At 68.2% G+C, this 55,154-nt stretch carries 55 protein-coding genes and 1 tRNA gene (2 of these 56 only partly in view); 33 read left to right on the top strand and 23 right to left on the bottom strand.

What is annotated here, in order from left to right; all coding sequences use genetic code 11:
* Both AC07Q9_RS04485 and AC07Q9_RS04480 read left to right on the top strand, forming a co-directional pair.
* Positions 1-856 carry the 3' portion of a bifunctional metallophosphatase/5'-nucleotidase gene (locus tag AC07Q9_RS04485; RefSeq protein ID WP_495307638.1) on the top strand. 1,046 nt of this gene lie to the left of the window's left edge, so 856 of the gene's 1,902 nt are visible here — the last part of the coding sequence; its start codon lies beyond the left edge, outside the window; it ends in the stop codon at positions 854-856.
* A gap of 77 nt (positions 857-933) precedes the next feature.
* Positions 934-1,158, top strand: a complete 225-nt coding sequence (locus AC07Q9_RS04480; RefSeq protein WP_062469081.1) for a SlyX family protein — start codon at positions 934-936, stop codon at positions 1,156-1,158.
* 10 nt (positions 1,159-1,168) lie between these two features.
* On the opposite strand, the gene trhA is transcribed toward AC07Q9_RS04480, so the two are convergent.
* The 8 genes from trhA to cyoA all read right to left on the bottom strand — a co-directional run bounded on the left by trhA (position 1,169) and on the right by cyoA (position 8,795).
* Positions 1,169-1,876: a PAQR family membrane homeostasis protein TrhA gene (gene trhA, locus AC07Q9_RS04475; protein WP_487847783.1), complete on the bottom strand. Its 708-nt coding sequence runs from the start codon at positions 1,874-1,876 to the stop codon at positions 1,169-1,171.
* A 64-nt stretch (positions 1,877-1,940) separates the two neighbouring features.
* On the bottom strand, positions 1,941-2,504 hold the full coding sequence (locus tag AC07Q9_RS04470; RefSeq protein ID WP_159274905.1) for a response regulator transcription factor: 564 nt from the start codon (positions 2,502-2,504) through the stop codon (positions 1,941-1,943).
* Complete coding sequence (locus tag AC07Q9_RS04465) at positions 2,501-3,895, bottom strand: ATP-binding protein (RefSeq protein ID WP_095747478.1); 1,395 nt, start codon at positions 3,893-3,895, stop codon at positions 2,501-2,503. Before AC07Q9_RS04465 ends, AC07Q9_RS04470 begins: the two co-directional genes overlap by 4 nt.
* The gene (locus AC07Q9_RS04460) at positions 3,879-4,703 is read right to left on the bottom strand and encodes an SURF1 family protein (protein WP_495307636.1); all 825 of its coding nucleotides are present in this window, start codon (positions 4,701-4,703) and stop codon (positions 3,879-3,881) included. Before AC07Q9_RS04460 ends, AC07Q9_RS04465 begins: the two co-directional genes overlap by 17 nt.
* Complete coding sequence (gene cyoD / locus AC07Q9_RS04455) at positions 4,703-5,131, bottom strand: cytochrome o ubiquinol oxidase subunit IV (protein WP_495307634.1); 429 nt, start codon at positions 5,129-5,131, stop codon at positions 4,703-4,705. The genes AC07Q9_RS04460 and cyoD overlap by 1 nt, the downstream gene beginning before the upstream one ends.
* A complete protein-coding gene (cyoC, locus tag AC07Q9_RS04450) occupies positions 5,128-5,769 on the bottom strand; it encodes a cytochrome o ubiquinol oxidase subunit III (protein ID WP_369644430.1) in 642 nt (213 codons plus the stop codon). Before cyoC ends, cyoD begins: the two co-directional genes overlap by 4 nt.
* Complete coding sequence (gene cyoB, locus AC07Q9_RS04445) at positions 5,762-7,768, bottom strand: cytochrome o ubiquinol oxidase subunit I (RefSeq protein WP_495301114.1); 2,007 nt, start codon at positions 7,766-7,768, stop codon at positions 5,762-5,764. The genes cyoC and cyoB overlap by 8 nt, the downstream gene beginning before the upstream one ends.
* Before the next feature lies 1 nt (position 7,769).
* Entirely contained in the window at positions 7,770-8,795 is a 1,026-nt protein-coding gene (cyoA, locus tag AC07Q9_RS04440) for a ubiquinol oxidase subunit II (protein ID WP_495307631.1), read from the bottom strand.
* A 190-nt stretch (positions 8,796-8,985) separates the two neighbouring features.
* Between cyoA and AC07Q9_RS04435 the strand changes: the two genes are divergently transcribed.
* Both AC07Q9_RS04435 and AC07Q9_RS04430 read left to right on the top strand, forming a co-directional pair.
* Complete coding sequence (locus AC07Q9_RS04435) at positions 8,986-10,326, top strand: MFS transporter (RefSeq protein ID WP_095743978.1); 1,341 nt, start codon at positions 8,986-8,988, stop codon at positions 10,324-10,326.
* Positions 10,327-10,405: 79 nt separating this feature from the next.
* A complete protein-coding gene (locus AC07Q9_RS04430) occupies positions 10,406-11,074 on the top strand; it encodes an HAD family hydrolase (RefSeq protein ID WP_495307630.1) in 669 nt (222 codons plus the stop codon).
* Between the two features lie 28 nt (positions 11,075-11,102).
* Here AC07Q9_RS04430 and AC07Q9_RS04425 read toward each other — a convergent pair whose 3' ends face one another.
* The 5 genes from AC07Q9_RS04425 to AC07Q9_RS04405 all read right to left on the bottom strand — a co-directional run bounded on the left by AC07Q9_RS04425 (position 11,103) and on the right by AC07Q9_RS04405 (position 15,254).
* A complete protein-coding gene (locus tag AC07Q9_RS04425) occupies positions 11,103-12,104 on the bottom strand; it encodes an isopenicillin N synthase family dioxygenase (protein ID WP_495307628.1) in 1,002 nt (333 codons plus the stop codon).
* Entirely contained in the window at positions 12,101-12,844 is a 744-nt protein-coding gene (locus tag AC07Q9_RS04420; protein ID WP_495307626.1) for an amino acid ABC transporter ATP-binding protein, read from the bottom strand. Before AC07Q9_RS04420 ends, AC07Q9_RS04425 begins: the two co-directional genes overlap by 4 nt.
* Positions 12,841-13,551 (bottom strand): amino acid ABC transporter permease, encoded by a 711-nt coding sequence (locus AC07Q9_RS04415; protein ID WP_495307624.1) that lies wholly within the window; start codon positions 13,549-13,551, stop codon positions 12,841-12,843. The genes AC07Q9_RS04420 and AC07Q9_RS04415 overlap by 4 nt, the downstream gene beginning before the upstream one ends.
* A 13-nt stretch (positions 13,552-13,564) precedes the next feature.
* Positions 13,565-14,260 carry an amino acid ABC transporter permease gene (locus AC07Q9_RS04410; RefSeq protein WP_495307621.1) on the bottom strand — a complete coding sequence of 232 codons (696 nt, stop codon included), beginning with the start codon at positions 14,258-14,260 and terminating at the stop codon, positions 13,565-13,567.
* Between the two features lie 166 nt (positions 14,261-14,426).
* Positions 14,427-15,254, bottom strand: coding sequence for an ABC transporter substrate-binding protein (locus AC07Q9_RS04405; RefSeq protein WP_062469113.1), 828 nt, complete (start codon positions 15,252-15,254; stop codon positions 14,427-14,429).
* Between the two features lie 191 nt (positions 15,255-15,445).
* Between AC07Q9_RS04405 and fabV the strand changes: the two genes are divergently transcribed.
* The 4 genes from fabV (at position 15,446) to AC07Q9_RS04385 (ending at position 20,560) form a co-directional block, all read left to right on the top strand.
* Positions 15,446-16,642 (top strand): enoyl-ACP reductase FabV, encoded by a 1,197-nt coding sequence (fabV, locus tag AC07Q9_RS04400; RefSeq protein ID WP_495307620.1) that lies wholly within the window; start codon positions 15,446-15,448, stop codon positions 16,640-16,642.
* Positions 16,643-16,668: 26 nt separating this feature from the next.
* Positions 16,669-17,088: a group II truncated hemoglobin gene (locus AC07Q9_RS04395; RefSeq protein ID WP_056578450.1), complete on the top strand. Its 420-nt coding sequence runs from the start codon at positions 16,669-16,671 to the stop codon at positions 17,086-17,088.
* A gap of 31 nt (positions 17,089-17,119) precedes the next feature.
* The gene (locus tag AC07Q9_RS04390) at positions 17,120-18,343 is read left to right on the top strand and encodes an NAD(P)/FAD-dependent oxidoreductase (RefSeq protein ID WP_495307618.1); all 1,224 of its coding nucleotides are present in this window, start codon (positions 17,120-17,122) and stop codon (positions 18,341-18,343) included.
* A 153-nt stretch (positions 18,344-18,496) separates the two neighbouring features.
* Entirely contained in the window at positions 18,497-20,560 is a 2,064-nt protein-coding gene (locus tag AC07Q9_RS04385; protein WP_495308218.1) for a bifunctional 2',3'-cyclic-nucleotide 2'-phosphodiesterase/3'-nucleotidase, read from the top strand.
* A 131-nt stretch (positions 20,561-20,691) separates the two neighbouring features.
* Here the strand turns inward: AC07Q9_RS04385 and AC07Q9_RS04380 are convergent, their stop codons facing one another.
* Together AC07Q9_RS04380 and radC are read right to left on the bottom strand one after the other, a co-directional pair.
* Positions 20,692-21,354, bottom strand: coding sequence for a Smr/MutS family protein (locus tag AC07Q9_RS04380; RefSeq protein WP_492677335.1), 663 nt, complete (start codon positions 21,352-21,354; stop codon positions 20,692-20,694).
* Positions 21,354-22,031: a RadC family protein gene (radC, locus tag AC07Q9_RS04375; RefSeq protein ID WP_095946449.1), complete on the bottom strand. Its 678-nt coding sequence runs from the start codon at positions 22,029-22,031 to the stop codon at positions 21,354-21,356. Before radC ends, AC07Q9_RS04380 begins: the two co-directional genes overlap by 1 nt.
* Positions 22,032-22,138: 107 nt before the next feature.
* On the opposite strand from radC, the gene AC07Q9_RS04370 reads away from it, so the two are divergent.
* The 5 genes from AC07Q9_RS04370 to AC07Q9_RS04350 all read left to right on the top strand — a co-directional run bounded on the left by AC07Q9_RS04370 (position 22,139) and on the right by AC07Q9_RS04350 (position 26,051).
* Positions 22,139-22,582: an FKBP-type peptidyl-prolyl cis-trans isomerase gene (locus tag AC07Q9_RS04370; RefSeq protein ID WP_062469447.1), complete on the top strand. Its 444-nt coding sequence runs from the start codon at positions 22,139-22,141 to the stop codon at positions 22,580-22,582.
* Positions 22,579-23,547: a 4-hydroxy-3-methylbut-2-enyl diphosphate reductase gene (gene ispH, locus AC07Q9_RS04365; RefSeq protein ID WP_495307615.1), complete on the top strand. Its 969-nt coding sequence runs from the start codon at positions 22,579-22,581 to the stop codon at positions 23,545-23,547. Before AC07Q9_RS04370 ends, ispH begins: the two co-directional genes overlap by 4 nt.
* A gap of 5 nt (positions 23,548-23,552) precedes the next feature.
* Positions 23,553-24,509 carry a threonine/serine dehydratase gene (locus AC07Q9_RS04360; protein WP_495307613.1) on the top strand — a complete coding sequence of 319 codons (957 nt, stop codon included), beginning with the start codon at positions 23,553-23,555 and terminating at the stop codon, positions 24,507-24,509.
* 63 nt (positions 24,510-24,572) lie between these two features.
* Positions 24,573-25,904 carry a serine--tRNA ligase gene (serS, locus tag AC07Q9_RS04355; protein WP_495307611.1) on the top strand — a complete coding sequence of 444 codons (1,332 nt, stop codon included), beginning with the start codon at positions 24,573-24,575 and terminating at the stop codon, positions 25,902-25,904.
* A 57-nt stretch (positions 25,905-25,961) separates the two neighbouring features.
* Positions 25,962-26,051, top strand: a tRNA-Ser gene (locus AC07Q9_RS04350).
* Positions 26,052-26,111: 60 nt separating this feature from the next.
* On the opposite strand, the gene AC07Q9_RS04345 is transcribed toward AC07Q9_RS04350, so the two are convergent.
* The 3 genes from AC07Q9_RS04345 to AC07Q9_RS04335 all read right to left on the bottom strand — a co-directional run bounded on the left by AC07Q9_RS04345 (position 26,112) and on the right by AC07Q9_RS04335 (position 33,142).
* Positions 26,112-29,126, bottom strand: coding sequence for a transglycosylase domain-containing protein (locus AC07Q9_RS04345; RefSeq protein ID WP_495307609.1), 3,015 nt, complete (start codon positions 29,124-29,126; stop codon positions 26,112-26,114).
* 389 nt (positions 29,127-29,515) lie between these two features.
* Positions 29,516-32,317, bottom strand: coding sequence for an ImpA family metalloprotease (locus AC07Q9_RS04340; protein WP_495307607.1), 2,802 nt, complete (start codon positions 32,315-32,317; stop codon positions 29,516-29,518).
* A gap of 282 nt (positions 32,318-32,599) precedes the next feature.
* Positions 32,600-33,142 carry a helix-turn-helix domain-containing protein gene (locus tag AC07Q9_RS04335; RefSeq protein WP_495307605.1) on the bottom strand — a complete coding sequence of 181 codons (543 nt, stop codon included), beginning with the start codon at positions 33,140-33,142 and terminating at the stop codon, positions 32,600-32,602.
* A gap of 96 nt (positions 33,143-33,238) precedes the next feature.
* Here AC07Q9_RS04335 and AC07Q9_RS04330 point away from each other — a divergent pair, with 96 nt between their 5' ends.
* The 4 genes from AC07Q9_RS04330 to AC07Q9_RS04315 are packed head-to-tail and all read left to right on the top strand — an operon-like array spanning position 33,239 to position 36,689.
* A complete protein-coding gene (locus AC07Q9_RS04330; protein WP_489059630.1) occupies positions 33,239-34,255 on the top strand; it encodes a Bug family tripartite tricarboxylate transporter substrate binding protein in 1,017 nt (338 codons plus the stop codon).
* Between the two features lie 5 nt (positions 34,256-34,260).
* A complete protein-coding gene (locus tag AC07Q9_RS04325) occupies positions 34,261-34,908 on the top strand; it encodes a glutathione S-transferase family protein (protein WP_495307602.1) in 648 nt (215 codons plus the stop codon).
* A 33-nt stretch (positions 34,909-34,941) separates the two neighbouring features.
* On the top strand, positions 34,942-35,739 hold the full coding sequence (locus AC07Q9_RS04320) for an aldolase (RefSeq protein WP_095745943.1): 798 nt from the start codon (positions 34,942-34,944) through the stop codon (positions 35,737-35,739).
* A 44-nt stretch (positions 35,740-35,783) separates the two neighbouring features.
* A complete protein-coding gene (locus AC07Q9_RS04315; protein ID WP_495307600.1) occupies positions 35,784-36,689 on the top strand; it encodes a dihydrodipicolinate synthase family protein in 906 nt (301 codons plus the stop codon).
* Between the two features lie 361 nt (positions 36,690-37,050).
* On the opposite strand, the gene AC07Q9_RS04310 is transcribed toward AC07Q9_RS04315, so the two are convergent.
* The 5 genes from AC07Q9_RS04310 to flgA all read right to left on the bottom strand — a co-directional run bounded on the left by AC07Q9_RS04310 (position 37,051) and on the right by flgA (position 39,982).
* Entirely contained in the window at positions 37,051-37,875 is an 825-nt protein-coding gene (locus AC07Q9_RS04310) for a response regulator transcription factor (RefSeq protein ID WP_495307598.1), read from the bottom strand.
* 123 nt (positions 37,876-37,998) lie between these two features.
* A complete protein-coding gene (locus tag AC07Q9_RS04305; RefSeq protein ID WP_495307597.1) occupies positions 37,999-38,430 on the bottom strand; it encodes a YadA-like family protein in 432 nt (143 codons plus the stop codon).
* 8 nt (positions 38,431-38,438) lie between these two features.
* On the bottom strand, positions 38,439-38,894 hold the full coding sequence (locus AC07Q9_RS04300; protein ID WP_495307595.1) for a flagella synthesis protein FlgN: 456 nt from the start codon (positions 38,892-38,894) through the stop codon (positions 38,439-38,441).
* On the bottom strand, positions 38,891-39,187 hold the full coding sequence (gene flgM / locus AC07Q9_RS04295; RefSeq protein ID WP_495307593.1) for a flagellar biosynthesis anti-sigma factor FlgM: 297 nt from the start codon (positions 39,185-39,187) through the stop codon (positions 38,891-38,893). The genes AC07Q9_RS04300 and flgM overlap by 4 nt, the downstream gene beginning before the upstream one ends.
* 96 nt (positions 39,188-39,283) lie before the next feature.
* The gene (flgA, locus tag AC07Q9_RS04290; protein ID WP_495307592.1) at positions 39,284-39,982 is read right to left on the bottom strand and encodes a flagellar basal body P-ring formation chaperone FlgA; all 699 of its coding nucleotides are present in this window, start codon (positions 39,980-39,982) and stop codon (positions 39,284-39,286) included.
* Between the two features lie 221 nt (positions 39,983-40,203).
* Between flgA and flgB the strand changes: the two genes are divergently transcribed.
* From flgB to flgK, 16 genes are all read left to right on the top strand, one after another.
* Entirely contained in the window at positions 40,204-40,611 is a 408-nt protein-coding gene (gene flgB, locus AC07Q9_RS04285) for a flagellar basal body rod protein FlgB (protein WP_062469229.1), read from the top strand.
* Entirely contained in the window at positions 40,608-41,003 is a 396-nt protein-coding gene (gene flgC, locus AC07Q9_RS04280) for a flagellar basal body rod protein FlgC (protein ID WP_062469232.1), read from the top strand. Before flgB ends, flgC begins: the two co-directional genes overlap by 4 nt.
* A gap of 44 nt (positions 41,004-41,047) precedes the next feature.
* Positions 41,048-41,734: a flagellar hook assembly protein FlgD gene (locus AC07Q9_RS04275; protein WP_495307590.1), complete on the top strand. Its 687-nt coding sequence runs from the start codon at positions 41,048-41,050 to the stop codon at positions 41,732-41,734.
* Positions 41,735-41,816: 82 nt separating this feature from the next.
* Positions 41,817-43,031 carry a flagellar hook protein FlgE gene (gene flgE / locus AC07Q9_RS04270; RefSeq protein ID WP_495307588.1) on the top strand — a complete coding sequence of 405 codons (1,215 nt, stop codon included), beginning with the start codon at positions 41,817-41,819 and terminating at the stop codon, positions 43,029-43,031.
* 13 nt (positions 43,032-43,044) lie between these two features.
* Positions 43,045-43,791 carry a flagellar basal body rod protein FlgF gene (locus AC07Q9_RS04265; RefSeq protein WP_495307586.1) on the top strand — a complete coding sequence of 249 codons (747 nt, stop codon included), beginning with the start codon at positions 43,045-43,047 and terminating at the stop codon, positions 43,789-43,791.
* A 23-nt stretch (positions 43,792-43,814) separates the two neighbouring features.
* A complete protein-coding gene (gene flgG / locus AC07Q9_RS04260; protein ID WP_070061530.1) occupies positions 43,815-44,597 on the top strand; it encodes a flagellar basal-body rod protein FlgG in 783 nt (260 codons plus the stop codon).
* Positions 44,597-45,292: a flagellar basal body L-ring protein FlgH gene (locus AC07Q9_RS04255; RefSeq protein ID WP_369631745.1), complete on the top strand. Its 696-nt coding sequence runs from the start codon at positions 44,597-44,599 to the stop codon at positions 45,290-45,292. Before flgG ends, AC07Q9_RS04255 begins: the two co-directional genes overlap by 1 nt.
* On the top strand, positions 45,292-46,413 hold the full coding sequence (locus AC07Q9_RS04250) for a flagellar basal body P-ring protein FlgI (RefSeq protein ID WP_495307584.1): 1,122 nt from the start codon (positions 45,292-45,294) through the stop codon (positions 46,411-46,413). Before AC07Q9_RS04255 ends, AC07Q9_RS04250 begins: the two co-directional genes overlap by 1 nt.
* A gap of 10 nt (positions 46,414-46,423) precedes the next feature.
* A complete protein-coding gene (gene flgJ / locus AC07Q9_RS04245; RefSeq protein WP_495307582.1) occupies positions 46,424-47,416 on the top strand; it encodes a flagellar assembly peptidoglycan hydrolase FlgJ in 993 nt (330 codons plus the stop codon).
* 70 nt (positions 47,417-47,486) lie between these two features.
* On the top strand, positions 47,487-49,052 hold the full coding sequence (locus AC07Q9_RS04240; RefSeq protein WP_495307579.1) for a methyl-accepting chemotaxis protein: 1,566 nt from the start codon (positions 47,487-47,489) through the stop codon (positions 49,050-49,052).
* Between the two features lie 7 nt (positions 49,053-49,059).
* Positions 49,060-49,341, top strand: coding sequence for a hypothetical protein (locus AC07Q9_RS04235; protein WP_495307577.1), 282 nt, complete (start codon positions 49,060-49,062; stop codon positions 49,339-49,341).
* Between the two features lie 190 nt (positions 49,342-49,531).
* Entirely contained in the window at positions 49,532-51,112 is a 1,581-nt protein-coding gene (locus AC07Q9_RS04230) for a methyl-accepting chemotaxis protein (protein WP_495307575.1), read from the top strand.
* Between the two features lie 16 nt (positions 51,113-51,128).
* Complete coding sequence (locus tag AC07Q9_RS04225) at positions 51,129-52,751, top strand: methyl-accepting chemotaxis protein (protein WP_495307573.1); 1,623 nt, start codon at positions 51,129-51,131, stop codon at positions 52,749-52,751.
* 16 nt (positions 52,752-52,767) lie between these two features.
* Positions 52,768-53,292, top strand: a complete 525-nt coding sequence (locus tag AC07Q9_RS04220; RefSeq protein ID WP_495307571.1) for a chemotaxis protein CheW — start codon at positions 52,768-52,770, stop codon at positions 53,290-53,292.
* Positions 53,293-53,302: 10 nt separating this feature from the next.
* The gene (locus AC07Q9_RS04215; RefSeq protein ID WP_495307569.1) at positions 53,303-55,021 is read left to right on the top strand and encodes a methyl-accepting chemotaxis protein; all 1,719 of its coding nucleotides are present in this window, start codon (positions 53,303-53,305) and stop codon (positions 55,019-55,021) included.
* 123 nt (positions 55,022-55,144) lie between these two features.
* Positions 55,145-55,154, top strand: partial view of a flagellar hook-associated protein FlgK gene (gene flgK, locus AC07Q9_RS04210; protein ID WP_495307567.1) — the beginning only. Its footprint extends 1,943 nt past the window's final position; the window shows 10 of its 1,953 coding nt (coding positions 1-10); the start codon lies at positions 55,145-55,147; the stop codon falls past the right edge of the window.

Raw genomic sequence — 55,154 nt, 5'->3', positions numbered from 1 at the left:
CGATGCCAACCAGCGCAGCGCCCTCCTGGCCGACGTGGCGGCCAGCGGCTTCCTGCGCGTGACCACGCCCGACCCCACGGCCACCGCCGTGCTGCAGCCCTTCAAGGACAAGGTGGCGGTGTTCAACACCACGCTGGTGGCCACCGTGACCGAAGAGCTGTGCTCGCGCCGCGTGCCCGGCGGCACGGGCACCGTCGACTACTCGCGCTCCAGCGTCTCGTGCAACGCGCTGGGCAGCGTGAGCCTGCGCGGCGGCGACATCCAGCAGATGGCGGCGCAGGCCTACCTGGAGATCGGCCACAGCAAGTACGGCGGCGCCGACATCTCGCTGCAAAGCGGCGGTGGCGCGCGCATTCCGCTGGTGCCGGGCAACGTCACCGCGGCGAGCGTGATCCAGGTGCTGCCCTTCGGCAACATGCTGTTCCGCCTCGACGTCACTGGCCGCGAGGTCAAGGGCATGCTCGAAGACGGCCTGCAGGCCGTGTACGGCCCGGGCGGCTCCACCGGCCCGTACCCCTACACCGGCGGCCTGCGCTTCGACGTCGACGCCACGCAGGCCAACGGCCAGCGCGCCAGCAACATCGAGGTGCGCGCGCCCGGCACCGGCGTGTGGGGCCCGCTCGACCTGGACAAGACCTACAAGCTGTTCGTGCTGAGCTTCAACGCCAGCGGCGGCGACGGCTACAAGACGCTGGCCGCCGTGCCCGCGGCGCGGCGCCTGGACATCGGCGTGCTCGATGCCGATGTGTTCTTCAACTACATCGAGTCCAAGCCCAAGGATGTGGGCTCGGGCCTGTCGCTGTTGCAGAAGCTGCCGGTCGAGCTGTACAGCACCAAGTCGTACAAGGCGCCTTGAGGCCAGGACGCATGCGCAGGCGTCGGGCAGGGTGTCGTCGCACGGAAAGTCGGTGGATCTTCCTGTCCAATAGCGGCATGGAACATTCACCGAACGACGTGACAGAGCGCCTGAACGACCTCGAGATCAAGTCGAGCTATGCCGAAGACCTGCTCGAGCAGCTGAACATGACGATCTACCGGCAACAGCAGCAGATCGACAGCCTGATCCTGCAGGTCGCGCAGCTGCGGCTGCAAAGCCAGAACGCAGGGCAGGATGGGGGCGCACGCAACCTGCGCGACGAACTCCCACCCCACTATTGAGGAAGATCGCTCAGCCGTGCGCGTGCCAGAGCACGGCGAAGAAATGGCAGGTGCTGCCCCCGAGCACGAACAGGTGCCACACCGAATGCGCGTAGCGCACCTTGTTGTCGAACAGGAACACCACGGCCCCGGCCGTGTAGAACAGCCCGCCGGCCACGAGCCAGGCCAGCCCCGCCGATGACATGCGCTCGTACAGCGGCACCGCCGCCATCAGCGCCATCCAGCCCATCGCCACGTACAGGCCAGTGGACCACAGCGGGTGCTGCAGGCGGTTGAACAGCTTGGCGCCCACGCCCAGGACAGCCGCGGCGGTGATGGCGCCGAACAGCGTCCAGCCCCAGGGGCCGCGCAGCACGCCGAACAGGAAGGGCATGTAGCTGCCCGCAATGAACAGGTAGATGGCCGCGTGGTCGAGCCGGTTGAACCAGGCCTTGGCGCGGCCGATGGGCAGCGCGTGGTACAGCGTGGAGATCAGGTACAGCACGATGGCCGTGCCCGCGAAGAGCGAGGCGCCCACCACGGCCGCGGCCTGGCCCTTCTGGGCGGCGCTGTAGACCAGGATCGGCAGCGAGGCGATCGCCAGCAGCAGGCCCAGGCCGTGGCTCAGGGCGTTGAAGAGCTCTTCCATCGCGGTCTGGTCGCGCGCGGCGGACGCCTGCTTTTTCTGCAGATCGGTGGAACGGGCGGGCTGCAGCTGCAGCGGCGGGCTATTCGTCATCAGGAACAGAGCCTCCGGGATCGGTGTTGGTTCCGCAAAAAAACCGCGAAACCGGCAGATCATGTTACTTGACCTGCTGTTTGCCGAGTTTGCGTGCCAATGTGCGCCGATGCATGCCGAGCCGGCGCGCGGTTTCCGAGATGTTGAAGCCGGTCTCGGCCAGCATTTCGTGGATGCGCTCCCACTCCAGCGTCTTGATCGAGGTCGAGCGGTTGGTCAGTTCGACCTCGGTGGTGCCGGCGGCGCGGCCGAAGGCGGCCTCGATGTCGTCGGTGTTCGAGGGCTTGGCCAGGTAGTGGCAGGCGCCGAGCTTGATGGCCTCGACGGCGGTGGCGATGCTTGCGAAGCCGGTGAGCACCACGATCAGCATCTCGGCGTCGTGCCGGTGCAGCATCTGCACGCACGCCAGGCCCGAGGCCTCGCCGTTGAGCTTCAGGTCGACCACCGCGTAGCCGGGCGAGGGGCCGTCGCCTTCCTCGAGCAGCGCTTCCACTTCCTCGAGGTTGCGCGCATGCAGCACGACGTAGCCGCGCCGCTCGAACGAGCGCGCGAGCGTGCGCGCGAAGGCCTCGTCGTCCTCGACGATCAGCAGCTGGCGGACCTCGGCGGTGTCGGGTGTGTGGGTCATGGGCTGCTCGGGGCTGGGGGCGCGGCGTTGTCCGCGAGGGTGGTTGCTGCTTCCTCGTCCTCTTCGAGCACGATGGCCGCCAGCGGCAGCGTGATGGTCACGATGGCGCCGCCCTCGGGGCGGTTGCGCACGGCGACGCGTCCGCCCAGGGTGCGCGCCACGTTCACGACCAGGAACAGGCCCAGCCCGCCGCCGGGGCGGCCCTTGCTCGACTGGTAGGGCTTGCCGAACTCCGCGAGGATGGCCGGCATGAAGCCGGGGCCCGCGTCGGTGACGGTGATGGTGAGCGCGTCGGCGTCGTGCGTGGCTTCCAGGCGCAGCCAGTGCGGCGAGGCCTCGAGCGCGTTGTCGAGCACGTTGCACACCATCTGCTTGATGGCCGAGTCGGACACCATGGGCAGGTCCTGCCCGAACAGGTTCTCGTAGTCGAACTCCTCGACCGGGCGCGTGGTGCGCCATTCTTCGACGAGGTCGTCCAGGAAGGTGCGCACGGTGGTCTCTTCGGACGATTCGCCGCGCGTTTCGCCGGCCGACAGCAGGATGCCGCTCACGATGCTCTTGCAGCGCTGGATCTGCACTTCCATCTCGGCCACTTCCTGCAGCAGCTCGGGGTCGGAGCTGAAGTGCGGCAGCCGGCGCCAGTCGCCGAGGATCACGGCCAGCGTGGCCAGCGGCGTGCCCAGCTCGTGCGCCGCGCCCGAGGCCAGCAGGCCCATGCGCACAATGTGTTCTTCTTCGGAGGCGCGCTGGCGCAGGTCGGCCAGCCGCGCGTCGCGCACGCGCAGGTTGCGGCTGATGCGGGTGATGAAGACCACCAGCAGCGCCGCATTGAGCGCGAAGCACACCAGCATGCCCTGCACGTAGGGGCTCCACAGGCCGCGGTCGTGGTCCAGCGGCAAGGGCAGCGGGCGCGAGAACAGCGCCAGGCCCGCGAAGCACAGGCCGGTGATGACCACGATGGTCCAGGTCGACCAGGCCTTGAGCAGCACCGCGCCCAGGATCACCTGCAGCAGGTACAGGAAGACGAAGGGGTTGGTGGCGCCGCCGCTGAGGTACAGCTGGGCCGTGAGCGTGGCCACGTCGACCAGCAGCGCGACGAACAGCTCTTCGTTGGTCACGCGGCCATGGATGCGCAGGCGCAGCAGGCTCACCATGTTGAACAGCGCGAGGCAGGTGAGCACCTGCAGCATGTGGTTCAGCGGCAGGCGGATGCCGAAGCCGTAGTGCACCACGAGGATGGTGGCCACCTGCCCGACCACGGCGAACCAGCGCAGCTGGATCAGCTGCTGCATGTTCTGGTGGCCGATGGCGTTGTCCAGGCTCGCGACGCCCGCGCGCGGGGCGTGCAGCTCGCCGGCCACCGCGACGAGCTTGTCAGTCGCGGCGGGCATCGGCGGGGTCGGGGCGTGCGGCGTCGGCATGCGGTGCATTTTCGCCGCTGCCGTCTTGCGATGCCCGTCGGCGCCGGTCGTCGCGCCACACGAACCCATAGGCGCCGAGCACCATCAGCGCCAGCCCGTACCAGGTGAGGGCGTAGACGAGGTGGCTGTTGGGGAAGGCGATGACCGTCAGGCCGCCCGCCGGCCACGTGGGCGCGGCCTGTGCGGGCGCGGGCCCGGCCTCGGCATCGACGAAGTACGGCGCCACGTCGGCCAAGCCGCGCGCGGCGGCAATGGCCTGCACGTCGCGCGAGAACCAGCGGTCGGCCGCGGGGTCGTTCGTGCGCAGGAAGCCGCCCTTGGGCTCGGTCAGGCGCAGCAGGCCGGCCACGGTGGTGTCGCCCTGGGGCTCGGGGGCGGTGCGCGCCGCGCGTTCACGCGCTTCAGGCGGCACGAAGCCGCGGTTGACGAGCACGACGCTGCCGTCGGCGGTGCGCAGCGGGGTCAGCACCCAGAAGCCGGCACCGAGCCGGGTGCTGGCCTGTACCAACGCTTCCTTGTCATGGAGGAACGTGCCGCGAAGGCGCACGTGCCGGTATTCGTCGTTGGCCGCGTTGACCGTGGGCCATTCGGATCGCGCCGGCGCGTCGGCGGCCGGGGCGTGCACGCGCTGGTCGACGCGGGCGATGAGATCGAGCTTCCAGGCCCTGCGCTCGACCTGCCAGGTGCCGAGTGCAAGAAAGCCGGCAAAGGCGAGGAGGGCGCAGACCGCCAGCGCCGCACGCGTGACAACGGAGCGCGGGCGGGCGGCCGGGGCCATCAGGGCATGTTCTTCATGTCGTGGACCATGGCCGGCATCATGTTGGTGTTCATGTGATACATGACCCACAGCGAGCCGGCCAGCGTGATGACCACGAGCACCAGCGTGAAGATCAGCGCCAGCATGTTCCAGCCGCCTTCGGACTTGGCGTCCATGTGCAGGAAGTACACCATGTGGACCACGATCTGCACCACGGCGAAGCCGAGGATGACGAGGGCGGTGGTGCTCGGGTTGGCGATCACCTTGCCCATCACGAGCCAGAACGGGATCGCGGTCAGGATCACGGCCAGCACGAAGCCGGTCATGTAGCCCTTGAAGGTGCTGTGGCTGACGGGGCCGTCGTCGTGGTGGTCGCCGTGACCGTGGCTGTCGTGTGCGCCGTGGCCGTGTGCGGCGGTGGCGGTGGCGGTGTGTGCGGGGGCGCTCATGCCATCGATCCCATGAGGTAGACGAAAGTGAAGACGCCGATCCACACGACGTCCAGGAAGTGCCAGAACATCGACAGGCACATCAGGCGGCGGCGGTTGGCGGCGGTGAAGCCGTGCTTGGGCAGCTGGACCATCAGCACGACCAGCCAGATGATGCCGAAGCTCACGTGCAGGCCGTGGGTGCCCACCAGCGCGAAGAACGACGACAGGAAGGCGCTGCGCTGCGGGCCGGCGCCTTCGTGCAGCAGGTGCGCGAACTCGTACAGCTCCAGGCCGATGAAGCCCAGGCCCAGGAGGCCCGTGATGCCCAGCCACAGCAGCACGCCGCCCATGCGCTTGCGCTGCATCTCGAGCATCGCGAAGCCGTAGGTGATCGACGACAGCAGCAGCAGCGAGGTGTTCATCGCCACCAGCGGCAGGTCGAACAGGTCGGCGCCCGAGGGGCCGGCCGCATAGTTGCGGCCCAGCACGCCGTATACCGCGAACAGGCAGGCGAAGATGAGGCAGTCGCTCATCAGGTAGAGCCAGAAGCCCAGCAGCGTGCCGTTCTCGGGGTGGTGGTCCTCGTTGCGGACGTGGAACAGGTCGAACGCCGGTGCGTTCGCGTTCCGGGAGGGGAGGGCGGTGGTATCAGACATGGGCGGTGGCCAGCAGGCGCGTGCGTGCTTCTTCGGTGCGAACGACTTCTTCCGCGGGGATGTAGTAGTCGCGCTTGTAGTTGAAGGTGTGGGCGATGATCGCGGCCAGCATGGCCACGAAGCCGATGCCGGCCACGAGCCACATCTGCCAGATCAGGGCGAAGCCGCACACCGCGCTCAGCGCCGCGATGATGAAGCCGGCGGCCGTGTTCTTGGGCATGTGCACGGGGCTGAAGCCGTCCAGCGGACGCTGGTAGCCGCGGGCCTTCATGTCGGTCCAGGCGTCGTTGTCATGCACGCGCGGCGTGAACGCGAAGTTGTAGGCCGGCGGCGGCGACGAGGTCGACCACTCCAGCGTGCGGCCGTTCCACGGGTCGCCCGTGGTGTCGCGCAGCGACTCGCGGCGGATGAAGCTCACCACCAGCTGGATCAGGAACGAGGCGATGCCCAGGGCGATCAGCACGGCGCCGACGGCAGCGACCTGGAACCAGATCTGCAGCGACATGTCCTGGAAGTGGCTCATGCGGCGGGTGACGCCCATCAGGCCCAGGATGTACAGCGGCATGAAGGCCATCCAGAAGCCGACGATCCAGAACCAGAACGAGCACTTGCCCCAGAACGGGTCCAGCTTGTAGCCGAAGGCCTTCGGGAACCAGTAGGTGATGCCTGCCAGCATGCCGAACAGCACGCCGCCGATGATCACGTTGTGGAAGTGGGCGATCAGGAACAGGCTGTTGTGCAGCACGAAGTCGGCCGGGGGCACGGCCAGCAGCACGCCGGTCATGCCGCCGATCACGAAGGTGATCATGAAGCCGATGGTCCACATCATGGGCAGCTCGAAACGGATGCGGCCGCGGTACATGGTGAAGAGCCAGTTGAAGATCTTCGCGCCCGTGGGGATCGAGATGATCATCGTCGTGATGCCGAAGAACGAGTTCACGCTGGCGCCGGAGCCCATGGTGAAGAAGTGGTGCAGCCACACGAGGTACGACAGGATCGTGATCACGACCGTGGCGTACACCATCGAGGCGTAGCCGAACAGGCGCTTGCCCGAGAAGGTGGAGACCACTTCCGAGAAGATGCCGAAGGCCGGCAGGATCAGGATGTACACCTCGGGGTGGCCCCAGATCCAGATCAGGTTCACGTACATCATGGCGTTGCCGCCCATGTCGTTCGTGAAGAAGTTGGTGCCGACGTAACGGTCGAGCGACAGCAGGGCCAGCACGGCCGTGAGCACCGGGAAGGCGGCCACGATCAGCACGTTGGTGCACAGGGCGGTCCAGGTGAAGACGGGCATCTTCATCATGGTCATGCCGGGCGCGCGCATCTTCACGATGGTGGCCAGCAGGTTCACGCCCGAGAGCAATGTACCCACCCCCGCGATCTGCAAGGACCAGATGTAGTAATCGACCCCCACGTCAGGACTGAACAGGATGCCCGACAGCGGCGGGTACGCCAGCCAGCCGGTCTTGGCGAACTCGCCCACGAACAGCGAGGCCATCACGAGGCCGGCGCCGAAGGTGGTCATCCAGAAGCTGAAGTTGTTCAGGAACGGGAAGGCCACGTCGCGCGCACCGATCTGCAGCGGCACCACGAAGTTCATGAGGCCCGTGACCAGCGGCATCGCCACGAAGAAGATCATGATCACGCCGTGGGCGGTGAAGATCTGGTCGTAGTGGTGCGGCGGCAAAAAGCCCGCGTTGTCGCCGAAGGCGACGGCCTGCTGGGCCCGCATCATCAGTGCGTCGGCGAAGCCGCGCAGCAGCATCACCAGGCCCAGGATGATGTACATGATGCCGATCTTCTTGTGGTCGATGCTGGTGATCCAGTCATTCCACAAGGTGCCCCACAGCTTGAAGTAGGTCACGGCGCCCAGCAGCGCCAGGCCGCCCAGGATCACGGCTGCGAAGGTCACGAGCAGGATCGGCTCGTGAAGGGGAATCGCCTCCCAGGAGAGGCGGCCGAAGACGAGCTTCGTCAGGTCTAGGTTCTGCAACATCTTAGTCTTCGGTGGTGCACATCGCGGTGACGTACTTGCGCTTGGGCGTGTCGAGGGAGTCGGCCTGCCAGGCCTGCTTGGTGGCGACGTTGAAGGCGCCGGGCTTGCCCAGGCCGCCGTCGGCGTCGATGGCCATCATTTCCTTCATGCACATCTTGTTGCGGTCGACGCACAGGTTCAGGATGGCGTCGTACAGGGCCGGGTCGACCGCGGCGTAGTGGCGCACGGGCTCGCGCTCGCTCGGCACTTCGAGCTTCTTGTACTGCTCGCGGGTCAGTTCACCCTCTTTGCCGGTCTTGACCTTGGCCACCCACTGGTCGAAGCCGTCATGGCTCAGGCCGTGGAACTTGAAGCGCATGTCCGAGAAGCCCGCGCCGCTGTAGTTGGCCGAGAAGCCGTCGAACTCGCCCGGCTTGTTGATCACCGCGTGCAGCTTGGTCTCCATGCCCGGCATGGCATAGATCTGGCCGGCCAGCGCGGGGATGAAGAAGGAGTTCATGACCGACGAGGCCGTGATCTTGAAGCTGATCGGGCGGTCCACCGGGGCGGCCAGCTCGTTCACCGTGGCGATGCCCTGCTCGGGGTAGATGAAGAGCCACTTCCAGTCCAGCGCCACCACCTCGACCACCAGCGGCTTGGTTTCGGCGGGAATCGGGCGCTGCGCGTCCAGGCGGCTCAGCGGGCGGTACGGGTCCAGCGTGTGGGTGCTGATCCAGGTGATCGCGCCCAGCGCGATGATGATCAAGAGCGGCGCGGCCCAGATCGCCAGCTCGAGCTGCGTGGAGTGGTCCCAGTCGGGGCTGTAGGTGGCCTCCTTGTTCGACTGGCGATAGCGCCAGGCAAAGAAGATGGTCAGGGCGATCACCGGGATGATGATGATCAGCATCAGCACCGTGGAGACGACGATCAGGCGTCCCTGCTGGTTGGCGATGTCGCCGGAGGGGTTCAACAGCACCGTGTTGCAGCCCGCCAGGAAAATGGCGGAAAGCAGCAGAAGTGCTCGGCGAAGGGTCTTGAGGATGTGCATGCCGGGAGAGGAAAGTGCGAAGGCCGCGCAAAAATGACCCTGCAATCTACGCCGCCCAAGGGATTCCGCCTATTGGACGTTTTGTCCTATGGCGGTAAACGCAATTCGGTGAGACGCTACAGGGTGTCCAGAATTTCCCCTGTGTCGTGCCCCGGCATGACACCCGAATTACAGCCAGCCAGCTAGCAAGATGACGACGTCCAGCATCAGTCCACCAGGCGCCCAGCCTGTGTCGCACCCGACCGAAGGCGGCGCCCGCGCCGCAGACGCCGACCATTCGCACATCGCCCCGGGCGAGATCGCGGTCGGCGTGGTCATCGGTCGCGCCTCCGAGTATTTCGACTTCTTCGTCTACGGCATCGCCTCGGTGCTGGTGTTCCCGGCGGTGTTCTTCCCCTTCGAGCAGCGCCTGGAAGGCGTGCTCTGGGCCTTCGTGATCTTCTCGTTCGCCTTCATCGCGCGCCCCTTCGGCACCGTGATCTCGATGGCGATCCAGCGGCGCTTCGGGCGCGAGACCAAGCTGACGATTGCGCTGTTCCTGCTGGGCACCTCCACCGCCGGCATCGCCTTCCTGCCGGGCTACGCGAGCATCGGCTTCACGGCCATCGTGCTGCTGTCGATCTTCCGCTTTGCCCAGGGCCTGGCGCTGGGCGGCTCGTGGGACGGCCTGCCGTCGCTGCTGGCGCTGAACGCACCGCCCAACAAGCGCGGCTGGTACGCCATGCTGGGCCAGCTGGGCGCACCGCTGGGCTTCTTCCTGGCCAGCGCGCTGTTCGCGTACCTGTATTCCAGCCTGCCGCTGGCCGACTTCCTCGACTGGGGCTGGCGCTACACCTTCTACGTGGCCTTCGCCATCAACGTGGTGGCGCTGTTCGCGCGCCTGCGCCTGGTGGCCACCGACGAGTACGCGCGCCTGCTCGAAGAGCGCGAGCTGCAGCCCACCAGCGTGGTCGAGCTGACCCGCTCGCAGGGCGCCAACCTGCTGATCGGCGCGTTCGCCGCGCTGGCCAGCTACGCGCTGTTCCACCTGATCACGGTGTTCCCGCTGTCGTGGATTTCGCTGTACTCCGACCAGTCGATCACCGAGTTCCTGATCGTGCAGATGGTCGGCGCGGTGTTCGGCGCCATCGGCATCGTGGCCTCGGGCCTGATCGCCGACCGCATCGGCCGTCGCTTCACGCTCGGCGGCCTGGCCGCCATGATCGCCGTGTTCAGCGGCTTCGCGCCCACGCTGCTCGACGGCGGACGCATCGGCCAGGACATCTTCATCGTGCTGGGCTTTGCGCTCCTGGGCCTGTCGTACGGCCAGGCGGCCGGCGCCGTGACCTCCAATTTCGCGCCCAAGTACCGCTACGTGGGCGCGGCTCTCACGGCCGACCTGGCCTGGCTCATCGGCGCGGCCTTTGCCCCGCTGGTCGCCCTGGGCCTGTCGGCGCACTTCGGCCTGGCCTTCGTGAGCATCTACCTGCTGTCCGGCGCGCTCGGCACGCTGGCGGCGCTGGGGCTGAACCGGGCGCTGGCGCGGGACTGACCGGCAGCGTTTCTCGAACGAAGGGGCCGATGGCCCCTTTTTTCATGGCCGCTGCGTCGCTCGCTTAGGATTCGCCTCGATGTTCACCGCCGCCATTTTTGACATGGATGGGCTGCTGATCGATTCGGAGCGCCCCATCATGGCCGCCTGGATCGCCGCGGCCCGCACGCTCGATGTCGAGCTTTCGCACGCCCAGTACCTGCAATGCGTGGGGCTGGCCATGAGCGAATCGAAGCAGATCCTTGCCGCGCTGCTCGGCGGCCCCGCCGCCTACCAGCACGCGGCGACGCAGGTGACCGCCGCGCTGCAGCTGGAACGTGCCGACGGCGACGCCCGGCCGCTCTTTCCCATCAAGCCCGGTGCGGCCGAGTTGCTCGCCGCCTTGCGCGGGCGCGGCACGCGCTGCGCGGTCGCCTCGTCGTCCACGCGCGGCCAGATCGCGGCCTGCCTGGGCAGCCTCGACGTGCTCCATCACTTCGAGGCCTTCGCGGGCGGCGACGAGGTGGCGCGCGCCAAGCCCGATCCGGCGCTGTACCGCCTCGCGGCCGAGCGCTTGGGCGTGGACCCTGCGGACTGCGTCGCCTTCGAGGACAGCGAGAACGGCGCCAAGGCCGCGCTGGCCGCCGGGATGCGCGTGGTGGTGGTGCCCGACCTCAAGCACCCGCCCGAGGCGATCGTCGCGCAGGCCTTTCATGTGCTCGATTCGCTGCACGATGCGGTGCCGCACGTGCCGCGCTGGTTTCCCTGACGAGGTCAGGGCCCGTGTTCAGTTCAGTTCAGAGCACTTCGTCCCGCAGCTGCGGGAACACCTTCGACACCTTGGCCAGCAGGTAGTCGCCGTAGCGCCCGCTGAAGGCGTGCACGTTGGCGCGGTCCCAGCGCTCGGCGCTGTCGTCGAGCGCGTCGGCGCCAGCCAAGCCCTCGATGCGCTGCACGCGGGCCTCGAAGTTCGGGTCGAAGAACAGCGGGAACGACAGCCGGTCGCGGCCCGAGGTGTTGCGCTTCACGCGGTGCGGCGTCGACTTGTAGAGCCCGCCGGTCATGCGGTCGAGCATGTCGCCGATGTTGCAGACGAAGGCGCCGGGCACCGGCGGTGCGTCGATCCAGCCGCCCGGCGTGTGCACCGCGAGGCCGCCCACGGTGTCCTGGTGCAGGATCGTGAGCAGACCGTAGTCGGTGTGCTCGCCCACGCCCCATTGCACGTCCAAGCCCTCGGGCACGGCCTGCGTCGGGTAGTTGAAGAGGCGGAACAGGATCAGCGGGTCGCCCGTGTAGCGCTCTGCGAAATAGCTCGCGGGCAGGCCGAGGCTCAGCGCGATGCCTTCCATGAGCCGGTGGCCCAGCTGCGTGACGGCGTCCATGTACGCGAGGATGGTCTCGCGAAAGTCTGGCACGTCGGGAAAGAGGTTCGGCCCGTGCACCGGCGTCTTCGCCAGCACCAGCGGGTGGTCGGCGGGAAGTTCGGTGCCCAGGTACAGGCCTTCCTTCCAGTCGGGCCGGCCCGAGGTCAGCTCGCCGCCGCGCGGGAAGAAGCCGCGCCAGGCCCGGCCGCCCAGGGCCATGCGCCATCGCATCTTGGTTTCCTCGGGCAGGTCGAAGAAGCGGTGGCTCAGGTCTTCGAGCCGCTGGATCAGCGCGGCGTCGACGCCGTGTCCCGTGACGTAGAAGAAGCCGTGCGCGCGGCAGGCGTCGCCGATCTGCGCTGCCACGCGGTCGCGTTCGGGCGTGCCGGCCACGAGCGGGGCGACGTCGATGAGGGGGAGGGAGGAGTCGGTCATGCGTCTCTCGAAAAAGGCGAACGGATGTCGGACAGAAACTGCCGCGCACGCGGGTGCTGCGGGCGGTTGAAGAAATCGTCGGGCGTGGCGCGTTCGAGCACCTGGCCCTGGTCCATGAAGAGCACGCGGTCGGCCACCTCGCGCGCGAAGCCCATCTCGTGCGTGACGCACACCATGGTCATGCCGTCGCGCGTGAGGTCGCGCATCACCAGCAGCACCTCGCCGACCATCTCGGGGTCGAGTGCGCTGGTGGGCTCGTCGAACAGCATCAGCGGCGGCTTCATGGCGAGCGCGCGTGCGATCGCCACGCGCTGCTGCTGGCCGCCCGACAGCTCGCCGGGCCAGGCATTGGCCTTGTTGGCCAGGCCCACGCGCTCCAGCAGCGCCATCGCGCGCGCGTCGGCCTCCTTGCGCGACAGGCCGTGCAGCTGCATCGGCGCCATGGTGCAGTTCTGCAGCACGCTGAGGTGCGGGAACAGGTTGAACTGCTGGAACACGAAACCGATGCGCGAGCGAAACGCGTTCACGTCCAGGCCCGGCGCGTGGATGTCCTGCCCGTCGAGCGTGATGCGGCCCGACTGGATCGGCTCCAGCCGGTTGAAGGTGCGGATCAGCGTCGACTTGCCCGAGCCCGAGGGCCCGCACACCACGACCACCTCGCCCTTGTGGATGGTCTCGGTCACGTCGACCAGCGCGTGGTAACTGCCGTACCACTTGTTGACTTGTTGGAGTTCGATCATGCGGGCACCTTGAGGGGCGCGGCGGGAAGGCCGCGGCGCGCGAGCCGGCGCTCCAGCCAGTAGGCGAAGCGCGAGAGGCCGAAGCACAGGATGAAGTAGGTCAGGCCCAGGATCAGGTAGATCTGCGCCGGCTTGGTGAACACCTGCGTGTTGATCTGCGTGGCAATGAACGACACCTCGGCCAGTCCGATGATGTAGCCCAGCGAGGTCTCCTTGATGGTCGAGACGAACTGGTTCACCAGCGAGGGCAGCATGCTGCGCAGCGCCTGTGGCAGCACCACGAGGCGCATCGCGCCGAAGTAGCTCAGGCCGAGCGCGCGCGCGGTTTCTATCTGCCCGCGCGGCAGGCCCTGGATGCCGGCGCGCACGATCTCGGCGAGGTAGGCGGCATCGAAGATCACGAGCGCGATCAGCATGGTGGTGAACTGGTCGGTCTTCACGCCTGTCACGCTGGGCAGGAAGAAGTAGGCCCAGAAGATCACCATCAAGAGCGGCAGGCCGCGCACCACGAACACCAGCGCCGTGACGGGCCAGCGCACGCAGCGCCACGGGCTCACGCGCGCCAGGCCGAGCACGATGCCCAGCGGCAGTGCGAGCACCAGTCCGCACGAGGCCAGCAGCAGCGTGAGCACCAGCCCGCCGAGCGGGCCGTTCGGGTACTGGCCGATGAGGAAGTAGACCCAGTAGTCGTGGATGATTTCGAGCATCAGCGCGCCGCCTTCAGATGGTCCGCACCGGGAACCGGTGGTGGTACCAGGTGGCGAGCCCGGTGATGGCCAGCGACACCGTCAGGTACGCCGCGCTCGCGAACGCGAACGACTCGAAGCTGCGGAAGGTCGCGCTCTCGACCTGCCCGGCCTGGTACATCAGCTCGGCCACGCCGATCACCGTGGCGATCGAGGTGTTCTTCCACAGGCTCAGCGTCTGCGAGATGAGCGGCGGCACGGTCACGCGCAGCGCCTGCGGCAGCACCACGCGGCGCATGGTGGCCAGGAAGCTGAAGCCCAGCGCGCGGCCGGCCTCGAACTGCACGGCCGGGATCGAGCGGATGCCGCTGCGGATGTCCTCGGCCATGAAGGCCGCCGTGTACAGCGACAGCGCCACGATCGCGCTGTAGGCCTCGATGTGGCCTTCGTAGAGCCAGGTCTTCAGGCCTTCGGGCAGCAGCTCGGGCGCGCCGAAATACCAGAACAGCATGTGGGCCAGCAGCGGGATGTTGCGGATCGATTCCACGTACGCAAAGCCGAGCCAGCGCAGCGGCCCCAGCGGCGAGAGCCGCAGCAGCGCCACCACCAGCGCCAGCGGCAGCGCGAAGAAGAGCGAGACCGCGAGCAGCTGCAGCGACAGCCACAGGCCCGCGACCAGCATGTCGTGGTACTGGCCGGTCAGCAGCAGCGAATAGTCGAACAGGGGCATGGGGGGCGACAGTATCACCGTCGCAAGGGGAATCTTCTCCCTCCCCCGCTGGGGGAGGGTGGGAGTGGGGGCACGGCGGCGATCGATGCGCCGCGGCCTGTGCGAAGGCTGTCAGCCCCCATCCCGGCCTTCCCCCGGAAGGGGAAGGAGAAAGTCAAAAGGCAGCTCAGTCGATCTTGTCGGTCTCGAGCTTGAAGTCGCGCGTCTGGAAGCCCGACGCCGTGTTCGGGCCGTACCACTTCAGGAAGATCTTCTGCGCCTCGCCCGACTTCTCGAGCTCGCGCAGCGTGTCGTCCACCACGGTCTTCAGGCCGCTCTCGCCCTTCTTGATGCCGATGGCCAGCGACTCGGTGCTCAGGTTCTGCTTGAGCACCACGTACTGCGCCTTCTGCGGGCCCAGCTTGGCGTAGCTGCGCAGCAGCGCGGCCTCGTCGTCGACGTAGCCCACGCCCTTGCCCTGCTGCAGCGCCTGGAAGGCCTGCTGGCTGGTGTCGAAGGTCACGACCTCGGCGGTGGGCACGGCCTTGCGGATGTTGGGTTCCTGCGTGCCGCCGCGGATGGTCAGCACCTTCTTGCCGCCGAGCTGCGGCACCTCGGTGATGCCGCTGGTCTTCTTCACGATGGCCTTCTGGCCGGTGACGAAGGTGGTGAGCGAGAAGTCGATCTGCGCCTCGCGCTCCTTGTTGTGCGTGAGGCCGGCGGCCACCAGGTCCACATGGCCCTGCTGCAGCTCGGGAATGCGCGCGGCCACGGCGATCTGCTTGAGCACCGGCTTCACGCCGATCTTTTTCGCGATGGCGTTCACCAGGTCGACCTCGTAGCCGACGATCTGGCGCGTCTTCGGATCGATGAAGGTGGCGGGCTCGTCGGTGCCGAGCACGCCGACCACGAGTTCGCCCTTCTTCTTGATGTCGGCGAGCTGGTCCGCATGGGCGGCAACGCCGGTCAGCAGGGCGGAAGCGGCAAGGGCCGCGGCAAGCAGGGTGTGGCGCATGGTGGGGATCGTCCTCTCTCCAGAGTGAAATTCAGGCCGGAACCATATCAACAAAACCCAAGATTATTAAATCGTCAATCGACATATGCATATGGGGCTGATGAATCGGCCTGTTGCCGGCTGGGTTAAATTCGCGACGCCGCGACGTGCCCCGCCGCCGTCCCCCGAATGTCTTACCGAGCGAGCTTTTCATGATCATCCAACCCCGCGTGCGCGGCTTCATCTGCGTCACCACCCACCCCGTGGGCTGCGAAGCCAATGTCCGGCAACAGATCGCGTACGTCAAAGCCAAACCCTCCATCGCGGGCGGCGCCAAGCGCGTGCTGGTGATCGGCGCGTCCACCGGCTATGGCCTGGCCGCGCGCATCACCGCGGCCTTCGGCTGCGGCGCCGACACGCTGGGCGTGTGCTTCGAACGCGCCGGCAGCGCGACCAAGCCCGGCTCGCCCGGCTGGTACAACACCGCCGCCTTCCACCGCGCCGCCACGGCCGAAGGGCGCTACGCCAAGACGATCAACGGCGACGGCTTTTCCGACGCGGTGAAGCAGCAGGCCATCGAGACCATCCGCGCCGACCTCGGCCAGGTCGACCTCGTGGTCTACAGCCTGGCCGCGCCGCGCCGCACGCACCCCAAGACGGGCCAGGTCTTCAACTCCGTGCTCAAGCCCATCGGCAAGGCCGTGACGCTGCGCGGCCTGGACACCGACAGCGGGACCGTGAAGGAATCGGTGCTCGAGCTCGCCACGCAGGAAGAGATCGACAACACCGTCGCCGTCATGGGCGGCGAAGACTGGCAGATGTGGATCGACGCGCTGCAGCAGGCCGGCGTGCTGGCCGACGGCGCCAAGACCACGGCCTTCACCTACCTGGGCGAGCAGATCACGCACGACATCTACTGGAACGGCTCCATCGGCGCCGCCAAGAAGGATCTGGACGAGAAGGTGCTGGACATCCGCGCGCAGCTGGCCGCGAAGGGCGGCGACGCGCGCGTGTCGGTGCTGAAGGCGGTGGTCACGCAGGCCAGCTCGGCCATCCCGATGATGCCGCTGTACCTGTCGCTGCTGTTCAAGGTGATGAAGGCCGAAGGCACGCACGAAGGCTGCATCGAGCAGGTGCACGGCCTGTACGCCGACAGCCTGTACGGCGCCACGCCGCACCTGGACGACGAAGGCCGCCTGCGCGCCGACTACAAGGAACTGGCGCCGCAGGTGCAGGCCCGCGTGCAGGAACTCTGGCCGCAGGTCACCGACGCCAACCTCGATGAGCTGACCGATTTCGCGGGCTACAAGACCGAGTTCCTGCGCCTGTTCGGCTTCGCCGTTGACGGCGTGGACTACACGGCCGACGTGAGCACCGATGTGGGCATTCCCGATCTGATCCAACTCTAGAGCGACCCGAGGGGATACTCCCGCCCATGCAGATTCAAGACAAACCGCCCGCCGGCACGCCCTTCGAGTGGATCGGCGGCGAGCCCAAGGTGGAGGCGCTGGTCGAGCGCTTCTACGACCTGATGGACCTCGAACCGGCCTACGCGCAACTGCGCGCCGTGCACGGCACCGACCTGGACAACGCGCGCCAGCGCCTGTTCTGGTTCCTGTGCGGCTGGCTCGGCGGGCCCGCCCACTACACCGACCGCTTCGGCCACCCCATGCTGCGCGCGCGGCACCTGCCGCAGGCCATCGGCGGTCACACCATCGGCATCAAGGAGCGCGACCAGTGGCTGGCCTGCATGGACCAGGCGATGGGCGAGACCGGCGTGCCTGAAGACCTGCGCGCACGCCTGCGCGATTCCTTCTTCAAGACCGCGGATTGGATGCGCAACCGCGGTGAGTGACCCGACAACGATTCCCGAAAGACTGTTCTCCATGAATTCCATCGTCATCATCGGCGGCGGCCACGCCGCGGCCCAGCTCTGCGCGGGCCTGGCGGAAGCCGGGCAGGGCGCGCGCGTGCACCTGGTCTGCGAAGAGGCCTGCGAGCCGTATCACCGCCCGCCGCTGTCGAAGGCCTTCCTCAAGAGCGCCGAAGAAACCACGCAGCCGCACAAGGCCGCCGACTGGTACCGCGAAGCGGGCATCACGCTGCACCTGGGCGACGCCGCCGTGGCCATCGACCGCGAGGCGCACACCGTCACGCTGCGCTCGGGCGCGGTGCTGCCGTGGGAGCGCCTGGTGCTGGCCACCGGCACGCGCGCGCGCCAGATGCCCGGCCTGCCGCAAGGCCTGGAAAACGTGGCGAGCCTGCGCGCCGCCGACGAGGCGCATCGCCTGCGCACGCGGCTGGCGGATGCGCAGCAGGTCACCGTGCTGGGCGGGGGCTTCATCGGCCTCGAAGTGGCGGCCACCGCGCAGGCGCTGGGCAAGCGCGTGCAGGTGATCGAATGCGCGCCGCGCCTGCTGGGCCGCGCCGTGTCGCCCGAGCTGTCGGCGCACGTGCTCGCCACGCACCGCGCGGCCGGCATCGACATCGTGCTGGGCGCGCAGACCGGCGCCTTCGAGGTCGTGGGCGACCGGCTCGTGTCGGTCGAAGTCAACGGCGTGAAGCAGCCGATCGACCTGCTGCTGCTGGGCATCGGCGCCGTGCCCGAGACCGCGCTCGCGCAGGCCGCGGGCCTCGAGTGCGCCGACGGCATCGTGGTCGACGGCCGCATGCAGACCAGCGCGGCCGACGTGCTCGCGGTGGGCGACTGCACCCGCTTCCCCGACCGCCGCGCGGGCCGCGCGCTGCGGCTCGAATCGGTGCAGAACGCGAACGACCAGGCGCGCACGGCCGTGGCCACGTTGACCGGCGCCGCGCGCGATCACGACGCGGTCGCGTGGTTCTGGTCCGACCAGGGCGGCCTGCGCTTGCAGATGGCGGGCCTCATGCCGGCCGAAGGCACGCCGGGCCTGGTGAGCGCGCGCCGCGCGGGGCCGAAGCCCGAGGCGTTTTCGCTGTTCCACTACGTCGACGACCAGCTCGTGTGCGTCGAATCGGTGAACGCGCCGGTCGATCACATGATGAGCCGCAAGCTGCTCGAAGCGGGCCGCAGCCCCGCGCCCGAGGCGGTGGCGGACGCGGCGGTACCACTAAAGAATCACCTGGCCTGAACCTGGCGTAACGGCTGTCGCAACGGCGCTGCACGACAGGCCCGGATTCACCGGTCTGTCACCCGGCTTTCGGAGACTGGTCCCTCCTCATATCCGCAGGGAGACCTCTCGATGAACAACGCAGTGGCCGCGTCGCTGGCGCGCCTCGCCCCCATGTCCACCTGTGCCGCCGTCCTGGCCGCCGTGCTCACCGCCTGTGGCGGTGGCAACGGAGGCGGCACCACGTTCCCGCCGATCGTTCCGCCCCCGGCGCCCGCACCTGCTCCGGCGCCCGTGGCCGCCGGCACGCGCACCACGGTCGCGCTGCTCGAAACGACCGACCTGCACTTCAACGTGCGCAGCTACGACTACTTCAAGCTCGCCGAAGACAAGTCGTACGGCTACGAGCGCACCGCCACGCTCATCAACGCCGCGCGCAAGGAGTTCGCGAACACGATGCTGTTCGACAACGGCGACACCATCCAGGGCACCGCGCTGGCCGACTACGAAGCGCTGGTCAGCCGCATCCCGTGCACGCAGCCGCTGTCGATCTACAAGGTGATGAACGCCACCGGCTTCGACGCTGGCACGCTGGGCAACCACGAGTTCAACTACGGCCTGGACTTTCTCAACCAGGTGCTCGGCGGCGGCCTCGATGTCGAGGGCGTGGACGGCAGCAAGAAGTGCGCGGGCCCGAGCTTCCCGATGGTGGTGGCCAACGTGCACAGCCTCAAGAGCGGCAAGCCGCTCGTGGCGCCGTACACCATCGTCACCAAGCAGTTCACGGCCACCGCGCCGGATGGCAAGAGCGTGACGGTGCCGGTGAAGGTCGGCGTGATCGGCTTCACCACGCCCGGCATCATGAACTGGGACAAGCGCTTTCTCGAAGGCAAGCTGCGCACCGAAGGCGCGGTCGAGGCGGCCAAGCGCTACGTGCCCGAGCTGCGCGAGAAGGGCGCCGACATCGTCGTGGCGCTGCAGCACGGCGGCCTCGACGCCTCGCCGTACTCGCCGACGATGGAAAGCCCGGGCCTGTACCTGTCGAAGGTGCCCGGCATCGACGTGCTGATGATGGGCCACCAGCACGGCCTGTTCCCCGATCGCGGCGCCAAGCCCGGCTACACGCAGCCCGGCGTGGACAACGCCGCCGGCACCGTCAACGGCGTGCCGGCCGTGATGCCCAGTTCGTGGGGCAAGGCGCTGGGCCTCGTGAAGCTCGAGCTTGTGTGGGACGGCAAGGCCTGGGGCGTGGACAAGAGCAAGACGCTGGTCGAGGCGCGCTCCACGCAGACCGGCAAGGACGGCGCGGGCAAGGCCGTGTACGTCGACGCCGACCCGAGCGTGGTGCCGCTGGTCGACACCCAGCACCAGGCCGCGATCGACTACGTGAAGACGCCCATCGGCAGCACCGACTTCCGCATGAACACCTTCTTTGCCGACGTGGGCGACCCGGGCGCGATCCAGATCGTGAACCAGGCCCAGGCCGACTACGTGAAGACCTACATCCAGGCCAGCCTGCCGCAGTACGCCGGCCTGCCGGTGCTGTCGGTGAGTGCGCCCTTCAAGTCGGGCTTCGAGGGCGGGCGCGACTACACCGACGTGGCCGTGGGCAACCTCGCGATCTTCAGCGCCGCCGACCTGTACCTGTACCCGAACACGGTGTACGCGGTGAAGGTGACGGGCGCCGAGATCAAGGGCTGGCTCGAGGCCGCGGCCAAGCGCTTCAACAGGATCGACCCGGCGCTCGCGACCGACCAGCCGCTGATCAGCACCTTCCCCGGCTACAACTTCGACATGTTCACCACGCCCGACATGCAGTACGAGATCGACGTGACGCAGGCCGTGGGCAGCCGCATCAGGAACCTCATGTACCTGGGCGCGCCCATCGACCCGGCGAAGGAGTTCGTCATTGCCACGAACAACTACCGCGCGACCAGCGGTGCGAGCTTCATCCCGGCGCTGGACGGGCGCGCGACGATCTACGCCTCGCCCGATGCCAACCGCGACGTGCTGATCGCGTACATCAAGGCGAAGAAGACGATCACGCGCGCGGCCGACGGCGCGGCGCGCAGCTGGCGCTTCACCAAGGTGACGACGGCGGGCAACGTGACGATCACGTCGGGGCAAGGGCAATTGAGCGCTGCGACGGATGCGGGGCTGGCGAACATCTCGCTGCTGAAGGCGGACGATGACAGCGGCAAGGGCCGCTCGGTCTACAAGGTCGACCTGAGCAAGTGATTTCCCCGTTTTGTCCCCTCTCCCCTCGGGGAGAGGGATAGGGTGAGGGAAGTGCGCTCGACAAGGCGCGGCGTCAGTGCAAGCGCCGCAGCCCTCACCCCAACCCTCTCCCCGAGGGGAGAGGGAGTCAGTCAGCGCCGCACGGGCGCCAGCAGCACCACCAGCGCCCCGGCCCCGCCTTCGGCCGGCTTGGCCTGCACGAAGGCGATCACCTCGTTCTTCTGGATCAGCCAGCGCTGCGTCTTGGTCTTGAGCACTGGCTGCTTGCCGGGCGAGCCCAGGCCCTTGCCGTGCACCACGCGCACGCAGCGCAGCCCCTGCTTGTGGGCGTTGCGGATGAAGCCGCCGAGCGCCTCGCGCGCCTCGTCGCTGCGCAGGCCGTGCAGGTCGACCTGTCCCTGGATCGACCAGTCGCCCTTGCGCAGCCGCGCCGTGATGTCGGTGCCGATGCCGGGGCGGCGAAAGCTCATGGCGTCGTCGACGTCGAGCAGCGTGGTCACGTCGAACTCGTCGGACAGCGACTCGCGCAGCACGCGCTGCTCGTCGAGCTGGTGCTGAAACGGAATGGGCGCGGGCGGCTCGGGCGCGAGCGGCACCGCGGCCTTGCGGCGCAGCGGTTCGGTGGCGCCGATGGCGCGCGTGAACAGGTCTTTCTCGGCGGCGCGCTTGCGCTCGGCCGCGGCGCGCGCGGCGGCCTCCGCGGCCTCGCGCTCGCGGGTTTCGGCGAGCACGCGCTGCACCTGCTTGAGGTCGGCGAGGGTTTTCAGTGCGGGGGGGCGGGAAGATGAAGCCATCAGATCAGTCCCCGTTCCGCCATCGAGAAGCTCTGGCCCGGGCTCACGATGACGTGGTCGAGCACGCGCACGTCGACCAGCGCCAGTGCGGCGCGCAGCGTCTGCGTGAGCGATTCGTCGGCGCGCGAGGGCTCGATGCTGCCGCTGGGGTGGTTGTGGGCCAGCACCACGGCCGCGGCCTGGTGGTGCAGGGCGCGGGTGACGACCTCGCGCGGGTAGACGCTGGTCTGCGTGAGCGTGCCGCGAAACAGCTCCTCGAGCGTGAGCAGGCGGTGCTGCACGTCGAGGAAGAGCACCGCGAACACCTCGTGCGGGCGCGAGCCGATGTGCATCTGCAGGTACTGCTTGACCGCCTCGGGCGAGTCGAACACCGTGCGTTCCTTCAGGCGCTCGCCCATGGCACGGCGCGCCAGTTCGAGCACCGCCGTGAGTTCGGAGCGCTTGGCGCTGCCGCCCATGCCCTTGACCGCCTTGAGGTCATCGGGCGCCGTGTGCAGCAGCCCCGACAGCCCGCCGAAGCGCTCGAGCAGTTGCTGGGCCAGCTGGAGCACGTTCTTGCCGGCCACGCCGGTGCGCAGCAGCAGCGCCAGCAGCTCGGCGTCGGCCAGCGCGGCGGCGCCCCGCGCGATGAGCTTTTCGCGCGGCCGGGCGTCGAGAGGGAGATCCTTGAATGCCATGAAACCCTGCAGAAACCTGGGCCGGGGCCAGATGTTGCCCCGATCCTTAAAATGAGGGTCAGTTTATCGGGACACCTCCCTCGTCTTTGCTCACCTTCGCTGCACCCATGTCCCAAGTTGTGACTTCCGGCTCCTTCCTGACCCTGCACTACCGGCTGGCCGGTCCGGCGGGCGACATCATCAACACCTTCGCCGACAAGCCCGCCACGCTGTCGCTGGGCACCGGCGAGCTCTCGCCGGCCATGGAGCAGCGCCTGATGGGCATGGAAGAGGGCGCGCACGCCACCTTCGAACTGCCCGCCGGCGAGGCCTTCGGCGAGCGCAACCCCGACATGCAGCAGTGGGTGGCGCGCAAGCTGCTGGCCCAGATGGGCGATCCCGACGAGCAGTACGCCGTCGGCGACGTGGTGCAGTTCCCCACGCCCGACGGCTCGGGCAGCTACGCGGGCGCGGTCGTCGAGTCGAACGAGACCGGCGTGCGCTTCGACTTCAACCACCCGCTCGCGGGGCAACCGGTCACCTTCGAAGTGAAGCTGATCGGCGTGCTATGAACCCGAACATCGAAGAAGTCCTCCTGGCCGAGCCGCGCGGTTTCTGCGCCGGCGTGGACCGCGCCATCGAGATCGTCGAGCGCGCCCTCGCCAAGTTCGGCGCACCGATCTACGTGCGCCACGAGATCGTGCACAACACCTACGTGGTGAACGAGCTCAAGGCCAAGGGCGCGATCTTCATCGAGGAGCTCTCCGACGTGCCGCACGGCTCCACGCTGGTGTTCAGCGCGCACGGCGTGAGCAAGGCCGTGGAGCAGGAGGCGCGCGACCGCGGCTTCTCGATCTTCGACGCCACCTGCCCGCTCGTGACCAAGGTGCACGTCGAAGTGGCCAAGCTCGCGAAAGAGGGCTACGAATTCATCATGATCGGCCACAAGGGCCACCCCGAGGTCGAAGGCACGATGGGGCAGCTGTCGAGCGGCATCCACCTCGTGGAAGACGTGGCCGACGTGGCCAACGCGTCGCCGCTGCAGACCGAGAAGCTCGCGGTGGTCACGCAGACCACGCTCAGCGTGGACGACGCCGCCGAGATCGCTGCCGCCGTGCGCGCGCGCTTCCCGAACGTGCGCGAGCCCAAGCAGCAGGATATTTGCTACGCCACCCAGAACCGCCAGGACGCGGTGAAGATCATGAGCCCGCAGGTCGACCTCGTGATCGTGGTCGGCAGCCCCACCAGCTCCAACAGCAACCGCCTGCGCGAGCTGGCGCAGCGCCTGGGCACCGAGAGCTACATGGTCGATTCGGCCGACGAACTCAAGCCCGAATGGTTCGAGGGCAAGTCGCGCATCGGCCTCACCGCCGGCGCCTCGGCGCCCGAGGTGCTGGTGCACGAGGTGATCGAGCGCGTGCGCGCCTTTGGCGCCGTGTCGGTGCGCAAGATGGACGGCATCGAGGAAACCATCAAGTTCCCGCTTCCCAAGGGCCTCAAGCTCGACGACATCCCGCCCCCCGGGCACATCTCCTGAACATCATGAAAAACACTGATTGGCGCCCCGACATCGAGAGCGCCTCCCGCAGGCTGGGCGAACGCGCCGGCCATTTCCTGCGTGAAACGCCGCTGTGGAAGCTGCCGGCCGCCGCCCTGGGCGTGGCCGCGCCCGGCGCCGAAATCTGGCTCAAGCTGGAGCACATGCAGGTCAGCGGCAGCTTCAAGGCCCGCGGCATGATGAACCGCCTGCTGGCCAACGACATCCCCGCCGCGGGCGTGATCGTGGCCTCGGGCGGTAACGCCGGCATTGCCACGGCGGCCGCCGCCAAGGCGCTGGGCGTGCCCTGCCAGGTGTTCCTGCCGGGCGTGTCGCCCGAAGCCAAGCGCGCGCGCCTGCGGGCGCTGGGCGCCGAAGTGGTCGTGGTCGGCGAGCTGTACCCCGACGCGCTGGCCGCCTGCCTCACGCGCCAGAAGGAAACCGGTGCCTTGCTCACCCACGCCTACGACCAGCCCGAAGTGGTGGCCGGCGCCGGCACGCTCGGCCGCGAGATCGAGGCGCAGGGCGGCCTGCCCGACGCCGTGCTCGTGAGCGTGGGCGGCGGCGGCCTGATCGGCGGCCTGGCCGGCTGGTTCGAGCAGCGCGCCCGCGTGGTGGCGCTCGAGCCCGAAAAGGCCCCGACGCTGTTCCGCGCCCGCGAGGCCGGCGAGCCGGTCGACGTGGACGTCGGCGGCATCGCGGCCGATTCGCTCGGCGCGCGCCGCATCGGCGCCATCGCCTGGGAGATCACGCAGCAGCAGGTGCGCGACGCGCTGCTGCTGTCCGACGAGGCCATCCGCGCCGCCCAGCAGTGGCTGTGGAAGGAGCTGAAGCTCGCCGTGGAACCGGCCGCCGCGCTGCCGCTGGCGGCGCTGCAGACCGGCGCCTACGTGCCGCGCGAAGGCGAGAAGGTGTGCCTGATCATCTGCGGGGCGAACGTCGATCCGGCCACGGTCGCCTGAGTCGCCGCAGACGTGCGAGCGGGGAGGGCGGGCGCGGGCCGGGCGCCCACCTAAAATCTCCCCATGCTCGACATCACCCTGCTCCGCAAAGACCTGGCCTCCGCTGTGGCCGGCCTCGAAAAACGCAAGAAGAACCAGCCCTACCTCGACGTCTCGGCGTTCACCGCGCTCGAGGCCGAGCGCAAGACGCTGCAGACCCGCACCGAGGAAATCCAGGCGCGCCGCAACACGCTGAACAAGCAGATCGGCCCGCTGAAGGCCAAGGGCGAGTCGGTCGATGCGCTCATGGCCGAGGTCAACGCGCTCAAGGCCGAGCAGGAATCGCAGTCCAAGCGCCTCGAAGAAATCCAGCCCGAACTGCACGCGCTGCTGCTGGCTGTGCCCAACCTGCCGCACGCCAGCGTGCCGCTGGGTGAAGACGAAGCCGGCAACGTCGAGATGCGCCGCTGGGCCCCGAAGGGCGGCGCCGGCGCCGACGCCACGCCGCTGGCCTTCGCGCCCAAGGACCACGTCGACCTCGGCGCACCGCTGGGGCTCGATTTCGAGATGGGCGCCAAGCTCTCGGGCTCGCGCTTCTCCGTCATGAAGGGCCCGATCGCCCGCCTGCACCGCGCGCTGGCCCAGTTCATGGTCGACCTGCAGACCGAACAGCACGGCTACACCGAGTGCTACGTGCCCTACGTGGTCAACGCGGCCACGCTCAGCGGCACCGGCCAGCTGCCCAAGTTCGAAGGCGACCTGTTCGCCGCGAAGAAGGGTGGCCAGGACGGCGAGGCTGCGCCCGACCATTCGGCGCTGTACCTCATTCCGACCAGCGAAGTGCCGCTGACCAACTTCGTGCGCGACGAGGTCGTGGCCGAGGCGCAGCTGCCCATCAAGCTCACGGCCCACACGCCGTGCTTCCGCTCGGAAGCCGGCAGCGCCGGGCGCGACACGCGCGGCATGATCCGCCAGCACCAGTTCGACAAGGTCGAGATGGTGCAGATCGTGCACCCCGAGAAGAGCTATGACGCGCTCGAGCAGATGGCTGGCCACGCCGAAGCCGTGCTGCAGGCGCTGGAGCTGCCGTACCGCGTCGTGCTGCTGTGCACCGGCGACATGGGCTTCACCGCCGCCAAGACCTTCGACCTCGAGGTGTGGCTGCCCGCGCAGAACACGTACCGCGAGATCAGCTCGGTGTCGAACTGCGAAGCCTTCCAGGCGCGCCGCCTGCAGGCCCGTTTCAAGAACGCCCAGGGCAAGAACGAGCTGGTGCACACCCTCAACGGCTCCGGCCTGGCCGTGGGCCGCGCGCTGGTCGCCGTGCTGGAGAACCACCAGAACGAAGACGGCTCGATCAACGTGCCGGCGGCGTTGCGTCCGTACCTCGGTGGCCTTGAAGTTTTGCGCGGTTGAAGCGCAGGGCGTCAAAAGTCAGATTTTTCTGGCTATAATCTGAGGCTCGACAGCACCGGAGAGGTGGCAGAGTGGTCGAATGTACCTGACTCGAAATCAGGCGTACTAGCGATAGTACCGAGGGTTCGAATCCCTCCCTCTCCTCCAGATTCAAGCCCCTGTAGCAGCCCTGCTACAGGGGCTTTGTCTTTGGGCCGCCCATGCGCCTCATGGCGCCTGCTGCGGCTCCCCGCACCCCCTGCGCTGCAGCACCGGCAGCAACTGCGGCCCCAGCGACTTCAGCAGCTGGGTCGGCAGCGCACTCGTGAACCGATAGCGAGCGGCATGGGGTTCGCGCACATACGCCAGGATGGTGCCGAAGTAGCGGTCGCCGATCACGAACACGAGGGTGGCCGAGCGGCTGATCTTGCGCTCCGAGAGCATCCGTCCGCCGCGGCCGGTGTGTCCGTAGCGATGGTCGCCGGTGCCGGTCTTGCCGCCGATCTCGAGGGCGCGGCCGCTCTCGTCCACCAGCGCGCCCTTCAGCCGCCGTGCGGTGCCGTCGTTCACCACCTCGACCAAGGCACGGCGCACCGTGGTGGCCACCTCGGCGGGCAGCACCTGCTGCGCGCTTGCATTGCGCGGTTCCAGCCTTGTCTCGTAGGGCGTGTCGCGCGCGAAGTGCAGGGCGCCGACCCGTTGCGTGGGCAGCCGCACGCCGTCGTTCGCGAGGATGCCCATCAGCTCCGCCAGGGCGGCCGGCCGGTCGCCCGACGCGCCGATTGCGCTGGCGTAAGACGGCGTCAGCGATGCGAAGGGGTAACCCACGCGCTGCCATGAGCGATGGATCTGTGCAAAGGCGTCGAGTTCGATCAGCTCGCGCAGGCGCCTGTCCTGCGCGCTCTTGTGGCGCGTCTTGAAGAGCCAGGCGTAGACCTCCTGGCGTTCGCGCACGCTCGCGTCCAGCACCTCGGTCAGCGAGGCGCCGGGGTGGCGCCGCAGGTAGCCGACCAGCCAGAGCTCCAGCGGATGCACGCGCGCGACATACCCGCGATCGGCCAGCGACAGGCCGGCGTAGGTGCTGCGCAGCGCACCCAAGGCGCGCGGCGAGCCGGCGCCGCGGCCCAGCCGCTGCACCAGGAGCGCGTCGAGCCGTGCGTCGTCGGCCTCGGGCTCGATCGTGAACAGCACGCTCGCCAGGCGCGGTGCCGACGGCTTCAGGCCGCGCAGCAGCAGCGCCTCGGCGTCCGCGGCCGGCAGGTGCTGGTACTTGCGATGGAAGCGGGTGAGGAAGGCCGAGCCTTCGCGGTCGGCAAAGCGCGCGAGCAGCTCGCGCCGGCCCGGGTCGGCAGGGTCTTTCAGCAGGCGCTCGGCCTCCGACGCGCCACCGAACATGCGGTGGCGCACCAGGTCGCGCATCAGGCGGATGAACACCAGGTTGACCGAATGCTTGAAGCCTTCGCGCACCGTCATCGAACTGCTGTTGCGTGAGCGCTCGAAGTTCTCGAACTGGTGCAGGCCGCCGCCGGTAAAGAAGGCCTCGCCCGGGTTCGCCGAGTACTTGCGCTCCATGGCCGCCTCCAGCATCGGCAGGAGACGGCGATCCTTGGCGCGCAGGAGGTACTGCCGCGCCCACGCGCCCAGCGGGTCGCGCGGGTTCGGCGCCAGCGCCGACAGCTGGGCCGGGCTCAGGTCGACCCAGCCCGCGTGCAGCTCGGCCACGAGCTCCAGGTAACTCACCAGGGTGCGCAGCTTGGCGGTCGAGCCCAGGTCCAGCCGCGCGCCCTGGTTCACGTCGAACGGCTGGTCGATGTTGTCGGCCTGGATGCGCAGCAGGTTGGTTCCGGCGCTGCGCTCGAACAGCGTGAAGCTGTAGATCAGCGGGCTGGGGTCGGCGCCCGGGTCGAGCATGTGGGAGCCCACCAGCCCCGCGGCCTTCGTCGCGGCGGGCGTGCGCAGGCCGGCCAGCACGCGCGCCACCAGCGCCTGTGCTTCGCCGTCCAGGCTGGTTTCGGCCTCGAGGTCGAGCCGCTCCAGGTCGTAAGCCCGCGGCACGTCGAGCAGCGTGGCGATGTGGGTGCGCAGCGCGGTCGCGGCCTTGCGCTGCACGAAGTCGGGCCGGGGCGTTGAGGGCAGGTCAGGCTGCAGGTGCAAGGGCAGCGGCAGCGCCGCGTCGCGCAGCGTGGGCGTGATCAGGCCGGCCTCGGCCATCAGCCGCAGGTAGCTGTCGGTCAGCCGCGTCAGGCCGGCGCCGTCGCCGAGCAGGTGCTGCGACGGGCGGCGCTGCGCGATCATCAGCGACAGCGCCTGCTTGAAGGCCTCGGCCTGTTGGCGGAGCGCCTCGTCCGTGGGTGCCGCCGCCTCTTCCGCGGGGTCGGCGAGCAGGCGGTTGATTTCACCGAAGTCGCGCCCGTACCAGGCCCACAGGCCGTCGCCCAGCCCGTGCACCTCGCCCATGCCCGGGCGCGCGGCCAGCGGCACGGTGTCGAGGTAGTCGACGACGATCTGGCGGCGCCGCGCATGCGTGTCGTCGCCGTCCTGGTAGGCGCGCAGCGAGGCCGACGCCATCTGGCGCAGCTTGTCGCCGACCGACCCGGTGCGGCCCTGCGGCGAATGGCGGTACTTCTCGATCTGGGTGGCCAGCGTGCTGCCGCCCGTCGCCGTCTGGCCCAGGCCGACCGCGCGCAGCGCCTGCTCGAGCGCCGCCTTGGCGAAGCGTTCCGGGTCGATCGCGGGGTTGCGCTGCAGCGGCTGCGCGTCCAGCAGGTGGCGGTCCTCGACGAACAGCAGGGCGCTCACCAGCAGCGGCGGCACCTCCTCGAAGCGCTCGTAGGCGCGCTTGGGCACGCGGGTGTGCAGCAGCGCCGTGTTCCGGCAGTCGCGCACGGTCAGGCCGGCCTGGTTTTTCTCGCGGTAGGGCGCGAAGAGCCCGTAGTCCTGCAGTTCGATCAGCCGCGGCGACATGCGGGCCTGGCGGGTGACGACATAGCCCTGCGGCGCCAGGCGCTCGATGTAGTCCGGCAGCTGGTGGTAGCCCAGCCGCTCGTCGTAGGGCCCGGTCCGGGGAAAGCGGATGGCGTCGCTGGCACCGTCTTCGACGCTGAAGCGGGCGCCCTCGGCCAGGTCGCGCCACAGGGCCGATTGCAGCCGGGACGTCTTCAATTCGTCCAGCACGAACACGGCAAGCCCGCCTCCCACGGCGAGTCCCGCGCCGATCCAGAAAAGCTTCTTGAACCAAGTCATGCTCTGCCTCGCGAACAGTCTGCACCGTGGGTTCGTCAGTGAAGATGATGCGCTTTTTGAGGCGATTTGGCTTGCGTGCGACGGGGCCGTCGGTCGCATGTCTGGGCGGATGCAGGGAGCGCAGGACGACGATCGCAACGTGGAGAGGCAAAGGGCGCTCGCGGAGGGAACCGCCACACACGTGCCGGGAGCGAGGCTTGCGCGGGAACGCGGCGCATCGCGGACCCTGCACGCTCATCGAGAAAGAAGACGCGCCTCGCTACCCATGGTGCATGCCGATCTGCACGGACGTGCGGGTCGCTCGACGGCAATCAACGACCTGCAGTTTCCGAGTGATGCTGAAGACAAGGCATGGTCACGACGGGACGCCGTGACCATGCCCCGCCCGCTCAGAACGGATACGCCGGCGTCTGCCCCTGCACCGACAGCCACTGCCCCGTCGACAGCTGGTTGGCCTTGCCGGCCCCCAAGGCATAGAACCGTTGCGGTGCCATCGGCAGCGTCAGCGCCGCCACCGAAGCCAGCGCGGGCTGCGTGAGCGGAACGCCGTACATGGCGAAGACGTTGCGCAGGTCCTGGCCGATGATCTTCGAGCTCAGCACGTACAGCAGTTCGTGGTTCGAAATGTCGTTGCTGGCGTAGCCGCTCATGCCGTAGTTGCCCGCCGTGTTGGTGCTCCACTTCCTGGCGACCAGGCGCCCGCCCTTCGACAGCAACGTGAGGAACTCGATCGTGCTGGCGGCCGTGGGCTGGGCTTCGCCGTGGCGGGCCTGGGTGTAGAGAAACGCCAGCTGGAAGTACATGGCGAGCATGGGGCTTTGCTCCGGGCCGCCCCACAGGCGGGCCTGCATGTCCGCGCGCTGCGGCTCACCGCTGAGCGCGAGCGCCCGGTTGTCCTGGATCATCTTGTACAGGGCCGCGTGGGCGGTGCGGGTGCCGCTGTCGTCCTCGCCGAGGACGGCGTAGCGGCGCAGCATGTGCGCGCTCGACAGCGTGTTGTTGTCGCACTCGGTGCTGCAGCCTTTGTCGTCGATCACGATGTGCATCCAGGGCTGCACGGTGTTGTGGCCCAGCTCGTGCGGCCAGCCCCAACCGATGTCCATGGCCCAGTTGTCGGAATCGATCGGGTGGCCCGAGCAACCACTGCCGCACCTCGGCAGCCAGCTCACGAAGTGCTGCACGCCCGGCGCGTTGTGCACGGCGTCGTCGCAGGCCCACGCGAAGCTGGTGCACAGGGTCGACACGGTGCTGGGCATCTTCATGTCGTTGTAGCCGTTGGACATGTGGTTGGTGTCCATGAGGATGCCTTCGATGCGCCGCGTGACGAGGTCTTGCGGCGTTCTCAGCGTGCCCGCCGGCATGCCCGACTTGAAGCTCTTGAGCGCCACGGCGATGGTCTGCTGCAGCTCGCCGCCGCGGAACTTGAAGGTGGACCAGCCGTAGTCCTGGCGCTGCAGCGCGGCCATGGCGGCGTCCAGCTCGGCCTGCGCGGGCGTGCCCTGGCTGAAGTCGAAGTGGGCGTACCTGACCGTGCCCTTGACGCGCAGCTTGACCTTCTGCCCGGCCGTGGCGCCGCTGTAGCTCAGGAACAGCGGGCCTCCGAACGGCGTGACGAAGTCGTTGGCGGCATCGCGCTGCAGCGGCACGGTCCATGACGGCGCCTGGCGCGGGCGGAGGTAGTTGCCGGCGTCCGTCAGTGGGTTGCCGTAGGTGCGGATGTGGCTGGTCTGCACGCCCAGGTTCACACCGACCGGTGCCTCGGCGATCTCGAGTGCCACGGCCTTCGCCGGAATGGCGCCCCGGCCGATCGCCGTCTTGCCGCTGCCTTGCGGGAGCGTGAGCTCGATGGTTTCGTAGTCGCTGCTCGTGGCGAGCTTCTGCGCGCCGGCGGGCATGTAGTCGCCCTGGCCACCCGGTTGCGTCGTGGTCGCGGTGCGGCCGAAGGCCTGCCACGAATCGGACGCATAGGCGCGCAGGAAGTTGGCTGCATCGCTGGTGCGGTTGATCTTGCCGTAGGCGATGTCACGACGCCATTCATCGGCCCACAGCACCAGCAGGCGCTGCAGTTCGGTGTTCTCCGTCTTGAAGAGCGGCCGGCCTGCCAGCTCGGTGCTCGACAGGTCACGGCGCGCCGCATCGATCCCGACGATGGGTTGGTTGTCGACGGCGAAGTCCTGCGTGTACTTGTCCTTCGCGAGCCACTCGAGCGTGTGCACCAGGCTTCCGAGCTGGTCGCCGCGCGCCAGGGCGTCGACGGCGGTGCGGCCTGCGCTCACTGAGTAGCCCGACGCTGACGCAAAGAAGTTGCCCGGGTCGGGGGCGAGGTCCATGCCCAGGCTGGACAACAGCCGCGTGCCGCCCGGGGCGGTCCACCAGCTGCTGTGCATGTAGATCACGGCCTTGCCGGCCTTCACGTAGCTTCGCACCAGCTCGCCCAGCGCGGGGTTGTCGGCCACGCTGGCGCCGAAGACGAGCAGGTCGGCATCCCGCCAGCAGGTGTTGGTGGGCGAGGCGATGTCGCACGCGATCTCTTGTGTCTTCTTCTGCAGGCGGGTCGCGAAGTTCTTGATGGCGCCCGCGTTGTAGCCCGCCTGGCTGAACTTGAGCGTCGCCGGCAGCGTGCCTTCGGCCTGCCCTGTCATCACCCATGTGAAGGCGCGCGTGAACAGCGGCAGGTGCTGCTGCTCCTTCGTCGTGCCGGCCATCCAGCCCAGCACGTCGGCACCGTAGGCCAGCGCGCGGCCGTCGCCCAGTTCGGCGATGGCCGCGATGCCTGAACCGTCGTCGGCGACGATGAATGGAATCGCCTGCGTGAGGCTGGCCGGGGTCAGCGCGGCGCTGTTCTTTCCGATGTCGAGCGCGAGGTTCGGCACCTGGCCCTTCGTGTTGTAGATGTCGGCCAATACCTGCTGCGGGCGCGCACGCAGTTCGATGGCCTTGCGCGTCGCGCGCTCCAGCAGCGTGGCGCGGTCCTCGGGCCGCAGGCCGCCCGGGTCTCCGCTGTCGAGTGCGGCGTCGATGGGGCTCGCCGGCGGGGTGGTCGTGCCATCGTCCGGCGCACCGGTGGACGTGCCCGGCGTGCCGGGCATGCCCATCCCGGCAAGGCCGCCGCCGGAGTCCCCGCCGCCGCCACCACAGGCGGACAGGACGAGGCAGGCGATCAGGGTCACGAGCTTGCGCGCGTGCGTCATGGTTCTTCTCCTTTGTAGTTCTGACTTCTTGGGCATGAGGCCGGAGGCGCGAGCGTGGTCGCGCCTCCCTGTCGCGATGAGACGCGACGCGACGCGCTGCGGTGGCGTGTGTGTACTGCCGGCGGCGGGCGACGGATTGTCGCCAGCACAGGCTGGTTTTCGACAGGTCTTTCAGCGACTGTCGGCTGGAAGAAACAGACGGATGTGTGTGCGCTCGATCGTCAGGCGCATGAAGCGCATCGCGTGCAACGCGACAGGCTTCGTCGCTGTAAGCACATCGCCTTACGAGGCGGCGGAGGGGCTCGCAATCACCAACAGAACTTGCGCCGCTTTCTTGCTCGTGCAGATCAGCCGGTGCGGCACGGAGGCGTTGAAATGCACGCAGTCTCCGGCGACCAGGTCTTCGGTCTTGTCGTCGAGTTCGAGGCTGACCTCGCCGCTCAGAACATAGATGAGCTCTTCGCCCTCGTGGTCGCTCTTCAGGTGCTTCGCGCCTTTGTCACGACCGGGCTGCAGCACGAACGCGACCACGCGCTGACCGGGTGCCGTGCCCGCGACCAGCCGCGGGGCGCCTTCGTCTTCTTGCTTCGCCTTGGCGTCGGCGGCGCGCGTGATCGTGACCGAGCTGCTCGTCGATGCCTGGCCGAACAACTCGTCCACCGGCAGCTTCAACGCCTTGGCGAGTTTCAGTGCAACACCCACCGATGGGTTCGCCAACCCACGCTCCACCTTGGAGACATAACTGCGCGTGAGCTCCGCTGCTTGCGCAAGCTCTTCCAGCGTCATTCCCGCCTGGGTGCGCAGGAGTTTCAACTTGATCGTCATGGTTTTTTGCGGGACACATGAGTCCTATCGTACATTTGAGTCCTGAGCCGCGACACCGATGTGTCGCCGCACCGGTGGGTTCTTTTGGAGTATGTCATGTCGAATTTCCCGTCTTTTCGCTGGAAAAATCCATTTCTCACTGCCGCGGCCCTGCTCGGCGCGGTGCTGTGCGCGGCCACGGTCGTGGCCCTTCCCCGGCCTGCTTTGGCGCAGGCGGCTTACCCGGCCAAACCCATCAAGCTGATCGTGCCGTTCGGTGCCGGCGGCATCACCGACGTCGTGGCGCGGCTGGTGGGACAGAAGCTGGGCGAAGAGCTCAAGCAGTCGGTGATCATCGACAACCGCGCCGGCGCGGGCGGCAACATCGCGGCGCAGGCACTCGCCCAGGCCGCGCCCGACGGCTACACGCTGCTGCTGGGCACGGTCGGCACGCAGGTCGTCAACAAGATGATCTACAGCAAGCTCGCCTATGACGCGAGCGCCTTCGCGCCCGTCTCGCTGGTGAGCAACTCGCCGTATGTGCTGGTCGTGAACGACGCGCTGCGCGTCGACGATGTGAAGGGCCTGGTGGCCTATGCCAAGGCCAACCCCGGCAAGCTCAACGCCGGCTCCGCGGGCAATGCGAGTTCGCCGCATCTGGGGCTGGAGCTTTTCAAGATCGCCACCCACACCGAGATCGTCCATGTGCCGTTCAAGAGCGGTGCCGAAGCCATCAACGCCGCGTTGGGCGGGCAGGTGCAGATCGTGATCGACGCCATTCCCGTCATCCGAAGCCAGGTCCAGGCCGGGCGCCTGAAGGCCCTGGTCATCGCCGACGACGCGCGCAGTGGCGCCATGCCGAAGGTGCCGACCAGCGCCGAAGCCGGTGTGCCCACTTTCCTGATCGGGTCGTGGAACGCCTTGCTCGCGCCACCGGGCACGCCCAAGCAACAGACCACGCTGTTGTCCGAAGCCCTGGCGCGCGCCCTGGCCCGCCCGGAGCTGCAGGCCAAGCTGGCGGAGATCGGTGTCGAGCCGCTGCCCACGGGTGAAGCGGCCTACCTGAAGCATGTGCGCAGCGAGACCGACAAGTGGACGCGCATCACCAAGGCCGCCGGCACCAAGGTGGACTGACCGCCATGCGCATCATCGACACACAGCGCTCCGGCAACTGCTGGAAGGTCCGGCTCCTGGCGAGCTTCGTGGGCATCGATCTGCAGCGAACCACGCTGTCGATCGACCGCGGCGACCTGCAGTCCGCAAGTTTCCTCGCCCACGCGCCGATGAAGCGGGTGCCCGTGCTCGAACTGGACGACGGCCGCATGCTGAGCGAGTCGGGCGCCATCCTTTTCTATCTGGCGCAGGGCACGCCGTGGTGGCCCCAGGCGCTCCACGAGCAAGCGCAGACGCTCGCATGGATGCACTTCGAGCAAGAGCAGCACATGCGACCGCTGGCCCAGCTGCGGCTGCACCTGGCCCTGCGCAAAGACCTCGCGCCTGCCGACGCCCAAGCGCGCGCGTGGCTGCAGGAAGGCCACGACGCGCTGGCGATTCTCGAGGCGCGCCTGGCAACAGGTCGGCAGTGGGTCTCCACGGAAACGGCGCCGAGCATTTCGGACATCGCCTTGTATCCGTACACCCGCAAGGCGCCGATGGGCGGCGTCGATCTTGCGCGCTACCCGCAGGTGCGGCGGTGGATCGATCGCATCGAAGGCCTGCCGGGCTACGCGCCACTGTTCCCTGGGCAACCGGGCCTCACCCTTTCCACGCTCGAAACCTCGGGCTGACTTTTTCTCAACGCTGATACGGGAGCGATTGCTATGTCAGAAGACACTTTTTCCCTCAACAAGGAAGCCTTGATCGACAAGGCGAATGCCGAGATGGAAACGACCCTGTTGCCATCGGAGTACACGCTGCGCCAGAAGCTGGCGCTGACGTGCCGCATCCTCTTCGAGAACGGCCACGACTCCGGCCTGGCGGGCCAGATCACCACGCGCACCGAGGTCCACGGCACCTACCTGACGCAACGCCTGGGCCTGGGCTTCGACGAGATTTCGGAAGACAACCTGCTGGTCGTCGACGAAGACCTGAACGTCAAGTCCGGTTCAGGCATGGCCAACCCCGCCAACCGCTTCCACTCGTGGGTCTACCGTGCGCGGCCGGACGTCAACTGCATCATCCACACGCATGCACTGCACGCGGCGGCCCTGAGCATGCTCGAAGTGCCGCTGGAGGTTTCGCACATGGACAACTGCGTGCTGTACGACGACGTGGCCTTCGTTCCGAAGTGGCCCGGCGTGCCGGTCGGCAACGAGGAGGGCGAGCTCATCTCCACGGCATTGGGCAGCAAGCGCACCTTGATGCTCTCGCACCACGGCCTGCTGGTGGCGGCTGAAAGCGTCGAGGCCGCCTGCGTGCTGGCGATCGCGTTCGAACGCGCGGCCAGGATGCAGCTGCTGGCAGCCGCTGCAGGGGCCATCCAGCCCATCGATCCGGCCCTGGGCCGTGAAGCACACGACTGGATCCTGCGTCCCAAGCGCAACGAGGCGGCCTTCGCGTACTACGCGCGCCGCACCTTGCGCACCGGTCGCCACGCGGACTGCATCCGTTCGCGCTGAACGGCGTGCATTCGATCCCCTCACCGAAAGATTCCGAAGCCATCATGAGCACCTCCTTCAAAGGCATCATTTCCTACCCCGTCACGCCGTTCGACAAGGCCTCGGGCCGTGTCGACCTTGCGGCCGTGCGCGGCCTCATCGACCGTCTCGTCGAACGCGGTTCGCACGGCATCGCCCCGCTGGGCAGCACCGGCGAAAGCGCCTACCTGGACGACGCCGAGTGGGATGCTGTCGCCGAAGCCTCCATCCAGCAGGTCAACAAGCGCCTGCCGGTCATCGTGGGCATCTCCGACCTGACGACGCGCAACGCGGTGCGCAAGGCGAAGTTCGCGGAAGCAGCGGGCGCCGATGCCGTGATGGTGCTTCCGGTGTCGTACTGGAAGCTCTCGGACGACGAGATCTTTCGCCACTACGCCACGATTTCAGAGGCCGTGGGCGTGCCGATCATGGTCTACAACAACCCGGCCACCAGCGGCGTCGACATGAAACCCGAGCTGATCGTCCGCATCGTCAAGGACATCGCGAACGCCACGATGGTCAAGGAGAGTTCGGGCGACATCCAGCGTATGCACACGCTGATGCAGCTGTCCGATGGCCGCATTCCGTTCTTCAACGGCAGCAACCCGCTGGCGCTCGAAGCCTTTGCGGCCGGCGCCATCGGCTGGTGCACCGCCGCGCCCAACCTGATCCCCGAGTGGCCCCTGGCGCTTTACGACATCTGCGCCGCAGGCGACCTGGACCGCGCGCGCCGTGTGTTCTACGCCCAGCTGCCGATCCTGCGCTTCATCCTGCAGGGCGGCCTGCCCACGACGATCAAGGCCGGCCTGGGCCTGCGCGGCTTCGAAGCGGGCGTGCCGCGCGCGCCGCTGCTCGGACTCGACAGCCAGGGCACCCAGGCGCTGCAGGCCCTGCTGAAGACCATCGACGCGAAGCCGCTGGCTGCGCTGTAGCCCGCGCGGCCATGCAAGGTCTCCCGACGGCTTATTCCGGGTCGTCGGGGTGCTGCGGACCGGCCAGCAGCCCGAGCACCAACCCGCCGAGGGCGATGGCCAGGGCCAGAATCAGCGATGCCTCTGCGAGTAGTCTCATGGTGTCCTGCAATGAATCTCCCCCCTCACCGTGTGTCCTGTCATTGAACCCACGTTCGCTGACCGGCGGCTGAGTACGGAAGCAGAAGGGTTTTATGCGGGGCTTCAGCCTGTCTTCAGCCAAGGCGCGGATACTGGCGGGGACGGTCTTCTGGCGTTGGTAGAGGTCGCTTCGGCACCCGCCCTTCGGGGTGGTTCCTCGAGGCCGGAGGTCGTCACAGTTTCATGCCCGCGCGCTTTCGCCGAGCCATACCGGCTCGTTCGAGGTGTCCGGGAAATCCGCGGTGTCGATCAGCGGCGCTTCATCGACTTCAGACGCCGCCGGCGCCATGTGCCGCAGCTCGTAGCCGCGCCCATACACCGAGACCAGCACGAACTCGCCGCCCTTGTGCAGCGAGAGCTTGCGCCGGATGCTGGCCACGCAGCAGTCCAGCGTGCGGCTCGTGCGTTCGATGCGCGCATCCACCCACAGCGAGGCCAGCAGCCAGTCGCGCTCCAGCAGCCGGCCCGCGTTGCGGAACAGCAGCAGCGCCAGTTCGAACTCGCGCGGCTTCAATCGCACCTCGGTGCCGTGGCACACCACCACGCGGCGCTCGCCGAGGAACTGGTAATCGCCGAAGCACGCGGCCGTGGCCTGCGGCTGCAGCAGCGTGCGGTTGCGCCGCAGCGATTCGCGCACGCGCAGTTCCAGCTCGAACTCGTCGACGGGCAGCACCGCGAAGTCGATGCTCGCGCCCTGCGTCTCGCCGCCCGCGGCCGACAGCACATCGACCAGCAGGTTGCGCTGCGAGGCGCGCGCCACCAGAAAAATGGGAATGCGCAGCGCGCGGCACATCGCCGTGAGGATCGGCCAGGCGCCTTCGTCCTTCAGCACGACCAGCAGCAGGCCGAACTGCAGGCCCTGGGTGACGGCCAGCAGGAACTGCGTGCTGTCGCCGAAGGACACGGGCTCGCAGCCCATCAGGCGCAGGCGGTTGCCCCAGCCGGCCTGCTGCGCCTCGTCGCAGCCCACCATCGCGATGCGGCGCGCGCCCTGCTGCGCGGCCATCACGCGCAGGCTCCTCGGGGTGCGACCTTCTGGTGACGGGATGTTGGCGTGGAAGGAAGGGTCTTCATGTCGGTGGCATCCATGCGAAGGTGGTGAAGGGCGTCCCGGGGCGATGACATGGGCTCAGGGGCGGGCGGCGCCGGTGCTGCGCGGCAGCTTCCAGCCGATGCCCGCGTTGAAGCCCCACTCCCGGCCCGTGCTGGACACGCCCATGCCCCAGGCCGTGTCGCCGTCGCCCGACGTGCGCTTGAAGCCCAGCGCCGCGGCCGTGTAGCCCTGGTAGGTGCCGAAGGCCAGGCCGAGGGACTGTTCGCCGGGCCGGTACGACGGCACGTAGGCGGCCGACATGGCGATGGCCATGGCCGCGCCCGAGTACGCGATGCGCGCCGTTTCGCCGACCGCCGTGCGCACCGGGTGCAGCTGCCCCAGGTTGATGGCGTCGTCCGAGCGCACGGCAGGCGCCAGTTCGAAGGCATGGGCGCCGGTGCACGCGAGCCACAGCAGCACCAGCGGGATCGCGGTGCGTGCGGGGGCGAAGCGTGCGGATGCGTTCACGAGACGGCTCAGCCGGCGGCCAGCCGGGTGCCGGCGCCGGTTTGCGTCTTGCGCACGCCATCGGGGCCGTAGAAGGGTTGGGCGCGGGCCTGCAGGAAGTGCAGCGCCTGCTGCGTGAAGTCCAGGTGCGCGTACACCAGTGTGCCGTTGTGCAGGTTGCGGTTGCGCGCGTCTTCGGCGAGCGCGAGCAGTTCGCGCCAGGCCTGGTGCGTGGGTTCACCGCCTGCTGCAGCGGCGGCATCCGCGCCCGCACGACCGGGCCCGAAGCCCAGCGCCGCCTGCAGCGATTCACGCTGCCGGTCGAGTTCGGCCATGCGGTCCAGCAGCGCGGTCTTGCGGCCGGCGATGCCGTTCAGTGCGTCGAAGACGCTGTCCGACATGGCCTGCGCCTCTTCGTCCAGCACCACGAGAAACTCCCCGATGCAGCCCGCTTCCGCGCGCAGGTGCGCCAGCAAGGTGCTCATGCCTCGCCCTTCGGTGCGAGCAGCTCGCGCACGCTCGCCAGCAGGCCGTCGGCGATGCGCTCGGGGCGGATCTCGTAGCGGCCGGCGCGGATGTCCTCGCGGATCGCGGCCACGCGCGCGGCGTCGAAGTCGCTGCCCCCCACGGCGGCGGGCATCGCATGGACGAGCGCGGAGACGGGGGCCGCTTCCTTGGGGCGCTGCACGGCCTCGGCGGACGTCGACGGAGCCGGCGAGCCCGGTGCGGGCGTGCGGTGCAGGGGCGTGGCCGAAGGGGCGGTGGGATCGATTTTCAAGGTGATTCCTCAGGGGCTGACCCGTATATCGGCAGCCGGTGCAAGAACTTTAGGAAGGGCGTGCATGAAGTGAAGCCTGCGCGGACGCGGCGGCCGCTACTGCACCAGCCGGACCTGTCCTTCCTCGTCGGCCACGCCGCGGATCACCCGGCCGTCCAGCGTCCTGGCCTGCACCACCGCACCCACCGCGGCGCCGCTCAGGGCCTTGGCTTCGGTGCTGACGACAAAGCCCGGCCCCTGCGCCACCACCTTCACGGCCTGGCCCTGCTGGATCACGGCGACGCCGCGCAGCAGCTCCTTGCGGATCGGGGCGCCGGGCGCGACGCGGTTGGCGCTCACCACGCCGACCAGTTCGGCCGTGCTGGTGACCACCGAGCGCGGCAGCCGCGTGAGGTCGCCGGTGCGCTCGACCACGTCGCCAGCGCCCAGCGCCCGGCCCGCGTCGATGGCGCGCGCCGCCACCAGGTAGCGGCCCTCGACCGCGACACGCGCCTGCACGAAGCGCGTCCACGGCCGTTCGGCATGGCAACGCACGCCCACCGAGAGGCGGCCCCACGGCGTGACGCCCGGTGGCAGGAACACCTCGGGCGCTTCGCACGCGGGCAGGGCCTCGGTGCCGCGTCCTTCGAGGCTGACCGTCACCTTGCCCGGCAGGCCGGCACTCTGCACCTGGAGGTAGGTCTCGACCGCCTTCGCGGCCACATCGCCTGCGATCGCGCCGGTCGACACCGCGCACGACAGCCCCATCGCGCAGGCAGTGCGCAGCAGGTGTTGGCGAAGCGGCGAGAGGGTCATCGAAAGCGAAAGAAGAGGGCCAGAAAAATGAGGTCGCCGGTGCAGGAAAGCCGCAACCGGCGCCCCTGGATTCTTATGAATTCACCCCGCCGGCGAAGGTGCGAGCAGCAGGCGAAACCCCCCTTTGTTCGGGCGATTGCCAACGCGCCGCATGCATAGACTTGCTTTCCATCGGTCGCTGCGCCCCGTGCACTGGCGACGCCTCAACAGATGGAACAAAGATGATCGACAAGCTGGATGCGGCGTTTCGCTTCCACCGCGAAGCGCTCCATCTCCGGGCCCAGCGCCAGGAGGTGCTCGCGGCCAACATCGCCCATGCCGACACGCCGAACTACAAGGCGCGCGACTTCGACTTCGGCGCGCGCCTGAGCGAGGCCGTCGAGCGCGGCCGCGCCGCCTCGTCGGTGTCGATGGCCACCACCTCGTCGCGCCACCTCGCGGGCCAGGCGCAGGCCACGGCCGGCGACGACCTGCTGTACCGCGTGCCGCACCAGTCCAGCCTCGACGGCAACACGGTCGAGATGGACGTCGAGCGCGTGGCCTTCGCCGACAACGCGCTGCGCTACGAGTCGAACCTGACCCTCATCAACGCCAAGATCAAGTCGCTCCTGTCGGCGGTACAGCCATGAACATCTTCGACGTGGCGGGCTCCGCCATGACCGCGCAATCGCAGCGCATGAACGTGACCGCGAGCAACCTCGCCAATGCCGAGAGCGTGGCCGGCCCCGACGGCCAGCCCTACCGCGCCAAGCAGGTGGTGTTCGAGGTGGCGGCATCGGGGCGGCGCGACATCGGCGGCGTCAAGGTGGCCGGTGTCATCGAAGACCCGTCGCCCGCCAAGCTGGTGTTCGACCCGAAGAGCCCGCACGCCAACGCCGAGGGCTACGTGGCGATGCCCAATGTCAACGTGGTCGAAGAGATGACCAACATGATCTCGGCCTCGCGCAGCTACCAGGCCAACGTCGAGGTGCTCAACACCGCCAAGACGCTGATGGTCAAGACGCTGACCATCGGCCAGTAACCCACGCACGCCCACACGCCTCCCGCAGGAAGAACCCCGACCCCATGGCCCTCTCCGACACCTCGTCCATCAGCGGGCTGAACGCGCCCACGGCGGCGAACAGCAACAACAACGTCTCCAGTGCCGACAGCGAGCAGCGCTTTCTCAAGCTGCTGGTCACGCAGCTGAACAACCAGGACCCGCTCAACCCGATGCAGAACGCCGAGCTCACTTCGCAGCTCGCGCAGATGAGCACCGTGAGCGGCATCGAGAAGCTCAACGCCACGCTCTCGGGCCTGGTCAACCAGACCGGCGCCAACCAGCTGCTGCAGGCCACTTCGCTCATCGGCTACAACGTGCTGTCGCCCGGCGATGTGCTCACCACCAAGAAGCCCGAAGACGGCAAGGACCCCGCCACGCAGGCCTTCGCCGTGCAGCTGCCGGGCACCGCCGCCGACGTCGAGCTCAAGATCGTCGACAGCACCGGCAAGGTGATCCGCACGCTCGACGCGGGCGCCATGAAGGAAGGCGTCAACGCCGTCACCTGGGACGGCAAGGACGACCTGGGCGTGGCGGTACCGCCGGGCGCCTACCGCTTCACGGTCGATGCCAGCAACAACGGCACGACGGTGAAGGCCACCGCGCTCACCTTCTCGCAGGTGGCCGCCGTGAAGCAGGGCGCCGGCGGCGTCACGCTGGAGCTGGCCTCGGGCGCCAGCATCGGGCTGGGCGACGTGCGCCTGTTCCTCTGAGCTTTCGTCTTCGTCTTCGGCGTGGCCCGCACGGGCTGCGCCCTTCGCACTCTTCTTCCTCGCACCGAACAAGGACCCCCTCATGAGTTTCTCCCAAGGCATCAGCGGACTCGGCGTGGCCGCGGCCAACCTCGACGTCATCGGCAACAACATCGCCAACTCGGGCACGGTGGGCTACAAGTCGGCCGCCGCCACCTTCCAGGACGTGTACGCCGGCTCGCGCGTGGGCCTGGGCGCCTCGGTGTCGGGCGTGACGCAGAACTTCACGCAGGGCGTGACGCAGTCGAGCACGCGTCCCCTCGACGTGGCCATCCTCAACGGCGACGGCTTCTTTCGCCTGGCCAGCCCCAGCGGCGAGGTCTTCTACTCGCGCAACGGCCAGTTCACGCGCGACAAGGACGGCTACATCGTCAACGCGCAGGGCCTGCAGCTCACCGGCTACGGTGCCAACGCCAGCGGCGGCATCAGCGGCGGCACGCCGGGCCCGATCCAGGTGCAGGGCGGCATGATGCCGCCCAAGCCCACGGCCAACATCGACGCGCAGTTCAACCTCGACGCGCGCAGCACGGTGCCCACCAAGACGCCGTTCAACCCCACCGACGCCGCCACCTACAACTACCCGAACGCCATCGGCCCCATCTACGACTCGCTGGGCAACCCGCACGACGTGGCCGTGTACTTCGTGAAGACGGCGGCCAACACCTGGAACGTGTACGGCACCTCCGACGGCGCACCGCTGAACGGCGGTGCCGCGCTGTCCAATGTGAGCTTCGACGCCAAGGGCGTCATGACCGCACCGGCCTCGGGCGCGTTCAACATCGGGCCGCTCACCTTCACCAACGGTGCCTCGCCGCTCACCGCCTCGGTCGACCTCACGGGCACCACGCAGTTCGGCAGCGCCAACGGCATGAGCAAGCTGGGCCAGGACGGCTACAAGTCGGGCGAGCTCACCGCGTTCTCGATCAACCCCGACGGCACCATCACCGGCAAGTTCTCCAACGAGCAGACGCGCCTGCTGGGCCAGGTCGTGCTGTCGTCGTTCGCCAACCCCAACGGCCTGGAGCCCAAGGGCAACAACGTGTGGGCCGAGACGCAGGCCTCGGGCAACGCGCTCACCGGCACGCCGGGCGAAGGCACCAAGGCCGGCTCGCTGGCCTCGGGCGCGCTGGAGTCGTCCAACGTCGACCTGACCTCCGAGCTGGTGAACCTCATCGTCGCGCAGCGCAACTACCAGGCCAATGCGCAGACCGTGAAGACGCAGGACCAGGTCATGCAGACGCTCATGAACATCCGCTGACCGGGAGCATTGCGTGGATCGAATGCTGTATGTCGCCATGAGCGGCGCCAAGCAGGCCATGGAGCAGCAGGCCGTGGTCGCCAACAACATGGCGAACGTCTCGACGCCGGGCTTCCGTGCGCAGATCGCGAACTTCCGCGCCGTGCCCGTGGTCGGCGAGGAAGCGCCCACGCGCGCCTTCGTGGCCGCCACCACGCCCGGCGCCGACTTCACGCACGGCCCGCTCACGCAGACCGGCCGCGCGCTCGACGTGGCCGTGGGCGGTGAAGGCTGGCTGGTGGTGCAGGCGGCCGACGGCAGCGAGGCCTACACGCGCGTCGGCAACCTGCAGATCGGCGCCGACGGCCAGCTCACGACGATGGGCGGGCGCCCCGTGGTGGGCGACAACGGCGCGCTCACCGTGCCGCCGGGTTCGGCCGTGAGCATTGCGTCGAACGGCCTCGTGGGTTCGCGCGACGCGGCCTCGACCACGCTCACCGGCATCGCCGAGGTGGGCCGGCTGAAGCTCGTCAACCCGCCCGTGACCGACCTCGTGCGCGGCGACGACGGCCTGTTCCGCATGCGCGCCGACCTGCCGCCGGCCGAGGCCGACGAGGCCGTCACGCTCATCTCCGGCGCCATCGAGGGCAGCAATGTGCAGCCGGTCGATGCCATGGTGGCCATGATCGCCAACGCGCGCAGCTTCGAGATGCAGATGAAGTCGCTGCAGACCGCCGACATCAACGCGCAGACCGCCAACAAGCTGCTGGCCTACGGCTGACCCTCTTCCAGGAACTCCTTTCAATGATCCGCTCCCTCTACATCGCCAAGACCGGCCTGGACGCGCAGCAGACGCAGCTCGACGTGGTCTCCAACAACCTGGCCAACGTCGGCACCACCGGCTTCAAGCGCAGCCGCGCCGTGTTCGAAGACCTGGTCTACCAGAACCTGCGCCAGGTCGGCGGCCAGAGCTCCGACCAGACGCGCCTGCCTTCGGGCCTGCAGGTCGGCACCGGCGTGCACGTGGTCGCCACCGAGCGCATCCACTCGCAGGGCAACCTCACCAAGACCGACAAGCCGACCGACGTGGCCATCAGCGGCAGCGGCTTCTTCCAGGTGCTGATGCCCGACGGCACCACCTCGTACACGCGCGACGGCTCGTTCCAGACCGACCGCGACGGCCAGCTGGTCACGGCCAGCGGCTTCCCGGTGCAGCCGGCCATCACCATCCCGGCCAACGCCACCAGCATCACCGTGGGCCGCGACGGCATCGTGTCGGTGGTGCAGGCGGGCGGCACCAACACCGTGCAGGTCGGCCAGCTGCAGCTCGCGACCTTCGTCAACCCGACGGGCCTGCAGAGCAAGGGCGAGAACCTGTATGCCGAGACCGACGCCTCGGGCGCACCCAACCAGGTGAACCCCGGCGTGGACGGCGCGGGCACGCTGAGCCAGGGCTATGTGGAGGCCTCCAACGTCAACGTGGTGGAAGAGCTGGTCAACATGATCGCCACCCAGCGTTCGTACGAGATCAACAGCAAGGCGGTCCAGACCTCGGACCAGATGCTGCAGCGCCTGGCCCAGTTGTGATGCAGGCGGGGGTGCGTCTTCTTCGCCGGGCGGCGGCGCTGCTGCTCGCCACCGCGCTGGCCGCCGGCTGCGCGCAGGTGCCGCGCGAGCCGCTGGTACACCAGCCGATGACGGCGCGCGCCGACCAGTACGCGGCGGTGCAGGCGCGCCGCGCGCCGGGTGCGATCTTCCAGGACGGCCCCGGTGCCAACGCGCTGTTCGAAGACCGCCGCCCGCGCAACGTCGGCGACATCCTCACCATCCTCATCAGCGAGAAGGTCAACGCGACCAAGAACTCGGGCGCCAATGCCAGCCGCACGGGCAACACGACCAGCGTGTTCGCGGCCATTCCCAAGCTCATCGGCGGCCTGCTCGACGGGCAGGACACCAAGCTGTCGGGCACCAACACGCTCAACGCCAAGGGCGGCGCCAACGCCAACAACACCTTCAACGGCGTGATCACCGTCACCGTGACCGACGTCATGGCCAACGGCAACCTGCTCGTGAGCGGCGAGAAGCAGATGGGCATCAACCAGGGCACCGAGTACATCCGCTTCTCGGGCGTGGTGAACCCGCGCACCGTGTCGGGCAACAACACCGTGCCTTCGACGCTGGTGGCCGATGCGCGCATCGAGTACTCGGCCAAGGGCTACATCGATGAAGCCCAGCACATGGGCTGGATGCAGCGCATCTTCCTCAACGTGATGCCGTTCTGATGACACACCTCCAGGCTTCACCTACTTTGAATCGCTGGCGCATCGCGGCGCTGTGCGCGCTCCTGTTCATCGCGCCCGCGCATGCGGAACGGCTCAAGGAACTCGCCAGCATCCAGGGCGTGCGCGACAACCCGCTCATCGGCTACGGCCTCATGGTCGGCCTGGACGGCACGGGCGACCAGACGATGCAGACGCCGTTCACCACGCAGAGCCTGAACAACATGCTGCAGCAGCTGGGCATCACGATCCCGCAGGGCGTGAACATGCAGCTGAAGAACGTGGCGGCCGTCATGGTGACGGCCACGCTGCCGTCGTTCGCACGGCCGGGCCAGAACATCGACGTCACCGTGTCGTCGATGGGCAATGCCAAGAGCCTGCGCGGCGGCACGCTGTTGATGACGCCACTCAAGGGCGTGGACGGCGCGACGTATGCCGTGGCGCAGGGCAACATGGTGGTGGGCGGCGCGGGCGCTGCGGCCAACGGCAGCAAGGTGCAGGTCAACCAGCTGAGCTCGGGGCGCATTCCCGCCGGCGCGCTGGTGGAGCGCACGGTCGAGGCGCCGGTGGGCGCGGAGGGCTCCTTCACCATCGAGCTGAACCGCTCCGACTTCGGCACCGCGCAGCGCGCCACGGACGCCATCAACCGCCAGTTCGGCGCCGGCACCGCCGAAGCCATGGACGCGCGCGTGATCCGCGTGCAGGCGCCCGAGCCGCAGCGGCGCGTGGGCTTCCTCGCCCAGCTGCAGGAGCTCGAGGTCACGCCCACGCAGGCGGGCGCGCGGGTGGTGGTGAATGCGCGCACGGGCTCGGTCGTGATGAACCAGGCAGTGCGCGTGAAAGACTGCGCCATCGCGCACGGCAACCTGTCGGTGGTGATCAACACCGAGCCGGTGATCAGCCAGCCGGGCGCGTTCTCGGGCGGCAGCACGGTGGTGGCGCAGACCTCGCAGATTTCCGTCAACCAGGGCGGCGGCGCGATCCAGATGGTGCGCGGCGGCGCCTCGCTGGCCGATGTGGTCAAGGGGCTGAACAGCCTGGGCGCCAACCCGCAGGACCTGGTGTCGATCCTGCAGGCCATGAAGTCGGCCGGCGCTTTGAGCGCCGAGCTCGAGATCATCTGAGGCCGACGGCATGACCATCTCTGCCAACACCGCGTGGAGCGGCGCCGACGCGGCCAGCCGCAGTGGCGCGCTCGACCAGCGTTTTGCACTCGACGTGCAGGGCGTCGATGCGCTGCGGCGCACCGTGCGCACCTCGCCCGAAGAGGGCCTGCAACAGGTCTCGCGCCAGTTCGAGGCCTTGTTCATGAACATGGTGCTCAAGAGCATGCGCGAGGCGACGCCCTCGAGCGGCCTGCTCGACAGCCAGGACCAGAAGGTCTATTTGTCGATGTTCGATCAGCAGCTCACGCAGAATCTCTCGGGGCGCGGCGTGGGGCTGGCCGAGGCGATGCTGGCGCAGCTGCGGCGGCAATTGCCTTCGGCGGCGACCGAAGCCGACGATGGCATCGGCACACGGCCCATGTCGCTGGAGCCGCCCGCCGGCCTGCCGTACGGCCCGCGCGCGGGCATCCCCATCGGCTCGGCGCCCGGTGCGCGCGTGTCGACCGCGGCCGACCTCGGTGTCTATCAAGTCAGGAGCGGCCCCGCGCCGGCCGCGAACGCCTCGCTGCAAGGCCAGGTCGATGCGTTCGTGGACCGCATGGGCGCTTCGGCGCAGGCGGCCAGCGCCGCCAGCGGCGTGCCCGCGCCGCTGATCCTGGCGCAGGCCGCGCTCGAATCCGGCTGGGGCAAGCGCGAGATCCGCGCCGACGACGGCACGCCCAGCTTCAACCTCTTCGGCATCAAGGCCGACAAGGGCTGGAAGGGCGCGACGGTGGAGACCACCACCACCGAATACATCGACGGCGAGCCGCAGAAGGTGCGCGCGAAGTTCCGCGCCTACGCCTCCTACGAGGAGGCCTTCACCGACTACGCGCGCTTCATCACGCGCAACCCGCGCTACGCCAACGTGCTGGCCACCGCCGATCCGGCGCAGGCCGCGCACGGCCTGCAGCGCGCGGGCTACGCCACCGACCCGAAGTACGGCGAGAAGCTGGTTCGCATCATGCAGAAGTTCGGCTGAGCCGCTCGCACAGCCTGACTGCCCGGACCCGAGAACAACGACACGAGAGGCCCCGAGAGGAGACAAGCGAATGACGGTAAAAAATTGGACGATCGGAATGCGGCTGGGCGCCGGCTTTGCGCTGGTGCTGGCGCTGCTGGTGGCCGTGGCGGGCATCGGCGTGCTGCGGCTGCAAGACGTGGGCGAGGCCACGAAGGAGCTGGCCTCGCGCACTTTGTCGAAGGAGCGCCTGGCCGCGGCCTGGCAGCTGGGCACCGCCACCAACAGCGTGCGCACCTTCTCGCTGCTCAAGAGCGACGACGCGCAGGTGCAGGCGCATCTGCAAAAGCAGATCGCCGCCACCAGCGCCACCATCTCCGAGACGCAGAAGGCGCTCGAGGCGCTGCTCACCACGCCGGAAGAGCTGGCACTGAGCGCCGACATCCAGAAGCGGCGCGGCGAGTACGTCGTGCTGCGCCAGCAGATCCTCCAGCTGAAGACCGAAGGCCGCAAGGACGAGGCCGCGACGCGCACCGACACGCAGCTGCTGCCGATGCTCGACGGCTACGACGCAAGCATCCGCGCCATGGTGACGCACCAGCAGCAAGAGATCGACAAGAGCGCCGCCACCATCGACGCGCAGTACCAGGCAGGCCGGCTCTACATCGTCGCGCTGGCCGTGGCCGCGCTCGCGCTGGGCGCGGTGCTCGCATGGATGCTCACGCGCAGCATCGCCGATCCGGTCGCCGAGGCGCTGCTGATCGCCGAGACCGTGGCCTCCGGCGACCTGAGCCAGGAGTTCGAGACCGAGCGCGGCGGCGACTTCGGCCGGCTGCTGCGCGGCATGGGCGAGATGGAAGACACGCTCACCGACCTCGTGACGCGCATCAAGGCCTCGACCGATTCGATCGCGGTGGCGTCGCGGCAGATTGCGGCGGGCAACCAGGATCTGTCGTCGCGCACGGAAGAGCAGGCGAGTTCGCTGGAGCAGACGGCGGCGTCGATGGAAGAGCTGACCTCGACGGTCAAGCAGAACGCGGACAACGCACGTCAAGCGAACCAGCTGGCCGTCTCTGCTTCGGAAGTCGCAGTGAAGGGTGGGGCGGTCGTGTCGCAGGTCGTGGACACGATGGGGTCGATCAATGCGTCGTCCAGGAAGATCGTGGACATCATCGGCGTGATCGATGGCATCGCGTTCCAGACGAACATCCTGGCGCTGAATGCGGCGGTGGAAGCCGCTCGCGCCGGTGAACAAGGTCGAGGCTTTGCAGTGGTCGCTTCCGAAGTTCGCAGCTTGGCCCAACGCTCCGCAGCCGCCGCCAAGGAAATCAAGACCCTGATCGGCGACTCGGTGGAAAAGGTCGAGGAAGGCAGCAAGCAGGTCGCAGAAGCCGGCCGCACGATGGAAGAGATCGTCGGCAGCGTCAAGCGCGTGACCGACATCATGGGCGAGATCACGGCCGCGAGCCAGGAACAGACCTCGGGCATCGAACAGATCAACCAGGCGATCACGCAGATGGACCAGGTGACGCAGCAGAACGCGGCGCTGGTCGAAGAAGCCTCTGCGGCAGCGCAGTCGCTGCAGGAGCAGGCCGGCGCCCTGGTGGAGGCCGTGAGCACCTTCAAGCTCGACGCCGACGAAGCCGTCGCGGCTTGAACTTCCCGTGTCTACGAACCTTCATCCGAAAGCCCTGCGCCGCGTCGGCATGGGCTTCGCCGCATTGCTCCTGCTGCTGGCCGTGGCGCTCTTCCTCGGCTTCCATGTCGGCACTGGCTGCGCCTGGGCGCTCCATGCCGTGTGGGCGCTGGCGGGCGCCGCCGGCCTGACGGGCCTGGGTCTCGCGGGCCTCGCGGCACACGCACGGGCCCATTCGAGCCGTCACGACGCCAAGGTGGCCGAGCGGCTGGACCGGGTGTTCCAGCACGTCAACGCCACCGACGCCTGACAGAGAACGCATGCGCCCGCGCCCCGATCCGCACCGATATTCAGAAAAAAGACTCAAGTCTGGCGGCGCGCTGCCGATAACAGGGAGACGGGGTGGCGCAGGCCGTTGCCCCGCCATGCCGTCATGTCATGCCGGTGGCCCGCCGCGCGATGCGGCCACCGTCCCCCGTTATTGAAGGAAGAGAAGCGCAATGAGTTTGAAGGATCTGAAAATCGGCACCCGCCTCGGGCTCGGCTTCGCGGTGCTGCTGCTGCTGATGGCGTTCATTGCGGGCACGGGCGTGCTGCGCCTCACGAACGTGGGCCAGGCCACCGACGAGATGGTGCAGGGCGCGCTGGTCAAGGAGCGGCTGGCGGCCGAATGGCTCAGCCTGCTCAAGTCGAACACGGTGGCCAACTACGCGATGGTCAAGACCACCGACCCCGAGGTGGCGGCCTATTTCGCCAAGCTCCAGGCGGCGGGTTCGGCGCGCATCACGCCGGCGCAGAAGCAGCTGGAAGCCATGCTCGCGACGCCGGAAGAAAAGGCGCTCTATGCCGCGGTGGTCGCGGCGCGCGTCGTCGTGCTCGAGACCGTGGGCATGCTCAACAAGCTCAAGGACGAGAAGAAGATCGACGAAGCCAATGTGCTGGTCGACACCAAGTTCAGCGCAGCGCTCGCCGTCTACGCCGGCGCCGTCGAAAACCTGGCCAACCATCAGCGCGAGAAGATCGACGCCGCCGCCAAGGGCATCGCGGCCGACCACACCGAAGGCCGCACCACGCTGCTCGTGCTGTCGGCCATCGCGCTGGTGCTGGGCGCGCTGTTCGCGTGGCGCCTCACGCTGGGCATCGTGCGCCCTCTGGGCCATGCACTCGAAGTGGCCGAGACGGTGGCCGCAGGCGACCTGAGCGCGAACATCCGCGTGGACAGCCGCGACGAAGCGGGCCAGCTGATGCAGGCGCTGAAGGACATGAACGCCAACCTGGCGAAGGTGGTGGGCGAGGTGCGCACGGGCACGGAGACCATTGCCACCGCGTCGGGACAGATCGCCTCGGGCAACCAGGACCTGTCGTCGCGCACGGAAGAGCAGGCGAGTTCGCTGGAGCAGACGGCGGCGTCGATGGAAGAGCTGACCTCGACGGTGAAGCAGAACGCGGACAACGCGCGGCAGGCGAACCAGCTGGCGGTTTCTGCTTCGGAAGTCGCAGTGAAGGGCGGCGCCGTGGTGTCGCAGGTGGTGGACACGATGGGCTCGATCAATGCCTCGTCGAAAAAGATCGTCGACATCATCGGCGTGATCGACGGCATCGCATTCCAGACCAACATCCTGGCGCTGAACGCTGCTGTGGAAGCTGCGCGCGCTGGTGAGCAAGGTCGCGGCTTCGCAGTCGTGGCCTCCGAAGTTCGCAGCCTCGCACAGCGCTCCGCCGCAGCAGCCAAGGAAATCAAGACCCTGATCGGCGACTCGGTGGAAAAGGTCGAAGAAGGCAGCAAGCAGGTCGCCGAAGCCGGCCGCACGATGGAAGAAATCGTGGGCAGCGTCAAGCGCGTGACCGACATCATGGGCGAGATCACTGCCGCGAGCCAGGAGCAGACCTCGGGCATCGAGCAGATCAACCAGGCGATCACGCAGATGGACCAGGTGACGCAGCAGAACGCGGCGCTGGTCGAAGAAGCCTCGGCCGCGGCGCAGTCGCTGCAGGAGCAGGCGGGCAGCCTGTCGCAGGTCGTCGGCGTGTTCCGCCTCGGCGGCAGCAGCAGCCACGGCAACGCGCTGGCCCTGGCCTGAAGGCGACGCACCGGCCATGCGTGTCAACCTGCCCGTCACCGACATCGAATACGAACTCTCGAAGGAAGAGGCCCTGGTGTCCCGCACCGACCTCAAGGGCCGCATCACCTACGTCAACCCGGCCTTCGTCGCGGCCAGCGGCTTCACGGCCGCCGAACTCCTGGGCAAGGCGCACAACATCGTGCGCCACCCCGATGTGCCGCCCGAGGCCTTCGCCGACCTGTGGCGCACGCTCGACCAGGGCCTGCCCTGGACCGGCCTGATCAAGAACCGGCGCAAGAACGGCGACTTCTATTGGGTGCTCGCCAACGTCACGCCGATCCGCCATCAGGGCCGCGTGGAGGGCTACATGTCCGTGCGCAGCCGTCCCGCGCGCGACGACGTGGCCGCCGCCGATGCGCTCTACCGCCGCATGCGCGAGGGCGAGGCCAAGGGCCTCGAACTGTTGCAGGGCGAGGTGGTGCGCAGCGGCTGGGCCCATCCGTTGGCGCGGCTGCGGCGCATTCCGGTGCGGCGCCGCGTGTTCGGCGTGACCGTCGCGGCGGCGGCGTTGTCAGCGGGCCTGGGCGTGATGGGCTGGATGGAAGCGTCCCGACTGGTGGCAGCGTCCGGCGCGCACAGCTGGCTGCCCACCGCCGTGGCAGCGGGCGGCCTTGGCGCCGCGCTGGCGTGGCTGGGCCTCGGTGCGTTCCTCGGGCGCACGGTGTTCCGTCCGCTCGATGAAGCCATCGAGGTGGCGCGGACCATCGCCGGCGGCGACCTCGTGCGCTTCACGGTGCGGCCTGGCGATGAGATCGCGGGCCTGCTGCGCGCGCTGAACCAGATGAGCGCCAACCTCTTTGCCATCGTCGCGGACGTGGGCGCGAACGTCGCGGGCGTGATGTCGGCGTCGAGCCAGATCGCCTCGGGCAACGAGGACCTGTCCTCGCGCACCGAGCAGCAGGCCAGCTCGCTGGAGCAGACGGCCGCGTCGATGGAAGAGCTGACCTCGACCGTGAAACAGAACGCCGACAACGCCCTGCAGGCGAACCAGCTGGCCGTTTCCGCTTCGGAGGTGGCAGTCAAGGGCGGCGCCGTGGTCTCGCAGGTCGTGGACACGATGGGCTCGATCAACGCCTCGTCGAAAAAGATCGTCGACATCATCGGCGTGATCGACGGCATCGCGTTCCAGACCAACATCCTCGCGCTGAACGCGGCCGTCGAAGCGGCCCGTGCGGGCGAGCAGGGCAAGGGCTTTGCGGTGGTCGCGTCGGAAGTGCGCAGCCTGGCGCAGCGCTCGGCCGCCGCCGCGAAAGAAATCAAGACCCTCATCGGCGACTCGGTGGAGAAGGTCGAGGCGGGCAGCAAGCAGGTGGCCGAGGCCGGCCGGACCATGCAGGAGATCGTCGGCAGCGTGAAGCGCGTGACCGACATCATGGGCGAGATCACGACGGCGAGCCAGGAGCAGACCTCGGGCATCGAGCAGATCAACCAGGCCATCGCGCAGATGGACCAGGTGACGCAGCAGAACGCCGCGTTGGTCGAGGAAGCGTCGGCCACGGCGCAGTCGCTGCAGGAACAGGCGGAGGGCCTGGTCCGGGCCGCAGGGGTATTCAGGACCGGGGCGGGCGAGGGTGCCGGCGCCCGGGATGCGTATTGAACGAGGAGAAGAACACATGTTGAACAACACCAGAGACACATCACCGCGATCGAATGGCGCGGCGCCGTCCGCGTCCACCGCGGCCAACCGCCTGGAGGTCGTGACCTTCAAGCTCGGCGACGAGGAATACGGCATCGACATCCAGAAGGTGCAGGAGCTGCGCGGCTACGACGCCGTGACACGCATCGCGAACGCGCCGGACTACATCAAGGGCGTGGTCAACCTGCGCGGCATCATCGTGCCGATCATCGACATGCGCATCAAGTTCGAGCTGGGCGCGCCCACCTACGACCAGTTCACGGTGGTGATCGTGCTGAACATCTCGGGCCGCGTGGTGGGCATGGTGGTGGACAGCGTGTCCGACGTGATCACGCTCACGGCCGAGCAGATCAAGCCGGCGCCCGAGATGGGCTCGGTGCTCGACACCGACTACCTGATCGGCCTGGGCACGCTGGACGAACGCATGCTGATCCTGGTGGACATCGACCGGCTGATGTCCAGCGAAGAAATGGGCCTCATCGAAGCCGCCGCCACCGTGTGAGGACCACCCCATGACATTCTTTTCGAACCTTCGCATCGGCACCCGCCTGACCCTCGCCTTCGGCATCGTGCTCGGGTTGTCGGTGATCTCCAGCGCCGTGGCGCTGGTCTCCGCGCACAGGAACGCCGAAGCCACGCGCATCATGATGCAGAGCCCGCTGGCCAAGGAGCGGCTCATTGCCGACTGGTACGTGCTGACCTACTCGGCCATCGCGCGCACCTCGATGATCGCGCGCACCACCGACGAGGCGCTGCCGATGCTGTTCGCCGACGTGATCTCCGAGAGCGTGAAGAAGGGCACCGAGACCATGGCCAAGGTCGAGGCGCTGCTGGTCACCGACGAAGAAAAGGCGACCTACAAGTCCATCGTCGAGTTGCGCGCCAAGTACCAGGCCGCCAAGGACGACGTGACCCGCGCCAAGGCCAGCGGCAACACGGTCGAGACCGTGCGCGCCTACCAGCTGTCGTTCCAGCCGGCCGCCAAGGCCTACGAAAATCGCGTGCTCGAGCTGCTGGCCATCGAACGCCGCGCCATCGACGACATGAGCCACGCCATCGACGCGGCGAATGCGAAGAGCTTCAACCTGCGTCTGCTGCTGACGGCGCTCACGGTGCTGCTGGGCGGCCTGTTCGCCTTCTTCATCTCGCGCAGCATCGTGCGCCCGCTGGCCAAGGCCGTGGGCGTGGCCGAGACGGTGGCGGCCGGCGACCTGAGCGCGAACATCCGCGTGGACAGCCGCGACGAGACGGGCCAGCTCATGCAGGCGCTGAAGGACATGAACGCCAACCTGGCGAAGGTGGTGGGCGAAGTGCGAACGGGCACGGAGACGATCGCCACGGCCTCGGGGCAGATCGCTTCGGGCAACCAGGACCTGTCGTCGCGCACGGAAGAGCAAGCCAGCTCGCTGGAGCAGACGGCGGCGTCGATGGAGGAATTGACTTCGACGGTGAAGCAGAACGCGGACAACGCACGGCAGGCGAACCAGTTGGCGGTGTCGGCTTCGGAAGTGGCAGTGAAGGGCGGCGCCGTGGTCTCGCAGGTCGTGGACACGATGGGCTCGATCAATGCATCTTCCAAGAAGATCGTCGACATCATTGGCGTGATCGACGGCATCGCATTCCAGACCAACATCTTGGCGCTGAATGCGGCGGTTGAAGCTGCAAGAGCAGGCGAGCAGGGCCGAGGCTTTGCCGTCGTGGCTTCTGAAGTCCGCAGCCTCGCCCAACGCTCCGCCGCAGCCGCCAAGGAAATCAAGACCCTGATCGGCGACTCGGTGGAAAAGGTCGAAGAAGGCAGCAAGCAGGTCGCCGAAGCCGGCCGAACGATGGAAGAGATCGTGGGCAGCGTGAAGCGAGTGACGGACATCATGGGCGAGATCACCGCCGCGAGCCAGGAGCAGACCTCGGGCATCGAGCAGATCAACCAGGCGATCACGCAGATGGACCAGGTGACGCAGCAGAACGCGGCGCTGGTCGAAGAGGCGTCGGCCGCCGCGCAGTCGCTGCAGGAACAGGCCGGCAGCCTCGTGCAGGCCGTGAGCGTCTTCAAGCTCGACGCGAACGCGGTCGCAACGACCCGCGCCAGCTTCACGCGCATCACGCCGATTCCCAAGCCGCCGAAGCCGACGCCCAAGCCGCGCGCCAAGGCGCTGCCCGCGCGCCGCGAACCGGCGGGCACACCACAGCTCGCCATGGCCGGCGACGCCAAGGGCGACTGGTCCGAGTTCTGAGCCAGGCGCAATGACACCGCGCGCCCTCAACTTCGGGCGCGCGCTGCCGATAACCATGGGGAGGCATCGTGCGATGCCGCTCCCCCACACCCCTTTGACAGGTAAAGCCTTATGTCCGGAAGCATGTTCTACA

It is taken from the genome of Variovorax sp. GW821-FHT09A10 (genome assembly GCF_059418385.1).
Note: the sequence above shows the minus strand (reverse complement) of the source record. Positions and strands in the feature narration are given on the sequence as shown.

Bases quoted from the DNA above. Each gene is read 5' to 3' on its own strand.
- AC07Q9_RS04480 (WP_062469081.1), top strand. From the start codon at position 934: ATGGAACATTCACCGAACGACGTGACAGAGCGCCTGAACGACCTCGAG.
- trhA (WP_487847783.1), bottom strand. From the start codon at position 1,876: ATGACGAATAGCCCGCCGCTGCAGCTGCAGCCCGCCCGTTCCACCGAT.
- AC07Q9_RS04470 (WP_159274905.1), bottom strand. From the start codon at position 2,504: ATGACCCACACACCCGACACCGCCGAGGTCCGCCAGCTGCTGATCGTC.
- AC07Q9_RS04465 (WP_095747478.1), bottom strand. From the start codon at position 3,895: ATGCCCGCCGCGACTGACAAGCTCGTCGCGGTGGCCGGCGAGCTGCAC.
- AC07Q9_RS04460 (WP_495307636.1), bottom strand. From the start codon at position 4,703: ATGGCCCCGGCCGCCCGCCCGCGCTCCGTTGTCACGCGTGCGGCGCTG.
- cyoD (WP_495307634.1), bottom strand. From the start codon at position 5,131: ATGAGCGCCCCCGCACACACCGCCACCGCCACCGCCGCACACGGCCAC.
- cyoC (WP_369644430.1), bottom strand. From the start codon at position 5,769: ATGTCTGATACCACCGCCCTCCCCTCCCGGAACGCGAACGCACCGGCG.
- cyoB (WP_495301114.1), bottom strand. From the start codon at position 7,768: ATGTTGCAGAACCTAGACCTGACGAAGCTCGTCTTCGGCCGCCTCTCC.
- cyoA (WP_495307631.1), bottom strand. From the start codon at position 8,795: ATGCACATCCTCAAGACCCTTCGCCGAGCACTTCTGCTGCTTTCCGCC.
- AC07Q9_RS04435 (WP_095743978.1), top strand. From the start codon at position 8,986: ATGACGACGTCCAGCATCAGTCCACCAGGCGCCCAGCCTGTGTCGCAC.
- AC07Q9_RS04430 (WP_495307630.1), top strand. From the start codon at position 10,406: ATGTTCACCGCCGCCATTTTTGACATGGATGGGCTGCTGATCGATTCG.
- AC07Q9_RS04425 (WP_495307628.1), bottom strand. From the start codon at position 12,104: ATGACCGACTCCTCCCTCCCCCTCATCGACGTCGCCCCGCTCGTGGCC.
- AC07Q9_RS04420 (WP_495307626.1), bottom strand. From the start codon at position 12,844: ATGATCGAACTCCAACAAGTCAACAAGTGGTACGGCAGTTACCACGCG.
- AC07Q9_RS04415 (WP_495307624.1), bottom strand. From the start codon at position 13,551: ATGCTCGAAATCATCCACGACTACTGGGTCTACTTCCTCATCGGCCAG.
- AC07Q9_RS04410 (WP_495307621.1), bottom strand. From the start codon at position 14,260: ATGCCCCTGTTCGACTATTCGCTGCTGCTGACCGGCCAGTACCACGAC.
- AC07Q9_RS04405 (WP_062469113.1), bottom strand. From the start codon at position 15,254: ATGCGCCACACCCTGCTTGCCGCGGCCCTTGCCGCTTCCGCCCTGCTG.
- fabV (WP_495307620.1), top strand. From the start codon at position 15,446: ATGATCATCCAACCCCGCGTGCGCGGCTTCATCTGCGTCACCACCCAC.
- AC07Q9_RS04395 (WP_056578450.1), top strand. From the start codon at position 16,669: ATGCAGATTCAAGACAAACCGCCCGCCGGCACGCCCTTCGAGTGGATC.
- AC07Q9_RS04390 (WP_495307618.1), top strand. From the start codon at position 17,120: ATGAATTCCATCGTCATCATCGGCGGCGGCCACGCCGCGGCCCAGCTC.
- AC07Q9_RS04385 (WP_495308218.1), top strand. From the start codon at position 18,497: ATGTCCACCTGTGCCGCCGTCCTGGCCGCCGTGCTCACCGCCTGTGGC.
- AC07Q9_RS04380 (WP_492677335.1), bottom strand. From the start codon at position 21,354: ATGGCTTCATCTTCCCGCCCCCCCGCACTGAAAACCCTCGCCGACCTC.
- radC (WP_095946449.1), bottom strand. From the start codon at position 22,031: ATGGCATTCAAGGATCTCCCTCTCGACGCCCGGCCGCGCGAAAAGCTC.
- AC07Q9_RS04370 (WP_062469447.1), top strand. From the start codon at position 22,139: ATGTCCCAAGTTGTGACTTCCGGCTCCTTCCTGACCCTGCACTACCGG.
- ispH (WP_495307615.1), top strand. From the start codon at position 22,579: ATGAACCCGAACATCGAAGAAGTCCTCCTGGCCGAGCCGCGCGGTTTC.
- AC07Q9_RS04360 (WP_495307613.1), top strand. From the start codon at position 23,553: ATGAAAAACACTGATTGGCGCCCCGACATCGAGAGCGCCTCCCGCAGG.
- serS (WP_495307611.1), top strand. From the start codon at position 24,573: ATGCTCGACATCACCCTGCTCCGCAAAGACCTGGCCTCCGCTGTGGCC.
- AC07Q9_RS04345 (WP_495307609.1), bottom strand. From the start codon at position 29,126: ATGACTTGGTTCAAGAAGCTTTTCTGGATCGGCGCGGGACTCGCCGTG.
- AC07Q9_RS04340 (WP_495307607.1), bottom strand. From the start codon at position 32,317: ATGACGCACGCGCGCAAGCTCGTGACCCTGATCGCCTGCCTCGTCCTG.
- AC07Q9_RS04335 (WP_495307605.1), bottom strand. From the start codon at position 33,142: ATGACGATCAAGTTGAAACTCCTGCGCACCCAGGCGGGAATGACGCTG.
- AC07Q9_RS04330 (WP_489059630.1), top strand. From the start codon at position 33,239: ATGTCGAATTTCCCGTCTTTTCGCTGGAAAAATCCATTTCTCACTGCC.
- AC07Q9_RS04325 (WP_495307602.1), top strand. From the start codon at position 34,261: ATGCGCATCATCGACACACAGCGCTCCGGCAACTGCTGGAAGGTCCGG.
- AC07Q9_RS04320 (WP_095745943.1), top strand. From the start codon at position 34,942: ATGTCAGAAGACACTTTTTCCCTCAACAAGGAAGCCTTGATCGACAAG.
- AC07Q9_RS04315 (WP_495307600.1), top strand. From the start codon at position 35,784: ATGAGCACCTCCTTCAAAGGCATCATTTCCTACCCCGTCACGCCGTTC.
- AC07Q9_RS04310 (WP_495307598.1), bottom strand. From the start codon at position 37,875: ATGGCCGCGCAGCAGGGCGCGCGCCGCATCGCGATGGTGGGCTGCGAC.
- AC07Q9_RS04300 (WP_495307595.1), bottom strand. From the start codon at position 38,894: ATGAGCACCTTGCTGGCGCACCTGCGCGCGGAAGCGGGCTGCATCGGG.
- flgA (WP_495307592.1), bottom strand. From the start codon at position 39,982: ATGACCCTCTCGCCGCTTCGCCAACACCTGCTGCGCACTGCCTGCGCG.
- flgB (WP_062469229.1), top strand. From the start codon at position 40,204: ATGATCGACAAGCTGGATGCGGCGTTTCGCTTCCACCGCGAAGCGCTC.
- flgC (WP_062469232.1), top strand. From the start codon at position 40,608: ATGAACATCTTCGACGTGGCGGGCTCCGCCATGACCGCGCAATCGCAG.
- AC07Q9_RS04275 (WP_495307590.1), top strand. From the start codon at position 41,048: ATGGCCCTCTCCGACACCTCGTCCATCAGCGGGCTGAACGCGCCCACG.
- flgE (WP_495307588.1), top strand. From the start codon at position 41,817: ATGAGTTTCTCCCAAGGCATCAGCGGACTCGGCGTGGCCGCGGCCAAC.
- flgG (WP_070061530.1), top strand. From the start codon at position 43,815: ATGATCCGCTCCCTCTACATCGCCAAGACCGGCCTGGACGCGCAGCAG.
- AC07Q9_RS04255 (WP_369631745.1), top strand. From the start codon at position 44,597: ATGCAGGCGGGGGTGCGTCTTCTTCGCCGGGCGGCGGCGCTGCTGCTC.
- AC07Q9_RS04250 (WP_495307584.1), top strand. From the start codon at position 45,292: ATGACACACCTCCAGGCTTCACCTACTTTGAATCGCTGGCGCATCGCG.
- flgJ (WP_495307582.1), top strand. From the start codon at position 46,424: ATGACCATCTCTGCCAACACCGCGTGGAGCGGCGCCGACGCGGCCAGC.
- AC07Q9_RS04240 (WP_495307579.1), top strand. From the start codon at position 47,487: ATGACGGTAAAAAATTGGACGATCGGAATGCGGCTGGGCGCCGGCTTT.
- AC07Q9_RS04230 (WP_495307575.1), top strand. From the start codon at position 49,532: ATGAGTTTGAAGGATCTGAAAATCGGCACCCGCCTCGGGCTCGGCTTC.
- AC07Q9_RS04225 (WP_495307573.1), top strand. From the start codon at position 51,129: ATGCGTGTCAACCTGCCCGTCACCGACATCGAATACGAACTCTCGAAG.
- AC07Q9_RS04220 (WP_495307571.1), top strand. From the start codon at position 52,768: ATGTTGAACAACACCAGAGACACATCACCGCGATCGAATGGCGCGGCG.
- AC07Q9_RS04215 (WP_495307569.1), top strand. From the start codon at position 53,303: ATGACATTCTTTTCGAACCTTCGCATCGGCACCCGCCTGACCCTCGCC.